The sequence below is a fragment of the Clostridioides sp. LIBA-6822 genome, assembly GCF_056688955.1.
This window is the reverse complement of sequence record NZ_CP196995.1, coordinates 1,481,444-1,539,114: the sequence shown is the minus strand read 5'-3', so window position 1 is coordinate 1,539,114 and position 57,671 is coordinate 1,481,444. Positions and strand designations below refer to the sequence as shown.

Annotated in this window: 49 protein-coding genes and 1 pseudogene (2 of these 50 running past the window's edge); 22 read left to right on the top strand and 28 right to left on the bottom strand. The window is 28.0% G+C overall.

Annotated features, from left to right (window positions below; translation table 11 throughout):
* A protein-coding gene (gene mnmL / locus ACTG48_RS07395) for a tRNA modification radical SAM protein MnmL/YtqA (protein WP_021384118.1) crosses the window boundary here: on the top strand, positions 1 to 896 show its 3' portion. The gene continues 40 nt to the left of window position 1, outside the view; the window shows 896 of its 936 coding nt (coding positions 41-936); the start codon falls outside the window, past its left edge; its stop codon occupies positions 894 to 896.
* A gap of 235 nt (positions 897 to 1,131) precedes the next feature.
* Here mnmL and ACTG48_RS07390 read toward each other — a convergent pair whose 3' ends face one another.
* Complete coding sequence (locus tag ACTG48_RS07390) at positions 1,132 to 2,076, bottom strand: DMT family transporter (RefSeq protein WP_021384148.1); 945 nt, start codon at positions 2,074 to 2,076, stop codon at positions 1,132 to 1,134.
* Between the two features lie 324 nt (positions 2,077 to 2,400).
* Here ACTG48_RS07390 and ACTG48_RS07385 point away from each other — a divergent pair, with 324 nt between their 5' ends.
* Positions 2,401 to 3,843, top strand: coding sequence for a sigma-54 interaction domain-containing protein (locus tag ACTG48_RS07385; RefSeq protein WP_479918474.1), 1,443 nt, complete (start codon positions 2,401 to 2,403; stop codon positions 3,841 to 3,843).
* A 199-nt stretch (positions 3,844 to 4,042) separates the two neighbouring features.
* Positions 4,043 to 4,627 (top strand): zinc dependent phospholipase C family protein, encoded by a 585-nt coding sequence (locus ACTG48_RS07380; protein WP_021384154.1) that lies wholly within the window; start codon positions 4,043 to 4,045, stop codon positions 4,625 to 4,627.
* A 191-nt stretch (positions 4,628 to 4,818) separates the two neighbouring features.
* On the opposite strand, the gene ACTG48_RS07375 is transcribed toward ACTG48_RS07380, so the two are convergent.
* Together ACTG48_RS07375 and ACTG48_RS07370 are read right to left on the bottom strand one after the other, a co-directional pair.
* Positions 4,819 to 5,598 carry an HAD family hydrolase gene (locus tag ACTG48_RS07375; protein WP_479918473.1) on the bottom strand — a complete coding sequence of 260 codons (780 nt, stop codon included), beginning with the start codon at positions 5,596 to 5,598 and terminating at the stop codon, positions 4,819 to 4,821.
* Positions 5,599 to 5,667: 69 nt separating this feature from the next.
* Positions 5,668 to 6,924, bottom strand: a complete 1,257-nt coding sequence (locus tag ACTG48_RS07370; RefSeq protein ID WP_479918472.1) for a competence/damage-inducible protein A — start codon at positions 6,922 to 6,924, stop codon at positions 5,668 to 5,670.
* Positions 6,925 to 7,181: 257 nt separating this feature from the next.
* Here ACTG48_RS07370 and ACTG48_RS07365 point away from each other — a divergent pair, with 257 nt between their 5' ends.
* The 4 genes from ACTG48_RS07365 (at position 7,182) to ACTG48_RS07350 (ending at position 12,363) form a co-directional block, all read left to right on the top strand.
* Positions 7,182 to 8,081 (top strand): D-alanine--D-alanine ligase, encoded by a 900-nt coding sequence (locus ACTG48_RS07365; protein WP_479918471.1) that lies wholly within the window; start codon positions 7,182 to 7,184, stop codon positions 8,079 to 8,081.
* A 23-nt stretch (positions 8,082 to 8,104) separates the two neighbouring features.
* Positions 8,105 to 9,553, top strand: a complete 1,449-nt coding sequence (gene ddlR / locus ACTG48_RS07360) for a MocR-like transcriptional regulator DdlR (protein ID WP_479918470.1) — start codon at positions 8,105 to 8,107, stop codon at positions 9,551 to 9,553.
* A gap of 82 nt (positions 9,554 to 9,635) precedes the next feature.
* Positions 9,636 to 10,418, top strand: a complete 783-nt coding sequence (locus ACTG48_RS07355) for a M15 family metallopeptidase (protein ID WP_479918469.1) — start codon at positions 9,636 to 9,638, stop codon at positions 10,416 to 10,418.
* On the top strand, positions 10,408 to 12,363 hold the full coding sequence (locus tag ACTG48_RS07350; RefSeq protein ID WP_479918468.1) for an ABC transporter ATP-binding protein: 1,956 nt from the start codon (positions 10,408 to 10,410) through the stop codon (positions 12,361 to 12,363). The genes ACTG48_RS07355 and ACTG48_RS07350 overlap by 11 nt, the downstream gene beginning before the upstream one ends.
* Positions 12,364 to 12,520: 157 nt before the next feature.
* On the opposite strand, the pseudogene ACTG48_RS07345 reads toward ACTG48_RS07350, so the two are convergent.
* The 4 genes and pseudogenes from ACTG48_RS07345 to ACTG48_RS07330 form a co-directional block, all read right to left on the bottom strand.
* Positions 12,521 to 13,918, bottom strand: a pseudogene (locus ACTG48_RS07345) (IS3 family transposase).
* Between the two features lie 135 nt (positions 13,919 to 14,053).
* Positions 14,054 to 14,401 carry a PqqD family protein gene (locus ACTG48_RS07340; RefSeq protein ID WP_021384124.1) on the bottom strand — a complete coding sequence of 116 codons (348 nt, stop codon included), beginning with the start codon at positions 14,399 to 14,401 and terminating at the stop codon, positions 14,054 to 14,056.
* Positions 14,388 to 16,316 (bottom strand): OPT family oligopeptide transporter, encoded by a 1,929-nt coding sequence (locus tag ACTG48_RS07335; protein WP_021384126.1) that lies wholly within the window; start codon positions 16,314 to 16,316, stop codon positions 14,388 to 14,390. The genes ACTG48_RS07340 and ACTG48_RS07335 overlap by 14 nt, the downstream gene beginning before the upstream one ends.
* A gap of 410 nt (positions 16,317 to 16,726) precedes the next feature.
* On the bottom strand, positions 16,727 to 18,916 hold the full coding sequence (locus ACTG48_RS07330; RefSeq protein ID WP_479918467.1) for an amino acid adenylation domain-containing protein: 2,190 nt from the start codon (positions 18,914 to 18,916) through the stop codon (positions 16,727 to 16,729).
* 324 nt (positions 18,917 to 19,240) lie between these two features.
* Between ACTG48_RS07330 and ACTG48_RS07325 the strand changes: the two genes are divergently transcribed.
* Together ACTG48_RS07325 and ACTG48_RS07320 are read left to right on the top strand one after the other, a co-directional pair.
* On the top strand, positions 19,241 to 19,963 hold the full coding sequence (locus tag ACTG48_RS07325) for a glycerophosphodiester phosphodiesterase (protein ID WP_479918466.1): 723 nt from the start codon (positions 19,241 to 19,243) through the stop codon (positions 19,961 to 19,963).
* 87 nt (positions 19,964 to 20,050) lie between these two features.
* Positions 20,051 to 20,686, top strand: coding sequence for a cysteine hydrolase family protein (locus ACTG48_RS07320; RefSeq protein WP_021384160.1), 636 nt, complete (start codon positions 20,051 to 20,053; stop codon positions 20,684 to 20,686).
* Between the two features lie 250 nt (positions 20,687 to 20,936).
* On the opposite strand, the gene ACTG48_RS07315 is transcribed toward ACTG48_RS07320, so the two are convergent.
* Complete coding sequence (locus tag ACTG48_RS07315) at positions 20,937 to 21,530, bottom strand: DUF3867 domain-containing protein (protein ID WP_021384146.1); 594 nt, start codon at positions 21,528 to 21,530, stop codon at positions 20,937 to 20,939.
* 70 nt (positions 21,531 to 21,600) lie between these two features.
* Positions 21,601 to 22,464 (bottom strand): S66 peptidase family protein, encoded by an 864-nt coding sequence (locus tag ACTG48_RS07310; RefSeq protein WP_479918465.1) that lies wholly within the window; start codon positions 22,462 to 22,464, stop codon positions 21,601 to 21,603.
* A 162-nt stretch (positions 22,465 to 22,626) separates the two neighbouring features.
* Here ACTG48_RS07310 and ACTG48_RS07305 point away from each other — a divergent pair, with 162 nt between their 5' ends.
* The 5 genes from ACTG48_RS07305 to ACTG48_RS07285 all read left to right on the top strand — a co-directional run bounded on the left by ACTG48_RS07305 (position 22,627) and on the right by ACTG48_RS07285 (position 26,562).
* Positions 22,627 to 23,796, top strand: a complete 1,170-nt coding sequence (locus ACTG48_RS07305) for a M20 metallopeptidase family protein (RefSeq protein WP_479918464.1) — start codon at positions 22,627 to 22,629, stop codon at positions 23,794 to 23,796.
* A gap of 97 nt (positions 23,797 to 23,893) precedes the next feature.
* Complete coding sequence (locus ACTG48_RS07300) at positions 23,894 to 24,370, top strand: SAM-dependent methyltransferase (protein WP_479918463.1); 477 nt, start codon at positions 23,894 to 23,896, stop codon at positions 24,368 to 24,370.
* 190 nt (positions 24,371 to 24,560) lie between these two features.
* Positions 24,561 to 24,746, top strand: a complete 186-nt coding sequence (locus tag ACTG48_RS07295; protein ID WP_479918462.1) for a hypothetical protein — start codon at positions 24,561 to 24,563, stop codon at positions 24,744 to 24,746.
* 568 nt (positions 24,747 to 25,314) lie between these two features.
* Positions 25,315 to 26,109 carry a M55 family metallopeptidase gene (locus tag ACTG48_RS07290; RefSeq protein WP_479918461.1) on the top strand — a complete coding sequence of 265 codons (795 nt, stop codon included), beginning with the start codon at positions 25,315 to 25,317 and terminating at the stop codon, positions 26,107 to 26,109.
* A 9-nt stretch (positions 26,110 to 26,118) separates the two neighbouring features.
* The gene (locus ACTG48_RS07285) at positions 26,119 to 26,562 is read left to right on the top strand and encodes a regulatory YrvL family protein (protein ID WP_479918460.1); all 444 of its coding nucleotides are present in this window, start codon (positions 26,119 to 26,121) and stop codon (positions 26,560 to 26,562) included.
* Between the two features lie 88 nt (positions 26,563 to 26,650).
* On the opposite strand, the gene ACTG48_RS07280 is transcribed toward ACTG48_RS07285, so the two are convergent.
* Both ACTG48_RS07280 and ACTG48_RS07275 read right to left on the bottom strand, forming a co-directional pair.
* Positions 26,651 to 27,937, bottom strand: coding sequence for a Gfo/Idh/MocA family protein (locus ACTG48_RS07280; RefSeq protein WP_479918459.1), 1,287 nt, complete (start codon positions 27,935 to 27,937; stop codon positions 26,651 to 26,653).
* 228 nt (positions 27,938 to 28,165) lie between these two features.
* Positions 28,166 to 29,059, bottom strand: coding sequence for a DMT family transporter (locus ACTG48_RS07275; protein ID WP_021384130.1), 894 nt, complete (start codon positions 29,057 to 29,059; stop codon positions 28,166 to 28,168).
* Between the two features lie 292 nt (positions 29,060 to 29,351).
* Between ACTG48_RS07275 and ACTG48_RS07270 the strand changes: the two genes are divergently transcribed.
* Complete coding sequence (locus tag ACTG48_RS07270) at positions 29,352 to 29,696, top strand: RidA family protein (RefSeq protein WP_021384144.1); 345 nt, start codon at positions 29,352 to 29,354, stop codon at positions 29,694 to 29,696.
* 158 nt (positions 29,697 to 29,854) lie between these two features.
* Here the strand turns inward: ACTG48_RS07270 and ACTG48_RS07265 are convergent, their stop codons facing one another.
* From ACTG48_RS07265 to ACTG48_RS07255, 3 genes are read right to left on the bottom strand one after another with little or no spacing between them, the layout of a single operon-like run.
* Positions 29,855 to 31,951: a CocE/NonD family hydrolase gene (locus tag ACTG48_RS07265; RefSeq protein WP_479918458.1), complete on the bottom strand. Its 2,097-nt coding sequence runs from the start codon at positions 31,949 to 31,951 to the stop codon at positions 29,855 to 29,857.
* Positions 31,952 to 31,963: 12 nt separating this feature from the next.
* Positions 31,964 to 33,124 (bottom strand): DUF819 family protein, encoded by a 1,161-nt coding sequence (locus ACTG48_RS07260; protein ID WP_479918457.1) that lies wholly within the window; start codon positions 33,122 to 33,124, stop codon positions 31,964 to 31,966.
* An 18-nt stretch (positions 33,125 to 33,142) separates the two neighbouring features.
* Complete coding sequence (locus tag ACTG48_RS07255; protein WP_021384139.1) at positions 33,143 to 34,210, bottom strand: mandelate racemase/muconate lactonizing enzyme family protein; 1,068 nt, start codon at positions 34,208 to 34,210, stop codon at positions 33,143 to 33,145.
* 350 nt (positions 34,211 to 34,560) lie between these two features.
* On the opposite strand from ACTG48_RS07255, the gene ACTG48_RS07250 reads away from it, so the two are divergent.
* Positions 34,561 to 35,127 carry a helix-turn-helix domain-containing protein gene (locus ACTG48_RS07250; RefSeq protein WP_021384131.1) on the top strand — a complete coding sequence of 189 codons (567 nt, stop codon included), beginning with the start codon at positions 34,561 to 34,563 and terminating at the stop codon, positions 35,125 to 35,127.
* Positions 35,128 to 35,343: 216 nt separating this feature from the next.
* Here ACTG48_RS07250 and ACTG48_RS07245 read toward each other — a convergent pair whose 3' ends face one another.
* From ACTG48_RS07245 to ACTG48_RS07230, 4 genes are read right to left on the bottom strand one after another with little or no spacing between them, the layout of a single operon-like run.
* Positions 35,344 to 36,330, bottom strand: a complete 987-nt coding sequence (locus ACTG48_RS07245) for a 5-oxoprolinase subunit C family protein (RefSeq protein WP_479918456.1) — start codon at positions 36,328 to 36,330, stop codon at positions 35,344 to 35,346.
* Positions 36,331 to 36,359: 29 nt separating this feature from the next.
* Complete coding sequence (gene pxpB, locus ACTG48_RS07240) at positions 36,360 to 37,055, bottom strand: 5-oxoprolinase subunit PxpB (RefSeq protein WP_021384119.1); 696 nt, start codon at positions 37,053 to 37,055, stop codon at positions 36,360 to 36,362.
* A 19-nt stretch (positions 37,056 to 37,074) separates the two neighbouring features.
* Positions 37,075 to 38,295, bottom strand: a complete 1,221-nt coding sequence (locus tag ACTG48_RS07235; RefSeq protein WP_021384142.1) for an NRAMP family divalent metal transporter — start codon at positions 38,293 to 38,295, stop codon at positions 37,075 to 37,077.
* A gap of 28 nt (positions 38,296 to 38,323) precedes the next feature.
* Positions 38,324 to 39,115, bottom strand: coding sequence for a LamB/YcsF family protein (locus ACTG48_RS07230; protein WP_479918455.1), 792 nt, complete (start codon positions 39,113 to 39,115; stop codon positions 38,324 to 38,326).
* Positions 39,116 to 39,699: 584 nt separating this feature from the next.
* On the opposite strand from ACTG48_RS07230, the gene ACTG48_RS07225 reads away from it, so the two are divergent.
* Positions 39,700 to 40,329, top strand: coding sequence for a GntR family transcriptional regulator (locus tag ACTG48_RS07225; protein ID WP_021384134.1), 630 nt, complete (start codon positions 39,700 to 39,702; stop codon positions 40,327 to 40,329).
* Between the two features lie 114 nt (positions 40,330 to 40,443).
* Here ACTG48_RS07225 and glpK read toward each other — a convergent pair whose 3' ends face one another.
* A complete protein-coding gene (gene glpK / locus ACTG48_RS07220; RefSeq protein ID WP_479918454.1) occupies positions 40,444 to 41,958 on the bottom strand; it encodes a glycerol kinase GlpK in 1,515 nt (504 codons plus the stop codon).
* A gap of 245 nt (positions 41,959 to 42,203) precedes the next feature.
* On the opposite strand from glpK, the gene ACTG48_RS07215 reads away from it, so the two are divergent.
* The 3 genes from ACTG48_RS07215 to ACTG48_RS07205 all read left to right on the top strand — a co-directional run bounded on the left by ACTG48_RS07215 (position 42,204) and on the right by ACTG48_RS07205 (position 46,079).
* On the top strand, positions 42,204 to 42,746 hold the full coding sequence (locus tag ACTG48_RS07215) for a TetR/AcrR family transcriptional regulator (RefSeq protein ID WP_479918453.1): 543 nt from the start codon (positions 42,204 to 42,206) through the stop codon (positions 42,744 to 42,746).
* Between the two features lie 4 nt (positions 42,747 to 42,750).
* A complete protein-coding gene (locus ACTG48_RS07210; protein ID WP_479918452.1) occupies positions 42,751 to 45,258 on the top strand; it encodes an MDR family MFS transporter in 2,508 nt (835 codons plus the stop codon).
* Positions 45,259 to 45,671: 413 nt separating this feature from the next.
* Positions 45,672 to 46,079: a helix-turn-helix domain-containing protein gene (locus tag ACTG48_RS07205; protein ID WP_479918451.1), complete on the top strand. Its 408-nt coding sequence runs from the start codon at positions 45,672 to 45,674 to the stop codon at positions 46,077 to 46,079.
* Between the two features lie 215 nt (positions 46,080 to 46,294).
* On the opposite strand, the gene ACTG48_RS07200 is transcribed toward ACTG48_RS07205, so the two are convergent.
* Entirely contained in the window at positions 46,295 to 46,504 is a 210-nt protein-coding gene (locus ACTG48_RS07200) for a hypothetical protein (RefSeq protein ID WP_479918450.1), read from the bottom strand.
* A 31-nt stretch (positions 46,505 to 46,535) separates the two neighbouring features.
* On the bottom strand, positions 46,536 to 46,745 hold the full coding sequence (locus tag ACTG48_RS07195) for a helix-turn-helix transcriptional regulator (RefSeq protein ID WP_021384075.1): 210 nt from the start codon (positions 46,743 to 46,745) through the stop codon (positions 46,536 to 46,538).
* A 296-nt stretch (positions 46,746 to 47,041) separates the two neighbouring features.
* Between ACTG48_RS07195 and ACTG48_RS07190 the strand changes: the two genes are divergently transcribed.
* Together ACTG48_RS07190 and ACTG48_RS07185 are read left to right on the top strand one after the other, a co-directional pair.
* On the top strand, positions 47,042 to 47,461 hold the full coding sequence (locus ACTG48_RS07190) for a helix-turn-helix domain-containing protein (RefSeq protein ID WP_479918449.1): 420 nt from the start codon (positions 47,042 to 47,044) through the stop codon (positions 47,459 to 47,461).
* Between the two features lie 227 nt (positions 47,462 to 47,688).
* Positions 47,689 to 48,144: a hypothetical protein gene (locus tag ACTG48_RS07185; RefSeq protein ID WP_021384080.1), complete on the top strand. Its 456-nt coding sequence runs from the start codon at positions 47,689 to 47,691 to the stop codon at positions 48,142 to 48,144.
* Positions 48,145 to 48,361: 217 nt separating this feature from the next.
* Here ACTG48_RS07185 and ACTG48_RS07180 read toward each other — a convergent pair whose 3' ends face one another.
* The 7 genes from ACTG48_RS07180 to ACTG48_RS07150 form a co-directional block, all read right to left on the bottom strand.
* Positions 48,362 to 49,156, bottom strand: a complete 795-nt coding sequence (locus ACTG48_RS07180) for an N-acetylmuramoyl-L-alanine amidase (RefSeq protein ID WP_479918448.1) — start codon at positions 49,154 to 49,156, stop codon at positions 48,362 to 48,364.
* A 1-nt stretch (position 49,157) separates the two neighbouring features.
* Complete coding sequence (locus ACTG48_RS07175; RefSeq protein ID WP_479918447.1) at positions 49,158 to 49,421, bottom strand: hypothetical protein; 264 nt, start codon at positions 49,419 to 49,421, stop codon at positions 49,158 to 49,160.
* A 256-nt stretch (positions 49,422 to 49,677) separates the two neighbouring features.
* A complete protein-coding gene (locus tag ACTG48_RS07170) occupies positions 49,678 to 50,031 on the bottom strand; it encodes a CD1375 family protein (protein ID WP_479918446.1) in 354 nt (117 codons plus the stop codon).
* Positions 50,032 to 50,047: 16 nt separating this feature from the next.
* Positions 50,048 to 55,279 carry an RCC1 domain-containing protein gene (locus ACTG48_RS07165; RefSeq protein WP_479918445.1) on the bottom strand — a complete coding sequence of 1,744 codons (5,232 nt, stop codon included), beginning with the start codon at positions 55,277 to 55,279 and terminating at the stop codon, positions 50,048 to 50,050.
* A gap of 21 nt (positions 55,280 to 55,300) precedes the next feature.
* Positions 55,301 to 56,287, bottom strand: a complete 987-nt coding sequence (locus ACTG48_RS07160; protein WP_479918444.1) for a phage tail protein — start codon at positions 56,285 to 56,287, stop codon at positions 55,301 to 55,303.
* Positions 56,288 to 56,986, bottom strand: a complete 699-nt coding sequence (locus ACTG48_RS07155; RefSeq protein WP_479918443.1) for a putative phage tail protein — start codon at positions 56,984 to 56,986, stop codon at positions 56,288 to 56,290.
* Positions 56,983 to 57,671, bottom strand: the 3' portion of a protein-coding gene (locus ACTG48_RS07150) for a baseplate J/gp47 family protein (RefSeq protein ID WP_479918442.1). 364 nt of this gene lie beyond the right edge of the window; 689 of the gene's 1,053 nt are visible here — the last part of the coding sequence; the start codon falls outside the window, past its right edge; the stop codon is at positions 56,983 to 56,985. Before ACTG48_RS07150 ends, ACTG48_RS07155 begins: the two co-directional genes overlap by 4 nt.

Sequence of the window (57,671 nt, the reverse complement as noted above, 5' to 3'; positions counted from 1 at the left end):
ATACTTGGAATTATTATCTTAGAAATACTTTTGGAGAAAAAGTTTTTAAGGTATCAATAAATGCAGGGTTTACTTGCCCAAATATTGATGGAAGTATTGGTTATGGCGGATGTACCTATTGTAGCAAGGAAGGTTCTGGTGACTTCGCTGGCAACCCTAAAGATAATCTTATTAGTCAATTTTATAATATAAGAGAAATGATGTTAAAGAAATGGCCTCATGCAAAATATATTGGTTACTTTCAAGCATATACAAATACGTATGCTCCCCTTGAGGTTTTAAAAGAAAAGTATGAGACTATATTAGAACTTGATGACGTCATAGGTCTTTCAATATCAACAAGACCTGACTGTTTGCCAGATGATGTTGTAGAATACTTATCTGAACTAAATAAAAGAACTAACTTATGGGTTGAACTTGGACTTCAAACAATTCATGATTCTACATCTAAAATTATAAATAGAGGACATGATTATAAATCATTTGTTGAAGGTGTTGAAAAATTAAAAGCTAAAAACATAAAGGTTGTTGTACACATTATAAATGGTCTTCCTGGCGAAGATTATAATATGATGATGGAAACTGCAAAGGCTGTTGGTAAAATGGGTGTAGATGGCATAAAAATTCATCTATTACATGTTATAAAAGACACTCCTATGGAAAAGATGCTACAAAATGGCATGCTAACTCTTATGGAACAAGATGAATATATAAATCTAGTATGTGACCAATTAGAAATACTTCCTGAAACTATGATAATCCATAGACTTACTGGTGATGGCAAAAGAGATGAACTAGTTGGTCCTTTATGGAGTCTAAAGAAATGGGAAATTTTAAATCAAATTGATGATACCTTGAAGGCTCGAAATTCTTATCAAGGTTGCAAGTTTTTTTAATGATGTATACTTATTACACATAAAACAATATCAAAAAAATAATAACTATAGAAAGTGTTATGTAAATATAATTCTCTCTATAGTTATTTAGTATTTATAAAACAATATATTAATTTATATAGTATATAGTAAAAAATTTAATTTATATTTCTAAATTAACTACAATTACCTATAATTTTATGTAACATTATTAATTTCAGTATTTTTAAATCTCAATATTTTTAAATCTCTAATTCTAAATACTTTCTGTTTTTTCAATCTGCTTTAACTTGTTGGATTTACAAAACAGTCTTATTCCATCATAAGAAAGATTAAGTGCTACTACTGCTGATATTAGCATCAGCATTACCCCAAATAGCTTCCATAAAGAAAAATTTTCTCCTAATATAGTACAACCAATTATTACAGAACCAACTAGCTCTACTGATGCCACAACACCTGCAACAGATAACTCTACTCCCTTAGATATACCTGCTGCATAAAAAATATATGCAAGTGCTGCTGGTACAATACCTAACATTAGCATACAAGATAGAATATTTAAATCTTTGGCATAATACAATATCTCCCAAGGTCTAGCAGATGGAATCATAAAGATAGCTCCAAATAAGAAACTGTACACTAATATTGTAGAACTTGAAAATTCTTTCAAAGCATTTTTACTAATAGTTGGCATAAGTGCATATGCTATTGCTGATAATATACCAAGTAAAAGTCCAAAAGCACTTAAATTTTGAAAATCTAAACTTCCACCAGTCACCGCCATAACTGCACCCATAAAACAAAAAATAAGTGAAATTACTTTACTTCTAGTAATACTCTCTTTATAACAGATTTTTGAAAATACTGCTAAGAATAATGGTGAAGTATATAATAAAACTGCTGCTACTGACACACCCACAGTTTCAATTGCTTTAAAATAACATAAGTTAAACATAGCTTGACATATAATACCTATTATTATTGAATATATGATTCCCTTCTTACTTATTTTTAAAATATGTGGTGTCCTTATAGAAGAATATACTCCTAAAACTATAAATCCAAAAAACAATCTTGTAAATGCTACCTGTTCTGATGTTAATCCATTTCCCATTAAAAACTTTCCAAATAATCCAAGTGTAGCCCATAATATTCCTGCTGTTGCTATAAATACATACCCTTTACTTTTTTCTCCCATTTCAAATTCCCCTCTAATTTTATTTAAGTCAATGCACATAGTTTTTGTTAAGCAAAAATTATGCCACTTTAATCCAATATATATCGACACCAAAAACCTAGTATTTTCAACAACACTGATAAAATTTCAATTTTTTAATATTTGTTTCATATACATTTTAAGTTGATTTAGACTTGTTTTAATTGTAAAATGAGTTATATATAACTTATTTAAAGTTAAAATAGACTGAAACTTATATATTATATAAATATTAAATTTTAATTATATTTAGTAAATTAAACCTATTTTAATATATCATTAAAAATTTAGGAGGATAACAGAAAAATGGATTTGAATTTAGAATTAGATTTGGAGTTTTACCAAAAGATATTAGAAGCCTCTCATGACGAAATATGTGTATCTGATAATAAAGGAATAATCATATATTGCAATAAAGCATTTGAAGAAAATTATGGTCTAAAAAAAGAAGATATTTTAGGAAAAAATGTTTCTTTTTTAGAGGAATCTGGATATTCAACAAAAAGCCCCATACCAGTTGTATTAAAGACAAAGTCTAAATTTTCACTAGAACAAGATACTCAAACAGGAAAAAAGCTCATTATAACTGCTACCCCTATATTTGATGAAAATGGAGACTTAGAATTTACTGTTGAGAATTGTAGAGATATAACTGAACTTAATAATATAAAGAATAAACTTGAAGATACAAAAAAACAAGTAAAAAAATATAAATCTGAAGTGGAAACATTATATAGAACTGCTCTTAGAATTGAAGATACTGTAATTATGGATGGACTGGTTATGAAACCAATCATAAATACAGTAAATCACGTTTCTAAAACAGATGTAAGTGTTCTTCTTTTAGGAGAATCTGGGACAGGGAAAAGTTCACTTGCTAGATATATACATCACAACAGTAATAGAACTAATGGACCATTTATAACTATAAATTGTGCGACTATATCTCCACAACTCCTTGAATCTGAACTTTTTGGATATACTTCAGGTGCTTTTACAGGTGCAAGTACCAAAGGTAAAGTTGGACTTGTAGAATTGGCTGATGGAGGAACTCTTTTCTTAGATGAAATAGGAGATATACCACAAAATTTACAGGCAAAATTTTTGCAATTAATACAAGATAAAACTTTTACTCCAGTTGGAAGTTTAAAAAATAAAAAAGTCGATATAAGAATTATATCTGCTACAAATGCTGATTTAATTTCAAAAGTAAAAGAAAAGAAATTTAGAGAAGATTTGTATTATAGATTAAATGTTATAGAAATAAAATTGCCTCCTCTTAGAGAAAGAAGAGATAATCTAGTAGAGATTATAAAATATTATTTTAATAGGTATTCAAGTGACTTTAATCTAAATAAAACTATTTCCAAAGATGCCATAGATATTATTGCAAATTATAGATTCCCAGGTAATATAAGAGAATTACAAAATATAATTCAAAAAATCTTACTTACCTGCACAGATAATCATATAACAATAGATGATTTACCACATATCCTTACAAAAAATGTAAATATTGACATTAATGAAAATAAAATGAATATATCTGATATTAATAAAATTATAAAGTCTAATTCAACATCCATTGATTATAAGAATAAAAATTTTGATACCTTAATTATGGAGTATGAAAAAAATATAATTTTGGATAGTTATGAAAAATTTGGAAGTTCTTATAAAGTAGCTAAACACCTTGAAATTTCACAGTCTAAAGCTAGTAGGTTAATTAGAAAGTATACTAATACTTAATTTTAAATTTGATAAATAAAAACTTAACACTATTTACATATTGTAAATTTGGCCATTTACTGGTATTATGAATATGGTTGAAATTATTTAAATAAATATGATTGACTTAGTTTCATATATTTACCATTAAACTTTTATCATAAATATCATATCATAATAATATATTTAATAAGTCTAACAAACTATACGAGGTGTAAATATGTTAATGAATACTCATTTTATTATGGCAAAATCAATACTTGATAATATAGATGAAAATAAAACATTCTTTATAAGTGAAAAAAACTTTATATACGGTAATATAAAGCCAGATGCTTTTTCTAAATATAAATTAAAAAAACATTATTTAGATGAATCATTTAATATGATTCTTTCTAAGATAAACTATTTGTGCAGTCTTAATATAGATAGTCTTTCTAAATATTTTTCAGTAAGCAGACTTAGCCAAGAGTTAGGAGTTATATGTCACTTTCTGTGCGATTTTTTCTGTGTAGCTCATAGTGAACGCTGGGAATTTAAGCATAGTTTAAATAAACATGTCACTTATGAAAGAGAACTTGGATCATTCGCAAAAGATGTTGATTTGTCTAAAATTAAAGGTACTACTATAAATAACGGTTTTGAGAAATTTTTTACTAAACTTTATAATGAATATAAAAAGAAAACTGATTATATGAATGATTTAAAGTTTTCAGCTTATACATGTAATAGCGTTATAAATTATATATTAGATGCTATTTTATCTAATACAATAAAATCATATCACATAGCAAATTGTGGTTAATTTAAGAACTTTTAAACTTATAATTAAGTATAATCAAAATGACTGTTCTATAGAATATAAAAGATAATTTTATAATTCTTTAGAACAGTCATTTTTTATATTAAATAAACAAATCTCTAAAATTGATTACTTAATAGATTTGTAGAAAAATATAACTCATTAATTTTTTATTAACTATATAAATCTTGTATTTAACTATTTATCTCCATTATAACATCAATAGCACTTTTCACACTATCCACTATATAATTTGCACTTTGTTTTACTTCTTCCCTCGCTTTGGACATTGCAAAACTGTATTTAAATCCTTCCAACATGCAAATATCATTTGGAGAATCTCCAATAGTAGCAACCTCATCTGGGCTTACATTTAAAGTTCTTATTACATGTTCTATACTTCCTCTTTTTGATACACTTTTAGGCACTATATTTAAAGTATATGTTCCAGAAAAATATATTTCTAATACTTCACTGAACTCACTTTTTAGATACAATTCTATTCTAGATAACTCTTCTAAATTTTCAGAGCATACCCCTATATTTCCTATAAGATTATCAAAACTACTTCTTTTCTCAAAATCAGGGTCAACTATAAAATCACTAGAATAGTGTCTAAAGGCAGTCGTATCACTACCTACGATTACATCACCCTTATACTTAAAGTACAATTGTGCATCACTTGACTCAAATCTATCAATAACTTTTCTCACTAGATTATCGTCTATAGTTCTTTTAAAAATTACATTATAATCTTTATCATGTATAAATGAACCATTTTCACATATATAGTATCCATTCATATCTAAATTGCCTTTGATAATATTACGAGCCTGTTTAAATATTCTACCTGTAGCAACATTAAACTGCACTCCCTTTTTTTCTACTTCTTCAATTGCTGATATATCTTCTTTTGTTATAGTTCCATTTTCGTATAGAGTTCCATCTAAATCACAAAATATATGTTTTATCATAAATTAAAAGCCTCCAAAAATGATTTTATATTATACTAATGCTTTAAATATATCCAGTATCATAATAATTTAAAGCTTTTCCAATTGTATTCTCAATTCATTAAGTAAATCTCTAGTAGCTCTTAATCTTATCTTTCTTCTATCCCCATTAAATATATTTTTTTTCACTACTGTTTTCCCATTTATATATATTGCAGTATAAACCAATCCCACAGGCTTTTCCTCAGTTTCTCCGCCAGGTCCAGCTACTCCAGTTGTAGATATGCCTATATTAGCTTCAATCCCTTTAGCAACGCCCTCAGCCATTTCTATTGCTGTTTGCTCACTTACTGCTCCAAATTCTTCTAAAGTTTCTCTTTTTACTCCTAATCTTTTCATTTTAGCCTCATTAGAATATGTTACACAACCTTCAAGAAACACAGAAGATATTCCTGAATAGTTTATAAGAGATGAAGAAACTAAACCTCCAGTACAAGATTCAGCTACTGCTATTGTTAAGTTTTTTTCTACAAGAAGTTTAGCAACAGCATCTTCTAACACAGTTTCTCCTTCAGACACTGAAATATCACCTTCAGTATATACATATTTACCAACTCTATTTTTTATTTCTTCTTCCACTGGTTTTATTAATTCAAAAGCATCTTTTTCATTTTTAGCTTTTGCAGTTATTCTTATTGTAACTTCTAACTCCTTTGCATATAAAGCAACTGTTGGATTGGTTTGTTCATTGATTATATCGAGAATTTCTAATTCCAGATTTGACTCCCCTATTCCATATAGTCTTAAAGTCTTAGATACTAACATTTCATTTGTAAATTGTTGTAAGTAAGGTTTGACACTCTCATTAAACATAGCTTTCATTTCTCTTGGTGGTCCAGGTAACACTATTATACTTTTATCATTTTTCTTTAAAATTGCTCCTGGAGCTGTACCATTATTATTTTTTAGTACTATAGCATCTTTTGGAAAGTATACTTGTTTCATATTGTTTTCAGCCATTTTTTTTCCTGTTTTAACGAAAAAAGATTCCAAAACTTCTAATGATGGTTTATGTAATTCTAGTTCCTGACCAAAGTATTCTGCTGCAGTTTCTTTTGTCATATCATCACCAGTTGGTCCAAGACCACCTGTAGTAATTACTAAATCACTTCTCTTTAAACTTTCATCAAAACATTCTAAGAGTCTTTGTTTGTTGTCCCCAACCGTACTCTGATGGTATACTTCTATTCCCAATGATGCAAGTTCCTTAGCCAAAAATTGAGAATTTGTATTTACTATATCACCTAATAATATTTCTGTCCCTACACTTATTATTTCAGCTTTCAAAATTTATCACTCCTTGATTTATAGCCATTAAGACTAGTCTTAAGTTCATAACAATAATTTTAGCAAAAATAATAACATAAATAAAGTTAAAAAATCATTTAAATTTATCTTTAAATTAGATTATTACTCCAAAACCACACATGATACAAACTTCATATATAGTGGTACTTTCATCATCAACTCTTAATTCATATAATTAAGTAAGTAAATAAAAAATTTAATTTAAAATAATAAAAATCAAAATAGGAGTGTATAATATGAAAATAGCAGTTATAATGGGTGGAATATCATCAGAGAGAGAAGTTTCTTTAAACTCAGGAAAAGAGATATATAATAATCTTGATAAAAATAAATACGATGTTGTAAAAGTAATAATAGATGATAAAAAAGATATATTTACAAAGATACCAGAAGATGTAGATTTTGCAATACTTGCCCTACATGGGAAGTTTGGTGAAGATGGATGTATTCAATCAATACTTGAAACTATGGATATACCATATTCTGGATGTGGACCTCTTTGCAGTGGAATGTGTATGGATAAAAATATAACTAAAAAAATGCTTAGAGATTCAAACCTTCCTACTGCTCCATGGGCTTTAGTAAAATCAGTTGATGCGATAGATTATGATGAAATAGATAAGATAGGTTATCCAGTATTTATAAAACCAAATTCAGGAGGTTCAAGTGTAGCAACATTCTTTATTCATTCTAAAGGTGAAGTTGAAGAAGCAGTTCGCAAAGGACTAGAAGTGGATGAATTTGTAATGATTGAAAAATATATACCAGGTGTAGAATATACTTCATTTATACTAAATGGAGAAGTATTCCCTACAATATCTATAAAATCTGATTCAGGCTTCTTTGATTATGAAGCTAAATACTCAGTTGAAAAAGGAGCAAAAGAAGAAGTTGTTTATTTAGAAGAAGAACTTCAAAAAAGAGTAAATGAAATTTCTGAGACTTGTTGGGAAATTTTTAATTGCAAAGCATATGTAAGAGTTGATATGATTATAAGTGAAGGTATTCCATATGTTCTTGAACTAAATACTCTTCCTGGCATGACTCAAACTAGTTTAATTCCTAGAAGTGCAGCTGCTAGAGGTATTAAGTATAGCGAGCTATTAGATAAACTTATAGAATACTCTTTAAATTAGATAAAATAATTTGAGGTGGTAATTTGATATTTTCAAATCTAAAATTAAATGACAACGAACCAATTTATATACAAATTAAAAATTATATAAGTGATATGATATCAAAAGGATTAATTCCAGACAATAGTAAGCTCCCTTCTACAAGGGAGCTTAGTCAGCTTTTACAAGTTAGTAGAAATTCTGTAGTCTTAACCTATGAAGAATTAAAATCAGAAGGTCTAATCTACTCTATTTCAGGAAAAGGTACATTTGTTAAATCAAAGAATAAATCGTCAAATACTACATGGTCTTTGAACTGGGACTGTTTAGAGAATACATACTCCAAAAAAGCTAATGAATTGGATATTATAAAAAGTGAGATTCCTTGGAGCTCTGACTTAATCTCATTTAAAAGTATCTCTCCAGATGGAGATTTATTTGATATGGAAGAATTCAAAAAATCTTTTCTAAATAGAATATCTTTAGAAGGTCACAAATTGCTCAATTATGGATATGCACAAGGTTACAAACCCCTTATTGATTATTTGCTAAAATATATGACAAACAAGGGAGTTGATATTAATAATAAAGATATACTAGTCACAAATGGGTTTACAGAAGCCTTTGACATCATTATGTCATCTTTTACTCAAGAAAAAGATTACATAATATGTGAAAACCCAACCCATAATACTGCTATAAAAATTATGAAATCACATAACCTCAACATCTTAGGTGTAGACATACATGAAGATGGTTTAGATTTTAATATGTTAGAAAATCGTCTAATTGAGTATAAAAATAAAATAAAGTTTGCATATATTACACCTTCTTATCACAATCCTACAGGGATTGTAATGACTCCTGAAAATAGGTACAAATTCTATAATCTTATGAAAAAATATAACATAGCAATTGTAGAAGATGGCTTTAACGAGGAATTGCTCTACAATAGTTCTCATATATTTCCTATATGTTCTCTTGATAATATGAATAACGGAGTTGTATATATTGGTAGTTTTTCAAAAATTCTATTTCCTGGAATGAGAATTGGATGGATATTTGCAGATAAAAAAGTAATAGATAAATTAGAAAGTGTGAAAAGATGCAGAAATATACATGTATCCTTTTTGGATCAAGGAATTTTATTTGATTATTTGAGCAATGGAGGTTTTGAGAAATACATTAAGAAAATACGTAAGTTCTATGGAGATAAATTTAACTTTGCATATGAATGTATAAAAAAATATATAAACACAGAATACATCTTAGGTGATGGTGGTTTGCATATATTTATAAAACTAAAAAACATAGATACTAGAAAACTCTTGGAAAAATGTTATGAAAAAAATGTTATATTCATGCCTGGAGATTTATTCTTTACAGACAATTCTGGTTCTGACACTTTAAGGCTTGGATTTTCTAGGTTATCTTTTAAAGATATTGAAATTGGAATAAAAATAATTGGAGAAACTGTAAATGAAATGTCCTAGGTTAACTAAATATTGTTAGCCTAGTTTATTTTTATGATGTATAATATATATAGTTTATATGAATCTAACACTGGGGGATAATATGAGTAAAAAGTCAAAACGAAAAAAGATTAATAAATTAAAACTAACAATTGTAATAACTGTATTATTTCTTGCCTTATTATCTATATATGAGATACTTTTCTCTAGCCCCAATAAAAAAGATAATGTAAATAGTCAAGAAACTATGCAGAATAAAAACAATACAACAGATGGTTCTAAAAATAATCAAAGCTCTAATAAAAAGCAGGAAGATAACAATATTAAACCTACTTTTTCATATTCTTCAATACCAGATAATATAAAAAGTAAAATGATTGGTAAATCTATGCCTTCTGATGAACCTATAAGCTTTGATAGCATATCTTATTTAAAACTTACATACTATGGATTCGATGAAAAAACTCATCAAGGAGAAATGATAGTAAGTAGTGAACTAGCTCCAGAAGTTGTGGATATTTTTAAGGAATTATATGAAAAAAAATATCCAATTGAAAAAATTAAACTAATAGATGATTATGACGCTATAGATGAAAAATCTATGTCTGATAATAATACCTCGTCATTTTGTTATAGAACTGTAGCTGGTACAGATGTCGTTTCAAACCATGGTAAAGGACGTGCTATAGATATAAATCCATTGCAGAACCCTCAAGTTTCTGGAGATAATGTTAGTCCTAAAGTAAGCACAGTCTATGCTGATAGGTCTACTTCGAAACTTGGAATGATAAAAAAAGGTGATGATTGTTATAATGCTTTTGTAAGCAGAGGTTGGAGTTGGGGTGGATATTGGAAAAACCCAGACTATCAACATTTTGAAAAATAATAGATTAGAAATAAAGGTGAATTATATGAATTTAATGACATTGGAAAACATAAGTAAAAGTTATTCCGAAAAAAAATTACTTGAAAATATATCTCTTGGAATCAATGATGGTGAAAAAATAGGACTTATTGGTGTAAACGGAACTGGTAAATCTACTTTGCTTAAGATTATTGCAGGAGTTGAAGAAAGTGAAACTGGTAATATAACAAAAACTAATGGTATTAGAATAGAATATCTACCTCAAAACCCAACTTATAATGAAAGTTCAACTGTACTTGAACAAGTATTTAATGGGACTTCAGAGGAATTAAAACTACTTGGTGAATATCAAGAAATCTTAGAAAGACTTAGTTCAAACTTTACAGATGAATTGAATAAAAAATTATTATCAATACACGAAAAAATAGATGCTTTAAATCTTTGGGATTTGGAAAGTGAAGCCAAGTCAGTACTTACGAAACTTGGTATAAATGACTTTAATCAAAAAATAGCAGAACTTTCTGGAGGCCAAAGAAAGAGAGTTTCTTTAGCATCAGCCCTTATTACTCCTTGTGAGCTTTTAATACTAGATGAGCCTACTAACCATCTAGATAATGATACGATAGATTGGCTTGAAGAATATCTCAATTCAAGAAAAGGTTCACTACTTATGATAACTCATGATAGATACTTTTTGGACCGTGTTACAAATAGAATAATTGAGCTAGATAAGGGTAGATTATTTAGTTATGATGGTAATTATTCAATATTTCTAGAAAAGAAAATGGAAAGACTTGCACTAGAAGCAAGTATTGAAGATAAAAGACAAAATTTAATTAGAACAGAACTTGCTTGGGTTAGACGAGGAGCTCAAGCTCGTAGTACAAAACAAAAAGCTCGTTTACAAAGATTTGATGAACTCACAAACAGAGAAGCTTTCAAACCTGATGAAAATCTCGATATATCTGTTGCATCAAGTAGACTTGGGAATAAAATAATAGAAATACACAATATATCCAAAGCTTTTGAAGGTAATACAGTTATAGATAACTTAGAATATACTTTAGCTCGTACTGATAGAATTGGTATAATAGGAAAAAATGGTATGGGTAAATCGACCCTTATAAACATAATCAATGGAGATATAGAACCTGATAATGGATATATTTCAATTGGAGAAACGGTTAAAATAGGTTGTTTTTCTCAAGATGACTCTCATATGAATATTGATATGAGAGCTATAGACTATGTAAAAGAAGCTAGTGACTATATAGAGACTTCAGATGGTACTAGAATTACAGCTTCTCAGATGTGTGAAAGATTCCTTTTTAATGGTACTATGCAGTATACTTTGATAGGTAAATTATCTGGTGGTGAAAGAAGAAGACTGCACCTTCTCAGAATCCTTATGACGGCTCCTAATGTACTTCTGTTAGATGAGCCTACAAATGATTTAGATATTGAGACACTTAAAATCTTAGAAGAATATCTTGATGAATTTAGAGGTGTAGTAGTTACAGTATCACATGATAGATACTTCTTAGATAGAATTTGTAATAAAATATTTGCATATGAAGGAAATGGAAAAATCCATGTATATACAGGTAATTATAGCGATTATCTTATTTATAGAGAGGTTCAAGGAATTGAGTTTGAAGAATCCAAAAAAGAATCAATTAAAAAAGATGACTCTACTACTTCAAAAAAAGAAAAACCTAAAAATGATAAAAAACTTAAATTCTCATATAATGAACAAAGGGAATTTGAAAATATTGAATCAGACATAGAAAAACTTGAATCTAAAATTGCAACACTTGATGAAAGTACTTCAAAATTTTCAACTGATTTTACTAAACTTCAAGAAATTTTAGATGAAAAATCAAGACTAGAAAAGGAACTTGAACATAAATATGAAAGATGGGAATATCTAAATAATCTAGCTGATGAAATAGCTAATAATAAATAATACTATTCTAATATTAAGTTTAATAAGTTCTAATTTAAATTTGCAGGTTTTAATATATATTTTCATCATTTCAACAGTAAAAAAGAGGCTTATCTGTACTGAGACCCAAAAGTTGGACTTTATACAGGAATGGAATTTTCATTCCTGTTTTTTTACTTTATGTAACTTTAGATACATATTCAAGTCTATATTTAACAGGGCTACGCCAATTTAATTTTTCTTTAATTCTTTTGTTGTTATAATAGTAAATATATTCTGTTATAGCTGTCTTTAATTCGTTGAAACTTTTATATGTTTTTCTATAATACATTTCTTGCTTCATTATTCCAAAGAAATTTTCCATAGGAGAATTATCAAGACATGTACCCTTACGAGACATACTTTGAAATATTCTATTTTTCTTAAGTGTTTTGCTATACTTATTCATTTGATATGCCCAACCTTGGTCTGAGTGAAAAGTTCTTCTATAAGGACAATCTTTTGTAATATTGATGGCTTCATTTAAAGCATCACTTATTGATTTAAAGTTAGGTCTATCTGAGATTCTGAATGATAAAACTTCTCCATTAAACATATCTAAAAATGGATCAAGATATGCTTTTTTTATAATTAAATTTCCATTTTTATCAGTAGTATATATTTTAAATTCTGATGTATCAGTTGTTATTTTCTGATGTGGAATTGATGTTTTAAATCTTCTATTTATTTTATTATTTACCTTTCCAATTGTACCTTTATAAGAATTATATTTACGTAATTTACGAGAAAAAGCTATGCATTTAAGTTCTAATTTTCATAATACGTCTAACTTTCTTTTGATTAATAACGATACCACTATTTTTTAATGTAGCTGTAATTCGGCGATAGCCATATCTGCCATTGTGATCTTCAAAAATAGACATGATTTTTTCTTCAATATCTTTATCTGGATTTTCAATATCAAATCTCTTCTGGTAATACATATATGTTGATTTAGGAAATTTAGTAGCTTCAAGAATAATGGAGAGTTTAAACTCCTTACGAAGATCATAAATTACTTTTGCTTCGTATTGTTTTTTAACCTTTCGGGAACATTCATCCCTGAAGCACGCAACTTTTTTAGAAATGCAAGCTCCGCTTTTAAAAGTTTATTTTCATATTCTAATTCTTGTTCTCTTGTTAATTTATTTTTTTCTTTAGTGTTTTTGTTTTTATTCATTGATGGTCTTCCTTTCATTTTAGACAAGGCATCGACACCACCATGTAAAAATTTTTGTTTCCATATTGCTATAAGTGTACTATTGTTCATTCCAAAGTGGTTAGCGACTTCTTGTGCACTGGATTTAGTTGTTATCATATAGTTTATAACATCTAGCTTGAACTGTATAGTATAGAAAGTATTTTTATTTTTTCTTTTTAGTCCATTCTCTCCTAATGTATTATATGTATTAACCCATCTTTCAACTTGAGAATGGTTAGCAACTCCATGTTGTTTTGCTATTGAAACATATCCTCCTTCTTTATTTAAATAGGATTTAACTACTTTTAATTTGAAATTAAAATCGTATTTAGCCATATAGAAACACCCCAATCGTTAGATTTTTAGTCCAACAATTGGGGTGCAGTACAATCTCTATTTTGAGATAGCCTCTTTTATAATTATCTTCTAACTTTTACATTCCGATATATCCTATAATAATTTTCCTTATATCTATATATCCAGTCTTTCAACATAATGACAATTAACTTCAATATGATTTAAAAAAACTAACAATCTTTCGTAAAGTGGATGAGATTCTTCTCCATATTTAGCTTCTAGGTTTTCGCCTATTGCTCTAACAGTTCTCTGACCATCAATTTGTAAAAACACGAAACTAGAATATTCATCCAGTTCTATTTTTTTATATTTAGGTATTCTAGCTTTTAACTTTCTAAAAAACCTTTGGATTTTATGGTCTTGTTTTTCAAGTATCGTTACAATACTATTTTCATCTACTTCATATTCAAGTCCATTAGTAATTTTAAATACAATATCTAAAACATCATTACTCTTGCTCATTGTTTTTTACTTTAGATAAAACAATAGGTAACGCTGTAAGTACAACTAAAACTACCAATAAAGCAATTGCCATTGAATTTGTTGCAGCAAATCCACTTGGTACTTTTGGAGTTATAACTCCAGTTACTTGTAATATTATACCTATTAAACCAATGATAGAACCACCAGCAACAAGACCAGAAGATAAACTTATACCATTAGAAACTTTAACTTCTTTTTCTTTGTCAGTTTTAGATACTAACTCAACAAATAAACGGATTAATGCTCCAACTAATATTATAGAAGTAGTTGCTATTGGTAAATAGAATCCTATAGCTATAGTCATTATTGGTAAGTTTAATGCATATAAAACAATTGCCATAAATACTCCAACAATAATCATAACCCAAGGTAAACTACCTGACATAATACCAGAAGTTAATGTTGACATTAAGTTAGCTTGTGGTAATGCAAATTGTACATTATCACCAGTTGCTCTAAGTTGGTCAGAAAGTAATAAAATTACTCCAACAACAACTATAACACCAACTATACTTGCAATTGTAAAGTAACGTTGCATTTCATTTTTGCTACCACCAATGATATAAGTTACTTTTTGAGATTGAGTATAACCTCCAGCTATAGCAATAGCAACAACTATAAATGAACCAAATAAAAGTAATGATTTATTAGCTTCTAAATCAGTCCAGCCCATTATAACAAATACTAATGTTACAATAACTAGAGAAGCAATAGTCATACCAGAAACTGGAAGATTTGATGTTCCTATTGTTCCTGTTAAACGTCCTGCTACTATAACAAATAATAAAGATAATAAAAGAGATATGATAGCTCCAATAATTGCCATAGCAATATTACCAGAAATTAAGAACGCTGCTAAGAATCCAACAACTACTCCACCTAATAAAAGTATCATTTGTATAGATGAACCTTCTTCTCCTTCTCCAGTACTTGATTTAGCTTTAAGTGTTTCTTTTATAGAAGCGATTATAGTTGGTATAAGTTTTATTGCACCAATAATACCACCACAAAGCATCATACCAGCACCTATATATTTTACATAACTACTAGATATAGCTCCTACATCCATTTGGTTAAGAGGCATCGCAGGATTATTCCATACCATAGCTCCATCTCTAGCCATATCTGTAAAATATCCTATTAAAGGTGCGATACCAAAGTTTGATAATATACTTCCTGCAAACATTGTTAAAGAAACTTCAAGACCTACTATAAATCCAATTCCTAAAAGTAGAGGATTTACTTCGATATCAAATTTCCATTTGTAGAACTTACTTCCTACAAGACTCATTACATTGTTTGCTACATTTAAGAATGAACCAGTTAATACAGTAATAAATCCACTTATTACAAATCCTATTCCCATGTACTTAATTGAATCTCCACCAGCTTCTGAAGCAACAAGTGTCTCAGATATAGCCATTGATTCTGGGTACATAAGTTTACCATGCTCTTCAACTATTAGATAGTTGTGAACTATAGCAGCAACTCCTATACCAAATAAAACTCCACCAACTCCAACAGCTAAGCCTTCGAAAAATGTAATTTGGCTTCCAATTAAGATAACTGCTGGTAATACGAAAATGAATCCACTTGCAACAGATTCTCCACCACTTGACATACCTTGGATTAAATTCTTACCAAGAATACCCTTCTGACGAGCAAATGCTCCGACAAAAGCAGAACCTATTATAGCTCCTGGAATACCCGCTGCAACAGTAAGACCAGCTTTCATTCCAGAATAAGTTGTAGATGCGGCAAAAATGGCAGCTAAAATGATACCGATAATCAGTACAGCTACATTTCCACCGGTTCTGGACTTATCTGTGATGTATGGAACGTAATCTTTTCCACTAACTTCACCATAAGCACCCTTAGGTAATTTTTTGTTCATAAAATTTTCACCCCTTTTCAGTTTGTATATATTATAACATATATACATATAAAACTTAACTTTTTATTATTTTACAAATAGCGAGTTAAAATTACTAAAATTTAACCCCATATTATTATTTTCTACTTTTAGATATTTTTATGCTAATATTCTTTTTATTTTTCAATTATACTAAAAAGTATTAAGATAAAAAGTAAAAAAATTTTTTAATGTAAAATTAAATTTGTTAGAAAAACACTTTAAAACACGTAAAAGTATAAAAAATACAATAATCATTCTTATAAACAAATTTTCATCACAGTAAAAATGTACAGAAAATTCTTTCTTTTGTGTCAATTGATTATTTCTAAAAAACAGGTGTCATAAAGAAATTTCTGAAATCACTTTACAACACCTGTCATAATAAAAAATCACTCTGGTAGTGCTTTTTTATTTACTTTTCCGATTGGTGTAACTGGTATTTTATCTATCCTCATTATTATTGTTGGAATCATATATGGTGGTAGATGCTCATTTAAATATTCTCTAACTGCTCTTTCATTTACCTTATCACCATCTTTATCATCAATCACATAATAAGCACATATATACATATCTCCATCATCATTTGTTCTTGATATACAAACAACACTTTTAATTTCTGCAATATTGTTTATTATATTTTCAATCTCATATAGCTCTATCCTAAACTCATCAATTTTTACTTGATTATCCATCCTTCCAATATAATCCAGATTTCCATCATCTAACCATCTTACTAAGTCTCCAGTCCTATACATTAATTTATTATATTCACAAGTTTTATAAGGATTTTCCACAAATACTTGCTCTGTAAGCCCTTTTTTATTTAAATAACCTCTTGATATTTGAATTCCTGATAGACATAGCTCTCCTGGAACTCCAATTGGACATAGTTTATTCTTTTTATCTAATACATATGCATAAGTGTTAAATATAGGTTTACCTATTGGTATTTTTCCATATTCCTTATCCACATGAAAAGAAGTCGATACGACAGTAAATTCTGTTGGTCCATACTCATTATATAATTCATAGTTACGTTTTCTATATCCCTTTAATCTTTCTCCTCCAGTCTGCACAACTCTAAGTGAGCTATTGGTACAATTTTGTATAAATAATTTTGCAAACGCTGTTGGTAATGCTAAGATAGTTATATCATTTTCCTCACAATATTCATTTACTGTATATTCATCAAATTTAGCTTCCTCAGGCATAATGTTTATTGATGCACCTATAAGCAAATATGGAAATAGCTGTTTCATTACAGCATCAAAGCTAAAACTTAAGTATATACCACATATATCATCTTCTACAGCCTTTATTACTTTTACACTATAATAGCACATGTGTACTAGACTCTTGTGCTCTATAGCTATAGTTTTTGGTCTACCAGTTGAACCTGATGTAGATATTGTATATGCACAGTTTGATGGTGTTATTTTTTCAGTCAATTCATATCCAACTTTGAATATATCTTCATTATTTATATCAAGTACGATTGTATTTTCATTTACAACCTTGCAGCTAAGTTCATCTGTAGTTATTACTACTTTTGCATTACTATCTTCAAGAAGATAATTTAATCTTTCTTCTGGATTATTTGTATCTATTGGGAAAAAAGCTCCACCTGATTTCATAATCCCTATAGCTGTAATAATTATATTAATATCTCTTGGTAACATTACAGCTACTATATCTTCACTTTTTACTCCTATATGATTTAAATAACCTGCAAGTTTATCAGTTAACTCATCTAGTTCTCTATATGTTAAATTTCTATTTTCATCTCTAGCTGCTATATTATCAGGTGTTGTTTTAGCTTGTTCTCTAAATAAATCAATATAACTTTTATCATATGGCACTTTATATTGATTATCATTAAAGTCTTCCAATAATACTTTTTCTTCTTTTTTACATACAAATTCTAAATCTTCTATTAAAATATCGTTATCTTTTATTATTTGTTCTATTATATAGTCAAATTGATTTAGTATTCTTCTAATAGTTTCTCTTTTGTATATAGATGGTTTATACTTTATTTTTATTTTAAGTGCTCTCTTTGTATATACTATTACAGATAAATCATATCCTTTTTTTTCTATGTCATAGTCATATGATAAATCAAAACTTTTGGCTACAAATATGGTATTTATAAGTTTAGTATTTAGATGATTTTTATTCTCTATATCCGATAACAAATAATACCCATATTCTAAAGACCTACTCCATTGTCTTTTTAACTTTCTTACAACATCTATAAATTTCTCACTTTGTCTAACCTTTACTCTTATTGGAATTATATTTATTGTTTTTCCAAAAACTACATCATCTTCATATATATACTTTTGAAGTATAAGACCATATATAGTTTCTATAATAGAACTTATGCTAATATTATTATGTTTAGAATACTGAATTAATCTTTCATGTTTTTCGATATTCATCTTAAAAACTTCGTCTAATACTTCATCAGAGCAGTCTTTATAAAAAAAATCATTTGGAATTTTTGCTATATTTGTATAATCATCTAACAAATCCATCCAATAATTCATAGCTCGTTCTAAATTAACTTCATACATATCAAAATTCCCCCTTACTACTAAATCTATAGAAAAAATTCTTTTGGAATTTTATTTTTGCAATATAGAAATATATTAATAATACATATGCAAGCTCTAAACACATGAGCTTGCATAAAATTATATCTATTCTTATAACTACTAAATTCTTAATATTTATAATGTTTAAAATATATTATAACACAGATATGATTTTATTTTTCTACATTTATATAATATATAAATTATAAATAGTTATTTAATTAATATATAACAATACCTTTTGGAATATGATATATTATATTAATTAAAATTTTACAAGATTTATTGGAGGGAGCTATATAAATGAATATTTATGCTCATAGGGGTTTTAGTGGAAAATATCCAGAAAACACTATTCTAGCTTTTAAAAAATGTTTAGATATGAATATATATGGAATAGAACTTGATGTTCACAGGACTAAAGATGGAAAAATTGTAGTTATTCATGATGAAAAAGTTGATAGAACTTTTAATGGTCATGGATTTGTAAAAGACTTAACCTTAAGAAAACTAAAGACTCTAAATTCATCATTTGATGGATATCAAAACAACAAGGAATGTAAAATTCCAACTTTAGAAGAGGTATTAATTTTAATTTCACCTACAAACCTCGTTTTAAATATAGAACTAAAAACTGATAAGGTAAATTATCCTAATATAGAAAAAGATGTTTTAGAACTTATTTTAAAGTACAATATGGAAAACCGAGTTCTTATATCTAGTTTTAATAGCAATAGCTTAAAAAATTTTCATAAATTAGACCCTAGTATAAAAACAGCACTATTGTGTTATTTACCTATAAATAATGTAGTCAATTTTGCTAAATTTCTAGGTAATAGTTATCTCCATGCACCTTTAATTTTAGTAACTGAATCTCTAGTTGAACTTTGCCACACAAATTTACTTGGTATCAATGTATACACTGTAAATGAAGAAGATGATATGCTACATTGTCTAAAACTCAATGTAGATGGTATTTTTACTAACTATCCAGATATAGCTTCAAACCTTTTAAATTCAAAATAACATAGCTAACCATACAATGTTTGTACTCCTTGACTTTTATATAATTAATATGTACAATTTTATTAAATTTATCTCGGAGGTATAACTATGGATAACTTATTAAATGAACTTGAAGCTTTAAAAAGTAATTTAGATAATCTACCAATAGAAAAAATAGAAAATTATGATTTGAGTAAAACTGCTTTATTTATAATTGATGTTAATAATGGTTTTGCAAAACAAGGTGCCTTATACTCTCCTAGAGTAGAGTCTTTAATAAAACCAATTGAAGTATTTACAAAAAAAATATCGAATAAATTAAATAGAATAGTAGCATTTACTGATTCTCATACTCCTAAGTCTATAGAACTTTTGAGTTACCCTGTTCACTGTTTAGAAAATGATGTAGAAAGTGAATTGGTTGATGAGCTTAAATCAATAGAGAATCTACAAATTCTTCCTAAAAATTCTACTAATGGATTTTTTGCATTAGAAAGTTTAGATTTTGAAGATATAGATAATATAATTATAGTTGGTGATTGTACAGATATATGTATATATCAATTTGCAATAACCCTAAAAGCCTATTTTAATCAGTATAATATTGAAAAAAATATAGTTGTACCTATGAATTTGGTAGATACTTATGATATCCCAAATGTTCATCCTGCAGAACTTTTAAACTTAGTATTCTTTAATAGTATGATTCAAAATGGCGTTAAAGTATTAAAAGAACTATATTAATAATTCAATATTTCGTACAGTATATTATATAATTACTAAACAACTCATTTTTAATAAAACTTTAATAGAATAATACAATTTTAAAAGGATATTATTACTTATAAATGTTATTTACTATGACCAATCTCTATAATATAAAAAATCGCAATTTACATATTCCTTACTCGTTTTTTGTAAGAAAAATAAATTGCGATTTTTGTTTTTAAGTTATATAACTAAGTGATATTGATTTAATAGTTAAATTTACTTTTTAATAGTCATACTTGTTTGTAGTCTCACACATAACTACTTTTATCTTTTTGTTGAACATATTCTTATATTCTAATAAAAACTCATTTAATTCTGAGTCCATAAGATTTATTTTTTTATCACTACAAAGCATTATTTTTTCTTGGTCTATTATTACATTAATATCATTCAAATCATTTTTTATGAATGTTGTTATGCAACTTTTAGGTTGAATTTTTTCACCATATTTCTCATAAAATCCTGCACTCTTCTTAAATGATTCTAAATCTTCTGTAGATACTTTGCTGGAAGTATTATTACTCATAAAACCTGCTGTAGAAGGGTCGATTCCAAAGTTTCTAAGTTGTTTTTCTACTTCTTCAGTGTCCATACCATATCTCTCCATAAATTGTTTTTGTATTTTCATAAACTTTTCTTGAGATATGTTGTTATCTCTCATATAATCAAATATTTTTCTTGAAAACTCAGCCATCGACATCTTTCCATCCATAACAGAAAAATATAAGTTATATATATATTGCTCAAATTTATCTACATCAGAATCTTTAACTTTGTTCTTTAGTTCGTTAAAGTCTATTATTCTATCATCAGACATTCTTCATCCTCCTAGCTAAATTTTTACTTGTATAAGATTATACCATATTTCCATTATATTTATATACACACTATTTTTTTAATTTAATCATTTTTTCTGTAGCATTTAATTCACACATTCTACCTAAAGGAATAGTTACCATTGGGACACAATGTCCAGACTGAAGATTATATATAGCTGGCTTATTAACCTTCCTTGCAAATTCTTTTAATAATTCTATCAAATCTTTTTCCTCAATACAATCTTTGAAATCTCCAAAAATTATACCATTACACTCATCAAGTTTGCCTGAAGAATATAGTTGGGTTAACATTCTATCTAGTTTATATTGAGATTCCCCAATTTCCTCAATAAATAAAATTTTATCCTTTGCATCTATTTCATATTTAGTTCCCATTGTAGCAATTATTAAGGATAAGTTTCCTCCCATTATTATTCCCTCTGCCCTACCTTCACATACAGTATAAATCTCTTCTTCTTTTGGGTTTTCTAAGTAGAGTTCATCTTTAAATTCTAAAGCATTTATTAGAGATTTATAGGTAAATTCATCCCATTTGGCTACATTTGCTGCCATTATCCCATGATATGGTAAAAGACCACAATTTTTATAGAAAGCTAAGTTTAAACCTGTTATATCAGAAAAACCTATAAATGGTTTTGGATTTTGCTTTATTATATCATAATTTATCTTGTCTAATATCCTTGTTGTCCCATAACCTCCTCTTAAACACATAATCATATCTACATCTTTATCTAAAAACATATCTTCTATATCTTTTGCTCTAATATCATCATTACCAGCTAAATACCCTTTATAATTTAAACTACAACTCTCAGAAAATTTAACTTCATAACCATAAATTTCTAAATTAGACTTTATTTCCTCTAAACTTGTATTTCTTAATGGCCCAGATGGCGCAATTACTCCTAACATTTAAACACCTCTTATTCTAAAATGATATACTCTTCTTCATGTTAAATATCTCTACTATAATTATAAGATATTTTATTTATACTTGATACAGAATAATGATTTATATTGAATAATATAATTAATGAAGAAAAATAAATTTTTAATATAGTTAGGATGTGTTTTATGCTTAATATAAAAGCTCTTTGTAATGAAATAAATGATTGGGTTATAAGTATCAGAAGAGATTTACATAAAACTCCAGAACTTGGATTAGAAGAATTTCAAACTAAGAAAAAAATCATTGAGTATTTAAATGAAATAGGTATAAGCTATATTGAATATAAAAATCACACTGGAGTAACTGCATATATAAATGTAAATCCAAACTTTGAAACAGTTGCAATAAGAGCTGATATAGATGCCTTACCCATAACAGAAGAACTCAATTCTTCTTATAAGTCAATTAATGTTGGTAAAATGCATGCATGTGGTCATGATGCACACACTGCTATTTTACTTGGCACTTGTAATATACTATTTAAATTAAAGGATTATCTAAATGTAAATGTAAAACTCTTTTTTCAACCTGCAGAAGAAACCATTGGTGGTGCTCAACTCATGATAGAGGATGGATGTCTGAAAAATCCAGATGTAAAATACATATTTGGTCTTCATGTAAATCCTAACATTGATAAAAACCTAATTGAATTAAAATACAACACTTTAAATGCTTCCACTGATACACTTCGATTAACTGTACATGGTGCAAAATGTCATGGAGCTTATCCACATCAAGGTATTGATGCTATAGTTATATCTGCTCATATCATAACAGCTCTACAAACAATAGTCAGCCGAAATACAAACCCTACCGATTCTGTGGTTATTTCTCTAGGAAAAATTGAAGGTGGAATTAAAGAAAATATAGTTTGTGATAAAGTTGTTATAAAAGGAACTTTGAGAACTTTAACTCAAGAAACTAGAAACTTTTCAAAAAAACGAATCAAAGAAATTTGTGATTTTACTTGTAAAACATTTGGAGGAAGTATTTCTGTTGAAATTGAGGAAGGTTATCCAGCCCTTATAAATTCAAATAATCTTGTAGATTATGTTAAACAAAATGCCATAGATTTGTTTGGAAAAGAAAATATTATCATTAAAGATGCTCCCACTCTTGGGGCTGAAGACTTTTCATATTTTTTAAGGCACTGTGAAGGATCTTTTTACCATATTGGTTGTGCAAATAGGGAAAAGAATATAACTTCTCCTCTGCATACATCTACCTTTGACATTGATGAAGATTGCCTTATTACTGGTGTCATGCTTCACGTAAAAAATGTATTAGCTTTTTAATTATTAATATTTAATAATTTTTTATATTGACCCTAACATGGTGTTAGGTACTATTCTAAAATTACAAATGACAAACCAAATAATTGGAGGTAATATTATGAAACAAATATTAGTAAATCCTATCGGAAAAATACGTGTTCAAGGTGAAGAAATCTTTATTGAATTGGATAAAAAATACATACCTGCTTTAAAAGGGCTTGATGGCTTTGCTCACTTAAATGTACTTTGGTGGGCTGATGGATTCGATAATACTGAATTAAGAAATATTTTGGAAACTCCAAAACCATATAAAAATGCACCAGATATTCTGGGAATATTTGCGACAAGGTCACCTATTAGACCTAATCCAATAGCATTAACTACTGTACAAATCATTAATATAGACCATGAAAATGGCATAATAAAAATCCCATATATTGATGCTAATGACAATAGCCCTGTTATTGACTTAAAACCATATACTCCAAGTGTTGATAGAATCGAAAATCCATCAGTTCCTAAATGGTGTAATCATTGGCCTAAAAGCGTAGAAAAGTCAGGAGAATTTGATTGGGAAAATGAATTTGAATTTTAATTTATTTACAGTAGACCTTTAGTTAGAATACTCTAATTAAGGGTCTTATCTTTTATTCTTCAACTGTATCTTAAACATATGCTAATCACCTATATTTAAATTTTGAAATTATATAATTCCTTTTATCTACTTTAATATTAATAAATTATCTTGTATACTTAAATATAAATAAATATAAAGGAGAAAATACATGACAATATTTAGTCTACAAGCAGCAAATTTATTTGGATGGATAGCTATGGTTCTTGGTGTTATCATGTCAATTAATGATAGTAAAAAACAACTTCCAAAATTCAAGAATTTAAACTACTTTTTCTTTGCTTTCATAGGCTTATTTATTTGCACTTGCTCAAAATTTTATATCACATATATTTAGAATATTAAATTGTATCATTTATATAATAATCCTAATAGCATGTAATAAAATTTCTACAAAGAAAAATCTTAATAGTAGTTTTTGGACATTATTTGGATTTTCAATAAATCCTATTTTATCAATAATTATTGTATTCTTTATTAAGAATAAAAAATACAATTAAAATAATACATTTCTTTTTGAGAGTTATTTATCAACTATTAAGTACACTTTCGTACATTAATTATCAGTTTATTTCTTATAGCTCTCTACTTTTTTCTTTTCTATTAGTTAATATAAATCCTTATAATAATTTCTGTAAACAATTTAATTTAAAAATGATACATAACTATGTTAAACTAGTAAATGTAACTACTTATATGTTACAATCTTATATAAATATTACATAAAAAAAATTATACAAATAGATGATACCTAGTGTTATATTTTTAATGCTAGTTTAGTAATTTTTCAGTTACAGATTTAATAATAATTAATAGTAAGACATAATATTTTTATGCCCCTTATTGATTATATTTTTCTGTTATCTGTTATTATCATTAATTATAAATATAAGGGGGGCTATATTATGAAATTATATTTAAGTGCTGATATAGAAGGTACTTGTGGTATTGTAAATTGGGATGAGACAAAACTTGAATGTGAATTTTCACAGCACTACAGAACACAAATGAGTAAAGAAATAGCAGCTGCATGTGATGGAGCTACTCAATCTGGTATACATGAAATACTTGTCAAAGATGCACATGACAGTGGTAGAAATATTAATCCAGATATTTTACCTGAAAATGTCAAAATACTTAGAGGATGGACTAAAGACCCACTAGTTATGATGGCTGGAATTGATGAAAGCTTTGACGCATGTATATTTACTGGTTATCATTCTGGAGCTACTTGTAATGGTAATCCACTTTCTCATACCATGGATATTGATTATGACTATTTTAAAATAAATGATGAAATAGCATCTGAGTTTACTATAAATGCTTATATTGCTGCATACTATAATGTTCCTGTAGCATTTTTAAGTGGAGATGAAATGCTTTGTGAGAGTGCAAAAAAACTAAACCCAAATATAATTACTGTACCTGTGTCAAGAGGAATTGGAAATGGTTCAATTTCAATACATCCAAATTTGGCACTAAAAAAAATAGAAAAAGGTGTTAAAGAAGCTTTATCTGGAGATTTATCTAGACACTTAATAAAATTGCCTGATAAATTCAAAATAGAAATAAAATTTAGAGAGCATTACAAAGCTTTTAAAGCTTCTTTTTATCCAAATATGAAAAAAATAGATTCTCAAACAATACTATTTGAAACAGAAGACTATTATGAATTTTTAAGAATGTTATTATTTATATAAATTAAGGAGTTGATTAAGATAAGTAATAAAAGAAGAATTCCTTTAGGCGAATTTATTTCTGTATTTTTATTTTTTGCTGTTTTTTTTGGTATAACTTTTTGTATTTTCACGGTTATAGGAATTGGCTTCTTATCATTCTTAGGTTTTGAATATAAATCTCTTGGGTCCGTACTAATTTTCTTTTTAATATATTTTTGTATAACTACTCCAATTGATTTTTTATGCACTACTATTTTAGATATATTCAGATATGTAAACAAATTACCTTACTCAATATATAAGCTTTGCGAATTTATAATTGATTTTATACTAACTTTTCTAGCTATGAACATAATTGATACATTTATGGATTCAATAACGATTCCTTTAAGTACAGAAATCTTATTCGCTTTACTTTCTTATCTTTTATCCGAATGTATGGATTTTTTTGATAGAGATAAGAAAAAATCTTAATAAAAAAAGATAGATTTTTTAATAGAACACATCCATTAGTATATCTATTATCTAATCTATCTTTACTTTATTTAACAAATTTTCTTAATTAAAATATAGTTTCTTCTATCTCTCTAGTCATTTGTTTAGCATTATCAAAAAAATCTTCTATATACACTACTTCATCACTCACTCTTGAATATTCAGCTGCAAATGCCATTACATGACTTTGTATAGCCTCTTTTGCTGCTACGCTACTCTTTTCTAATTCTTTATTTGAAACTAACTTAACAAACTCAGAAATAAGATTTCTGTCATATTCCTCTACCATATTCTGTTTATTTGATGGCTTTATAACTATTTCTTCATTTTTTCCAAATTCTTTAATTCTTATCTCATTTTTATTTAGGTCGCCACCAACTTCACCATGACTAAACATTAGCTTTATAGTTCTTCCGCTTTCTTTAGTAAATGCACATAAATTAAAAGTAGCTGTAACTCCATTTTCAAACTGTAATATATTTACCATATTATCTACAACATTATTATCACATCTATAGACACATCTTCCATATGGACTAGTCTCAAGTATCTTTAAAATATTTTCTTCTGTTGGATTTATATGAACCGCTCTATTTATACTTCTATCTTTTTCTAGATAAATTTTCTTTGCTGAATATGGACATTTTTTTTCAACTAAACATTGAAGACAGTTCTGTGCCATTTCTCCACTAGCATTTTGGTTATTAAGATGCTTCAAACTTCCAAATGCAGATATTTTTTTACATTTACTTCCTACTAAATATAATAAAATATCCATATCGTGACAACTCTTAGCTAAAATTAAAGGACTTGTTTCATTACTATTTCTCCAATTTCCTCTAGTAAAACTGTGTGCAAAATGCCAGTATCCTATATTTTCATTATACTGTATACTAACTAGCTCTCCTAGTTTTTTACTTTCTGCAATTTCTTTTAGTTTATTATAAAACGGAGAATATCTAAGTACATGACAAATCATAAAAATCTTATCTTTATACTTATTACACAAGTCATCTATATGAACCAAACCATCTAAACTGTTAGACATTGGTTTTTCTAATAATACATGATATCCTTTTTCAAGAGCTAGTTTTGCTACATCATAATGTCTATCATCATTTGTAGCTATTATAACTGCATCTGCCATTTTATCTTGTTTAAAAAAATCTTCTAAAGTTTCAAATACATTTTTACTATCTAAATTATATTTTTGTGTAAATAATTCTCGTCTTCCTTTTTTAGGTTCCGCTACGGCAACTATTTCACACACATCAGAATTCTCATAAATATATGGAGCATATGCATATGTTCCTCTATTACCTGCTCCAATCACAGCAATTTTTACTTTTTCCATACTTTAATTTATCCCCTTTATATTATTTATACTACTCTATTATAGTCTATTTTTACATACATTTGGATATTTTTAATAAAAGAAACAGCAGTTATAATTTTTCAATCTTAACTGCTGTTTTAGACCCATATTTTAAGTATTTTCAATCTATATATTATTTAATTTTAATATAAAACTTTAAGTATTAAATACAAACTCTAAACACAATTTTTTATCTATCTTATTACTCTATTGCTTTCTATTTTCTTTATCTAATTTATCTAACTTCTTATTATATAAAAACATATAAAATGCTGCTGAAAATACTATTAAATATCCAACAACACTTAACATATCAGGATAGACATTGAATAAGAATATACTTAAAATTGCTGAAAAAATTATATTACTGTAGTCAAAGATAGAAATTTCCTTAGCAGGTGCATACTTATATGCTAGAGTTATTCCAAATTGCCCTAAACTTGCAAATACGCCACCTAGTAATAAATATATAAGTTGCATAGGAGTCATTGGTTCATATACTGCAAAGGCAATTGGTCCTACAGTAACCAATGAAAAAACTGAAAAGAAAAATACAATTGTATAATAATCTTCTCTATCTCCAAGAACTCTCAAACAAGTATATGCCATTGCTGCAAATATAGCTCCTGCAATTCCTCCTAAATATGGAATCACTTCTACACTAAATGTTGGTTTTATTATGAATAAAGCCCCTACAAATGCAATTATAATAGCTCCTATCTGTTTTACATTTATTTTCTCTTTTAGAGCAATTGCACAAAATATAACTACAAGGAAGGGACTCATTTTATTTAACATGTTAGCATCTGAAAGCATCAATCTATCAATTGCATAGTAGTTGAATATAACTCCTAAAGTTCCAAATATTGACCTATATAAAAGCACTTTTAAATTTTCCTTTTTACCAGTTAGACTACCTCTATGTTTTATAATAAGCCAAAATGCTATTATAGCTGATACCAGGTTTCTAAAGAACACTTTTTGAAAACTTGGTAAATCTCCTGCTAGTTTTACAAACGCAGACATCATTGCAAAACCAAGAGCTGATGATATTATGAACATTATGCCCTTTATTCGATTTGATTTGATTGTACTACTCATACTTACCTCTTTTCTATATAAATATATAAAGTCATATTAATTAAAAACTTCTACTTATAGATTAAATAATAATTATCTAAATATTCCAATTTATACTATAATTAAAAGTATAAATTATGTCAAGTAACTAATAAATCTTTTCAATTAATAACAATAATAATTATAATTAAAAAGTTGTATGTTTTTATAGATTATTATCACAATATATAATATAATTTTATATAGTATAGACTTTTTTTAATTTATTATTTAGATTTTTAATGGATTTTTTAATTATGGAGGTATTTAAAATATGGAAATAAAAAGATATGAAGGAACTGGAAGAATGAGTAGAGCTGTAGTTCATAACAACACAGTTTATTTATGTGGACAAACTCATGCTGAAGGTGGAATAATTGAACAGACTACTGAAGTTTTAGCTAAAATAGAAGATTTATTAAACAAATACGACTCAGATAAACAACATTTATTATCTGTTACTATTTATTTAAGAGATATGAAAGACTTTGAAGCTATGAACTCTGTTTGGGATGCTTGGGTTGAAAAAGGATTTGAACCTGCTAGAGCTTGTGTTGAAGCTAGACTTGCTAGAGAGCATTTATTAGTTGAAATGAGTGTTGTAGCAGCTACAAAATAATTAACTTAACTAACAAGAGGCTGTCTCAAAATAGAGATAAGCCTCTTTTTCATTGTTGAAATAATAAAAATGTATTTGATTTAATACAAAAAAGAATGCCTCATGAACTAAAAAGTTCATTTTGAGACACTCCCTTGTTAGTTTTTATCTATATCAATTCAATTATTTTCTACAGGCAATATCAATCTGGATGGATATTTACCTCCATGATAAATAATATTCTTTGCCTCTATATACTCAATACTATTATAACCTTCTATTGTGTTGCTATTTTGGAAAATAAAATTTTTAGCACTAGATGTTATATCTAGTCTAATTTTATGACCAATTTTAAATGTGTTTGATATTTTTGAAGTTATAATTGAGAACTTGTAAATTTCTCCTTCTTCCATAAACTCTGACTTATAAAAACCATTTCTAAATCTAGCACTAAGTATACCATCAGCTAATTTAATTGAATTTCCATCTAAATCTACATCCATAATTTTTATGACCCAGTCAGTATCTTTGGCAGAACTTGATGCAAAGAATTCTAATTTTATATCACCTGTTATAGTAATTTCTTCACTAAAAGCATCTGATGTATAACATAACATGTCTCTTCTTTTTTCTAAATCCTTGTAGTTGTTCGGAACACCAACTTCATTTTCTGACATATCAATTAGCTGTATTGATGGGTCTTTAGGATTATATATATAACTGTCATACTTTTCTTCTAGCACCCTATCAAACACTAATCTCCCATCTCCCAAAGATGTGTTAGCATTTCCATCACTTATTAGATATAGACTTTTATCTATTTTGTTTTTTATTGGCCAATTTTCTTCTGCCTTCCACTTATTAGAACCTACAGAATAATACTCTACTGAAGCAGTCTTATCTATATTGTTTTCTATACCTTTTAAGTATTTGTCAAACCATAGCAAATAATTATAATCCAAATCATATCTCAATGAATTATTTCCTAACGAAATACCATTTATATCTCTTAAAGTATTTGAGTTATGCATCCATGGACCTAAGATAGCCTTTCTCTTTCCTTTTTCATAACCCTTTATTACATCTAAAGCTTCTGTAGTCCCCATACCATTATCATCATACCATCCAGATACAACCAATGCAGGTACATTTATTTTATCTTTTTGTAAATGCCAATCCATCATATCCCAATACTCGTCTTTTTCTACTCTTTTTAGCCATTCCTCTAGGAATTCAATTCTATATCCAAGAGCTTCAACAGGTATATTCTGTATTGGTCGTATGTTTAAAACATCATCCCAGTCATCTCTTACCATTTGACTTCTATCAACTTTATTTCTTGATACCATAAATGCCCATGCAAGCATGCCAGATACAAAAGCTCCTCCTTTTCTTGGTATATCAATAAAAGGACTTCCTGATGTTACTATGCTAACTAAAGCTTTCAGATGTTTATTACTTGAAGAAGCAGCTGCCCATTGAACATAACCAAGATAAGATGCCCCTAACATACCAACCATGCCGTTTGACCACTTCTGTGATACTATCCAGTTTATAGTACTATCTCCATCTTCTCTTTCATGAATCATAGGCTCCCAATCACCTTCTGATTCATTTCTTCCTCTAACATCCTGTATGACAACAGCATATCCTCTTTGTACATATTTATAATATATTTCTTTATCATTTTCTTTTCCATATGGAGTTCTCATAAGAATTGTTGGTGCTTTTTTAGTAGAATCTGTAAAGTTAGGAAGATACACATCTGTAGAAAGTTTTATTCCATCTTTCATATCAACCATATAATTTCCACCAAATTTTATAGAATATATGTCCTCATCTTTATGAGTTTTATTCCATTCTTTTAATACAGTATAATCTTCATATCCATCCATAACTAATATAGTACAAGTTTCTCTAGATAAACATATAAAACCAACTATTTTATTATCCACAATAATTATATCTAATGGAAATTTTTTATTTCTTTGAACCCATATGTATTCATTAAGCCTAGAATATGTCTCTCCTAGCTTATTTACAATGACGCTTTTATCTGCATTTACCAAACTAGTAGTGTATACATCAAAGTTGTAAAATAAGGAGTTTAAATCTATTTTTGTGAGATTTAAATAGTATGCATTTTCTTCTTTACTTATTGCTTTTAAACTTTCGATTTTATTTGTAAAAGGATTCAATTTTTCAATCAATAACTCATTATCAAAAACTACATTTCCACTATATAATCCAGATATATATAGCCTAAATTCTAGCAATTAAATCACCTCCTATAATCCCAAAGACATCTTTATAGCATATGCCACTGATATACCTGCATAATTTCCTAATACTCCACCAATTACTCCCATGACGACTGCCACACTTACAAGTGAATTCCATTTTGCAGATGCAGCTACTAAAGCTGAAGTTGGTCCATCAGCAATTGCTCCCACTATAGAGAGTATTACATATTGATATTTTATTTTTAAAAGTCTAGTTATACATAAATGGAAAACAAATGATGCAAAAATTATGCTAAAACAGTAAAGTGTTATGGTAAAAGTTGAACCTAAAAACTCTTTTATATCTACTGAAAAACCTATAGTGCATAAAAAGAATAATGCAACAAATAATCCTAAATCTAAATTCCCTTTTAGTTTTTTTACTGGCTTTAACTGAGCAATTATAATTGAAATAGTTGTAACTAAAAGAATTCTTGCTGCACTACTAAAGCTTGAATTGAAATATCCAGAAAGTATTGTTGCAATCTCTGTAACAACAAAACCTATAGCTAGCATCCAAGCGATGTCTTTAATACTCCACTCTTTTGACTCCATAAATTCTTCATTCTGACCATCCTCTAATTCTGATTCTTCTACATGATATGGCCAAAGTTTTTTAAACTTCTTTGAGTTTTTTAGTATAGCTGGTAGAGCAAACATAAATATTAATGTTGGTACTCCAATTACATAATCTGCTGCATTTGCCGCTGCAAGAGTCTGTCTACTTACATTAAGACCTGTCCCAATAGCTGTAAGATTAGCACTTCCTCCAGTATACGTACCCACAAACATTCCTGCAACCTTCCAACCTTCTGATATTTTTTCTGCAAATACAAGTCCAAATAAAAATGCCATGATACTTACAGTTAATACTGCTACAAAAATTGCAATTAAAGGCTCTCTTGATAACTTTGTCATTTCTTTTAAATCAACACTCATCAACATTATAGTCATAGAGACTGGAATGGCATATGTAGAAATAGTTCCATATAACTCAGTACTTACTGGAACTACTTTTAAGTTTGAGAGTATTATTCCCATTATAATTATTGTAAGTGCTGGTCCTAAACTCTTAATAGCTTTATATCTTTGTAAGTAAAAACCCAATGCAATCATTGATGTCATTATAGCAAGTATACTGCCTGTACTTGAAAAAAGTGTATTCATATTTAACCTCCAATTTTATCATAAGTTTACTTCTATTCCTAAGCCTGGTTTATTGACAAGATTCATAATATCTCCATCCATCACAAATCCTCCAGATATACCATTTAATTCTTCACAAAACATAAAACTATCAAGGTCAGCTTCTGTTATATTTTTTTTGGATGCAATTAAATTTGCTGCTGCTGTTATACCAATTCTCGTTTCAAGCATACATCCTAACATGCAATTTACACCACTTGACTCAGCTATGTTATTAATTTTTATAGCAGGATATATTCCTCCTGATTTCATTAGCTTAATATTAAATGTGTCAACTGCATTCTTTTTTATCGCTTTAATAGCATCTATTGGCGAATGTAGTGACTCATCTATCATAATTTTTGTACTACTCTTATCTCTTATGTAAGCAGTTCCATCTAAATCCCAATGTGGAAGTGCTTGTTCAATTGCATCAACACCAAATCTTTCTAATTTTTTGATAGTATTTATACTACTATTTACATTCCATCCTTGATTTGCATCAATTCTAATTCTTATACCTTCTCCAACCGCTTCTCTAATTAATTTTACAGCTTCAATATCATCTTCAGGGTTTATACCTGCTTTAAGCTTCAATATTCTAAATCCTTCATTAACTCTTTCTAAAGCCTCTCTTGCCATTTTTTCTGGCTTATCTATGCTTATAGTAATATCGGTTTGAACTTTATTATCAAAACCTCCAAGAACTTTATAAAGAGGTACATTCATAATTTTCCCTTTAATGTCGTATAAAGCTATATCAATAGCTGCTTTTGCGGAAGTGTTACCTATAATAATTCCATCCATGATTGTATGTATCAATTCAATATCCAATGGGTCTTTCCCTATTAGCTCTTTTTTAAACATCAGTAATATTGAAAGTACATTATCCAAAACTTCACCTGTAACTGCTGCAAGAGGAGCTGCTTCACCAAACCCACAATAACCTTCATCAGTTTCAATTTTTAAGATTATACTTTCACCATATTCAATTACTCCAAATGAAACTACCACAGGTTTTTTTAATTTAATTCTTAGTTTTTCAAATTTTATATCTGTTATCTTCATATTGCCCTCCTTTTTTTGAAGTTATAATTTAATTTTTTAATTTTTATACTTAAAATTATATTATTACTTCAATACATATGTCAAGACAATTTACTGAAAATTTATTATTTTCTAAAATATTTTTCAATAATCTTCTTTTAACTAATACTCCTATGATAAATTTTTACCTAGTATATTTTCTATTGTATTAATTCGGCAATAATTGATTTTCATATACTTTTATTTGCATTTAATTGATTTTTAATTGTCATAATTTTCTATTTATTCTTGTTGCCACTAATTCTATGTTATGCTATAATTACTTTGTTTTAATCTAATATTTATATTAATTTTATTATTTGGAGGTTCTTATGCTAGGTGAAAAGATGAGAAATATAAGAAAAAGCAAGAAAAAAACATTAAGTGATGTTTCCAAATTGACAGATTTATCTATAAGTTATATCTCTCAAATAGAAAGAGATGCTATTGAACCATCCTTGTCTTCATTGAGAAAAATTGCTGAAGTTTTAGATACTCCTTTATATATGTTTATGGATGATAATAATACTGATGATTTAGTCATTAGAAAAGAAGATAGAGTTATGATGAAATTTCCAAGGAGTGAAATGTTTTATGAGATAGTATCCCCAATGCCAACATCTGAATTTACTCCTTCAAGTTTACTTGTAGAGTTTGAACTTAAACCAGAAAGTGAAGATGCTAAGGATTGTATATATCATGCATCAGAGGAAATCATGGTAGTAACGAGTGGTATGGTTGATATTTGTATAGGCGAAAAAGTAGTAAGATTAAATACAGGTGATTCAACATTTATAAAGGCCAACATACCTCATAAAATCATCAATCCAAGTAAAGATACAACAGCTCGTGGATATGGTGTTATTTCTCCTCCAATTTGGCCTGTAAAATCTAAATAAACACTGTATAGTATACATACTTTTTCTAGACACTTCAAAATATTTAAATATAATTTTTGTTCTCAAATTGAAGTATTTATTTAAATTTATACTATCTACTTAAACTAAAAAATAGCTATTTGACTAACTAAACCATCTTAATTATGGTAAATAGTAAATAGCTATTTGTGAATTACGTTTTAAAATTTGATAAGAATTATGTTCATCAAGATTAAATTAAACTGCTATATCATTTAATACTTTTGCTTTGACAACTCTTATATTTTTCATACTCTTATAAATATCTTGAATCTTATCTTCTTGTTCTCTAAGCAATCTATGTGCTTCATATATATCTACAAATTCAAATTTTACTACATCATTTGGTTTTGCTTGTGCCAACTTATATAAATCTACACTTATTACATTCCCTATCTTAGTATAACCACCACTAGTTTGTCTATCTGATAGCATTATAATAGGTTTTCCATGTCCAGGTACTTGTATAGCTCCATAAGAAATACCATCAGATATAATATCTGCCCCATTAAGGTGCTTTATACTCTCTCCATCTAGTCTACAGCCCATTCTATCAATTTCATTTGTAACTTTGTATTCATTTGATAAGAACTTTTCTACTTCATCTTTAGAAAAAGCATCAAATTGAGGACCTTTTACAATTCTTAATACTATTTCTGAGTTATAATTTGGAATATATTTTGAATTCAATTTTTTATTTATTGTAAAATCTTTTTCCTGAATAAAAGTATTTATATAATCACCTTTTTTAAGTGCTCTACCTTCAAAACCACCAATCTTAGCTCTTGTATAGGTTGATTTACTACCCATTGCAAGTGGGACATCTATTCCACCAGCTATTGATACATATGCTCTAGCTCCTGATTTCACACCTCTAAATGATAATATGTCACCAGGATTTATTTGATATGACCTCCAGTTTTGAATCTCTTTTCCATTTATTCTGGCACCCAAATCTCCCCCAGTTACTGCTATTTGCGTATATTCATCAAATGTAATTGTAGGGCCCAACATTAAAACTTCTAAAGAAGCTTCATCTTCAGAATTTCCAACTAATATATTTCCCACTCTATGTGCATACTCATCCATTGCCCCACATCCAGATACACCATATTGTCCATATCCAACTCTACCTCTGTCTTGTATTAATGTTTGGAAACCTCCTAATTCAACTTTTAATCCCATATATACCACTCCCTGTACTATAACGATATTTAAATACTTAAATTACTTTTTTCAATTTCTATAAATTCATCTAATGTTATTGGAACAAATTTTATAAAATCTCCAGCTCTAAGTAAAATTTGTTCTTCTCTATTTTCATCATATAATTTTAAAGGTGTTCTACCAATTATTTGCCATCCACCAGGACTATCTATAGGATATACTCCTGTCTGAGAGCCTGCTATACCAACACTCCCACCATAAATTTTAGTTCTTGGAACCTCTAGTCTAGGTGTAGCTATTCTTTCATCCATCCCCCCTAGATATGGAAACCCAGGAGTAAATCCTAACATGTATATCAAATACTCTCTACTTGTGTGTATTTTTATAACCTCATCTACAGTAAGATTATTATGACTTGCAACATTTTCAATATCTATTCCAAAAACCTTATCATAACATACTGGAATCTCATGTATTTTAGGTTTTGGCAACTCTATACTTTCTAAATTATTTTCTATTTTTTTCAAATTCTCAATTAAGCTATCAAAGTCTATTTTTAGTGGATTATAACTTATCATAAGTGACCTATATGTTGGCACCATTTCTGTGACAATCCCTTTAAGATTCGATAGTTCTATTGCTCTCATAAATGAAATTACTTTTTTATTTATATCTTCTGATATCTCATTTCCAAATTCAGCAACTACTGCTTTATCTCCTGATAGCAAGTATCTAGTTTTCATAAATGTCACCTCTTCTAAATTAAGCAAATAAAGTACCTAGACTACTAAGAGAAGTTATTCCTGTATAGGCAGATATTAAAACTACTATTATTCCAAATATTAAAAGCCATGTAGGATGTTTGTAATCTCCAACAATATCTTTTCTTTTAGATGCTATAAGCATTATTCCTAATGTGATTGGAAGTATTAATCCATTTAAAGAACCTGCTAAAATTAATAAAGTTGCTGGTTTTCCTATAAATGCCATTATAAGTGTTGATATTGCTATAAATCCTATTATGAAATATTTTTCATACTTATCTATAAAAGGATTCAGTGTTTTTAAGAAAGAAACTGATGTATAAGCAGCTCCTATAACTGATGTAATCGCAGCAGACCATAATACAAGCCCAAAGAATTTATATCCTATTGCCCCTGCACTAAATTTAAAAGCTGAAGCAGCTGGATTTTCTGGGTCAAGTTGAAGACCTTTTGAAACTACTGCTAATATTGCTAAAAATAGAAGAACTCTCATCATTGTTGCAACTAATATTCCTAAAAGAGAAGATTTAGTTATTTCTTTTATATTTTCTTCTCCTGTTATTCCACCATCTATCAATCTATGTCCTCCAGCAAAAGTTATATAACCTCCAACACTTCCTCCAAGTAAAGTTATTATTGGGAATATAAGCCCTTTTGGATTCTCTGGTTTTACCATTTTAAAAACTGCTTCTCCAACAGGAGGATGATTTGATATTGCTACATATCCAACTATAATTATCATACCTAATGCTAAAAATTTAGTTATCTTATCTACTAGAGAATTTGAATTTTTTGACATAAATACAAATATTGCTATCAATCCACTTAATACAGTTCCAAGTGTCATATTCATATTAAACATTACATTCATACCAAGTGCAGCTCCACCAACATTTCCTATGTTAAAAGCTAATCCTCCAAGAGCTACTAAAAAAGCTACTAGATAACCTAGTCCAGGCACTATCTTATTTGCTATATCTTGCCCTCTAAGACCTGATACACCAATTACTCTCCATACATTTACTTGAGCTCCTATAAAAAGAATTGTTGTAATTAAGATTACAAATGAAAAACTTGGCCCAAAATCTTGAGTAAATTGCGCTGTCTGAGTTAAAAACCCAGGTCCAATTGCTGATGTTGCCATTATAAACGCAGCCCCTATAAGTGCGCCAACATCTTTTTTATTTTTTGTTTTATCAGTAATATTTTTTGTACTCATATTTTATCTCCCCCTCATATTATCAGTCTTATACTATGTTCTCTGATGAACAAGCTTCCATATCTTCTAATGGACAAACTTCTATATTTTCTAATTCAAAGCGTTTTCTTATCTCTTTAACAAACTCTATAGCCTTTGGATTATCCCCATGTACACATATAGAATCTGCTTTGATATGTATAACTTCACCTGTTAAAGTCTCTACAGTTCCTTCTTTTACCATCTTAACAACTCTATCTATTGCACATTTTGTATCATGTATAACTGCTCCTTCTACACTTCTTGGAACTAAAAATCCATTATTATCATAAGCTCTATCTGCAAATACTTCATTTGCATACTTAAGTCCAATCTCTTTAGCAGAATTTATCATTTCACTATTATATAACCCTAAAAGTATGATATCTTTGTTTACTTCATATATAGCCTCACAAATACCCATAGCTAAATCTTTATCTTTAGCTGCCATATTGTATAAAGCTCCATGTGGTTTTACGTGTTGTATGTTACATCCATTTGAGCTTGCAAAAGCCATTAAAGCTCCTAATTGGTATTTTGTATAATCTTTAGCTTCTTGCTTTGTTATTTTCATCTCACGTCTTCCAAATCCCATTAAATCTAGAAAACCTGGGTGTGCTCCTATTTTTACTCCATTTTCTTTAGCTAACTTTACTGTTTTATTCATATGATTAGGGTCACCTGCATGAAACCCACAAGCTATATTAGCTGATGAAATATATTTTAAAACTTCTTCATCTAAACCAACCTTATATGCTCCAAAACTTTCCCCTAAATCACTATTTAAATCTACTTTATACAATTTATGACCCCCCTCACTAACATTTTGATAGAATAAGTAGTTTTAATTTTTAAATTTTGTTTATTTTATATATTGCATGAAATATTTTATTACTTTTATTCAATTTTATTTTTGCAACTATTTCGTTGAATTTCATAATATAATTTTACCATTTGAGGGATATTTTTGCAATTATTTTAATATCACATTCATTTGTATTTCTTTTTCAAAAAATGTTTTTACCATTTTTTAGTTAATAATTAATCATTTTTACTTAAAACAAGGACTTTAGCTTTCATTTTTAAAGTATTTCTCAATTTTAATCACTTTATATGCAAGACAGAAGTATTTTTCTTCATTCATTTGTTTATTTCATTTATATAATTATCGTTTTTTGTAAATAAAATATCTTTATATTTTTATAAGTAAGTCTTTACATAGTTTTAAGTATAATAAAATCATGTATACTAAATGCATGTTAAAATATTATTTTAAAACATGGACAATATTTGTACATATTGTAGACATACAAACCTATAAATTATACAATAGTATTGTTAAGATTATATATTTTTTAACATAAATTTTGTATTGGGGGAAAAACAATGGATAAAAATTATACGATGCCAATATACCAAAAAATAGCGTTGGATATTGCAAATAAAATATATACAGGTGAAATACAAGAGGATTCAGTATTATTTGGACGTTCTGTTTTGGCTGGTAAATACAATGTATCTCCAGAAACTATAAGAAGAGCTGTTAAAATTTTAGAGGACATTGGTGTTGTTAAAAGTATAAAAGGTAAGGGTGTTATTGTACTATCTCCAGACAAAGCTTCTTCTTTTATAAAAAAATACAGGGATATTACAAACATATCATCATATAAATCAACACTTTATAATTTAATAGATACTAAATCTAATTTAGAGAATGAAATTTTAGATACTATAAATAAAATTTTAGATTATTCTAATAGACTTGAAATAATAAATCCTTTAGTGCCCGTTCAGTTCACAATAAATTCTAAATGTAAATATGTTGGACAAACAGCTGCACAAACTAAATTTTGGCAAAATACAGGTGCTACAATAGTTGCAATTAAAAGAGGTGAGGAACTTATAATATCTCCTGGCCCGTATATCGAGTTTTTAGATGGAGATATTCTCTTAGTCGTTGGAGACAAACATATTTACAACTCTATACCAATGTTCTTATATGAAAGTGAAAAATAAATTATATAATTTAGTATAATTGTATAAAACTGCAAGTAAACAATAAAAAAAGAGCTTCATATTTTTACATAAAGCTCTTTTTAAGTTCAAATAAATTTAGTTTCTGGCTAATTTTTAAATATCTACTTCATCTTCTTTTTCCCAGCTTAAAGCTCTTGATACAGCCTTTTTCCAACCTTTATATAATCTATTTCTCTTATCTTCATTCATATTTGGATTAAACTCTTTTTCTACTGACCATTTTGATGGGATTTCATTACTTCCAATATAGAATCCAACAGATAATCCTGCCAAATATGCTGCTCCTAAAGCTGTTGTTTCTACTATTTTTGGTCTATCTATATCTACATTTAATATGTCTGACTGAAATTGCATTAAAAAATTATTATTACTTGCTCCACCATCAACTTTTAATGACTTTAATTTCAATTTTGAATCATTTTGCATTGCTTCTAAGACATCTTTTGTTTGATAAGCAATTGATTCCAATGTCGCTCTTATTATATGTTCTTTTTTTGCACCTCTTGTGAGACCCAAGATTGACCCTCTAGCATACATATCCCAATATGGAGCTCCAAGACCTGTAAATGCTGGCACTACATATACACCATTAGTATCATCTACCCTATTTGCATACATTTCACTATCTTTCGCAGATTCAATTATCTTCAATTCATCTCTAAGCCATTGAATAGATGCTCCTCCAATAAATATACTTCCTTCTAGTGCATATGTCACTTTTCCATCAACGCCCCAAGCAATTGTTGTAAGCAGTCCATGTTTAGATTTAACTATGTTGCTACCTGTATTCATAAGTAGGAAGCAACCTGTTCCATAAGTATTTTTTGCAGTACCTTCTTCAACACAATTTTGACCAAATAATGCTGCTTGTTGGTCTCCTGCACATCCAGCAATAGGTATTTTAGCTCCTGATAGCATACGTTCATCTGTATGACCATAGACATAACTAGACGGTTTTACTGATGGTAACATGCTTATTGGTATATCCAGTTCTCGTAATATATCTTTATCCCATTCCAAACTATTTATATTGTACATCATCGTTCTAGATGCATTTGAGTAGTCTGTTACATGCACTTTTCCACGTGTCAAATTCCATATTAACCATGTGTCTATAGTTCCAAATAACAATTCTCCTTGTTCTGCTTTTTCTCTAGCACTTTCTACATTATCTAATATCCATTTTACTTTTGTTGCTGAAAAGTATGCATCTATTAAAAGACCAGTTTTTTCTTTTATTAGCTCTTCTAATCCTTTATGTTTAAGCTCATCACATATTTCTGATGTTCTCCTACACTGCCATACTATTGCATTATAAATCGGTTTCCCAGTATACCTACTCCAAACAACTGTAGTCTCTCTTTGATTAGTTATTCCTATTGAAGCAATTTCTTCTGGCCTTATGCCTGCTGTTTCTATAACTTCTCTCATTACTCCACTTTGTGAACCCCATATTTCCATAGGGTCATGCTCTACCCATCCAGCCTTTGGATAAATTTGTTTGAATTCTTTTTGTGCGATTTTTACTATTTCACCCTTTTTATTAAATAGTATAGCTCTTGAACTAGTTGTTCCTTGGTCTAATGCCATTACATACTTCTTTTCCATCACAGTATTCTCCTTATCACATAATAATATTTAATTTATTAAAAAGAAAAATCTAATATTACATATTTAAGTAAATAACCATACTTAAGTACAAATTTAATAGATTAGATACTTCTAATAAGACACTTATTTTATATCATATCTATATAATAATATTATACATTATAGCTTGCATATTGATTAATAAATTTTAAAGGTTTATAATAAACAGTGTTCATAATAATTTTAATAAACGAGGTGGTAATATGCCAAAGATTTTAGAAAATGTAAAAGAAGATATACTAAAAGTAGCTCGAGACATGATTCTAGAAGAAGAATACTCAAATATTAGCATAAGGAAAATAGCTCAAAGATGTGGTATAAGTGCAGGCACAGTATATAATTACTTTGATTCAAAACAAGAAATAATAGAATACATAACAAAATCGGAATGGGATTTACTACTAAGGCGAATTGAATACTCTAATAAAAACACTGAAGATTACATTAAAAAGCTAGACATTATTTTTACAGAAATAAGAAATTTTATAAACAAGGTTCATAATATTCAATACAATGATTTTCTAAACACTTTTGAGACTAAAAGGTTTTTTGAAATGAAAAAACATAAAGATGATTTTCATGAGCAGCTTTCAAATAAAGTATATGAGGCTTTAGAAAAAGAAAAGTTTTTTAATAATGATAAGTTAGTATGCAATATCATTATTAAAATGTTTTTTTCATATTCAACATACACTCATATAGAATTTAAAGATTTAAAACCCTATATTGAAAAATTAATACATTAAGGTGGTGTTTGCCTTGAATTCTAATACTAGTATTCAGAATAAGGATAGTAATCCAAAAATATTTTTAGTACTTACACTTTATCTTTTAGGTATATTTATGGGAGCTATTGATACAGGAATAGTGTCCCCTGCAAGAACTATTATACAGAATAGTCTTGGAGTAAATGAAAAGACAGGAATTTGGATGATTACCATATATACATTAACATATGCATCTGTAATTCCTATTTCTGGAAAGTTAGCAGATAAAATAGGAAGAAAATATGTGTATTTGGTTAGCATATTTCTATTTGGTAGTGGTTCATTAATATGTGGATTATCATCACTATTTTCCAATTTCAATATTTTACTAATTGGTCGTGTTATTCAGGCAATTGGTGGTGGCGGAATTATGCCTATTGCTACAGCAGAGTTTGGAACTACCTTCCCAGAGAATAAAAGAGGTATGGCTTTAGGTTTAGTTGGAGCAACGTATGGTATTGCCAATATTTTAGGTTCAAGTATTGGTAGCACAATTCTAAGTATATTTGGAACTCAAAATTGGAAGTGGCTATTTTTTGTAAACCTTCCGATTTGTTTAATCATACTTATTGGTGGAATTATGTGCATTAAAAATAATAAGTCTGCATCTACAGAAAAAATAGATAAACTAGGTACATTAATGTTGATATGTATAATTGTATCGTTATTGTATGGTCTTATGAATATAGACTTTTTTAACTTTACAAACTCTATACAAGATATATCAGTTTACCCTTACTTATTGGCATTTATTATACTTATACCTATTTTTATATTTATTGAAAATAAAGCTAAAGACCCTATTTTAAACTTTGAATATTTTTTAAACCCACGAATACTAATAGTTCTTATATTATCTTTGACTGTTGGTATTGGAATGATGGGTATGGTATTTGTTCCACAATATGCTGAAAATGCATTAAAAATAAATGCTGGTTCTGGTGGATATTTTGTCGCTATATTAGGATTATTTGCAGGTGTTGCTGCTCCTTTAAGTGGGAGACTTATTGATAAGTTTGGTGCAAAGAAAATACTGTTATTAGGATTTTCTGTATCTATGATAGGGTCTCTTTATCTAGTATTGATTGCACTAAAAACAAATACAGTATTTAGTGTATGTATAAGCCTAATGTTTATGGGATTAGGAATGGGATTTACTATGGGAACTCCTCTAAACTATATGATGTTATCAAATACAAGATTAGAAGAATCTAATTCAGCACTTGCAACATTATCTTTAATACGCTCAATTGGAACTTCAATTTCTCCAGCTATAATGATTGGATTTATAGCACATGCAGGACTATCTGTACAAGATAATATTATGGACTTAGTTGGGAAGCCATCAACACCTAAAATAGTTCAACTTGAAGAACTTGAGAATATGATAGATGATTTAAAGTCAGACCCTGAAATGGCAAAGAATTTAAAAGATGTCTTTATCCCAAATATGAATGATACATCAAATATCAGCATGGATATGACAGGTGGCAAACTCCCAAAATACTTATTGGATAAGGTTCAGACAGCAGATACAACTAATATTACCAATATCACAAAGGAAATATCAACAACAATGTTTGATGAAAAAGTTCCATCTGTAATTACTAAAATACAGTCAAATGTTCAAAAAGGAATAGATGGAACACAAAGTGGAATAAGTGGTATTGAGGAAGGTGAAAATAAGCTAAATAGTGGTATTAAAGGAATTCAAACTGGTATTGACAATATGATAAAAGCTAGAACTGGTATTGATCAAGGAATAGATGGTATAAAAAAAGGTATTGATGGTGTCAACAAAGGTATAAAAGGAATGGAACAAGGTCTTGTAAAGCAAGATAAAGCTATAAATGAATTGACAATCGCTTATAATAAAATACCTACTATACCACAAGGAAACACTCCTACTAATAATGAAAATAACTCAAATGACCAAGAACAAGATAATACTAGTAATTCTAATTCTGACAATAATAAAAATGATTCTACAGAAAATAAAAATAATAATTCTGGTGAGAATAAACCAAATTTAAATGAAAAAAAGGAAAGTTTAAATGCACAAATACAGAAATTAAAAAAAGCAAGAACTGAATTAAATACAAAGCTACAGAAAAGTAAAACTCAAAAGAAACAATTGAATAAAAAACTTAAAACAATGGAAACTCAAAAAAGGGAACTTCAAAGTAAACTAAATGATTCTATAAATAAAAAGAAAGACATGCAAAAAGGCCTTGATACAATGGAGCAGCAAAAAAAATCACTTCAGTCAGTTTTAGAAAAGACACAGGAAGTAAAAACTGAAATACCAAAGGCTTTTGATAAATCAAAATTAGATTATATAAATTCTATAGAAAGTAATAGAACAAAAATAGAGAATACACTACAGTCTACTCTAAATTCAGGATTTAAACAGATGTATATAACAGTATTCTGTATAAATTTACTTGCATTTATAATATTGTTGTTCTATAAAGAAAATAAAACTAAATAAAAAAGTGTTATAGTATTATATTGTAAATTTATCTTATATCTTAAATGTTTTGTCTTAAACGTTAAATTCCTAAATTTTTTATAATTGATTAATATAAACTACAATATAATACTATTTCTATTTTAATATTTTTCATTTTTATAATCAGTTAAAAAACGAACTTAGTTTATCAAAATATATTTATAAATTCTATTCACAACTCTTTCATCTTTCATACCTAACTACACCTATAGAAATATATATACAAATCAAAATAAAGCATATATTTTCAACTATAATATGTTAAAATCATAGTATGAGCACATTAATTTAAGTAAAATGTCAATTAGACTTTATTTTGTTAATTCTTCATATATAAACTTTAATATCTTTATTTTAAATGTCATTTTGACCTTAATTGTAAAAAGAAAGGAGTGTATTTTGTGGATACTTTAGGAAAAAGAATTGCTTATTTAAGAAATTCAAAAAAACTTACCCAGCGCAAACTTATGAATATTTTAAAGTTTGAAAATTTAGGTAAGTATGAAACTGGAGATAGAAAACCTAATTGCGATATACTAATGTCAATAGCTGACTATTTTGATGTTACGACTGACTGGCTTCTATATGGTAAAGAAAAAGTAAACTCCAACAATAGTGTAAAAGAAAATAAGGAAGATTACCTACATGTTACTGATGATGAGATGAAGATATTAAATCTATACAGACAACTAAATGAGCGTGATAAAATAAAAATAGAAGGAATACTTGAACTTAAGATATCTGAATATAAAGACTTAAAAAAGCATTCCTCTAATACTAATAAAGATAAAACGGTTTAAACATACATAATTTGATACGATTTTACACCATCTATTAACCTTCTTTTTTTGTAGCAAACTACTAAAATATGGATTTGAGCTATTTGAAAACAAGTATATTCTAAATTGAAATACATCTATAGTATTTATATTGCCTTATCCATATTTTAGTTTATGTATTTTGAAAAATATTGTACATTTCTATGTATTATTTATGTTACCAAGAAATGTACTATTCATGTTTTTAATTCTTCCAACATCTTTTTATATACAATTGTACATCCTCTGTAATTACCCTCTTTAAGAAGACTTGAACATGTACTAGAGTATTTAATTAATATATTCAATCTTTCCATATTTAAACTTTGTACACTATTGAGAGCTGTAATAAATTCATCAATTGCTCTACAGCACTCCATCACTACATCTGAATCTAATTTACACATAAGAATATTCACCTACTTCATATATCATTTATTAATCATCTTCTGAATATTCTATATTAAGCAATTGATAAATTGATGATTTGTATTTTTTACCCGTTCTTCTTCCATTTAAAATAGCTGACAAATAGTTTTCATTGACACCTATTTTCTTCGCTAATTCCCTTTGAGTCATATTTAATTCAATAAGCCTTTGTTTGACTTGTACTCCCAAAAAAGGTATCCATTTTTTTTGAGCCTCCATTTATCAACTTTCCTTTCTAAGTTATTTATACTTCCTTTTATTTTTAGTTTACACACCTCCCTCTTTTTAGTATATTTTTTTAATATGTACAAATATTAAGTACATAAATTTATTTGATACTAAATAAGATTTTTTGATTACTTTATGCTAAAATTAGGATGTAATTTCGTATCATTAAATTAATTATAAGGTCATTTTGACCTTAAGTCAATATTTTTTATGTCATTTTGACCTTTAATTTGCAACTATTTACATTTTAGAAAGTCTTTTTGACATTAATTGAATGGAGAGTGTTTATGGATACTTTAGGAGAGAGAATTGTTTATTTAAGAAAAACAAAAAACCTTAAGCAATATGAATTAGAAGAAATGTTAAGCTGTGATAACTTGAGTAAATTTGAGAGAAATATTAGAAAACCAAATTATGAAATATTAAAATCTATAGCTGAGATATTTAATGTTTCAGTAGACTGGCTATTAAATGGAGATAATCTATCACAAGAGCCAGATTTAATTTGCGATTCATCCTCAAACTATCCACTTAATAGCATAAACTCTAATGAAATAAATCTTTTAAATAACTTTAGAAAGTTAAGTGACTATGATAAAGCCAAAATAGAAGGTATGATTGAATTAAAACTTCATGAATATGAAAAAGAGAAAGATTTGAGAGAAACTGAATATAATAAAAATAAGGATGAGAAAATAGATAAATAATTTTTATGTTGCTTTTGATACGATTTTACATCATTTCTTAGTTCTAATATTTTTATTTCATTTATTTTCTTTTTTATAGTTTTATGATAAAATAATTAGTATATTTTGCTTTACTTGAATGTAATTATTTATACAAAAGTCAAACATAATATAAATGTGGTAAATTTTTAGTTTCAAGTAATATCTCGTTATTATAACTAAATATTTATTAAAATTAGGAGGATAAAATGGGCTTAAGAGACAAATTCGCGCAATCATTTGCTAGATCAAAAACTATGAGTGGCCCTGAGAAAAAGGCTAATGAAATAATGGGTAAATTGCTTCTTAAGAAAGCTATATTACCTATCGTTTTAATGTTCGTGATAATAATCGCTGGAGCTATGCTTAAAATTAATTCTTGGGTTACACTTGGCATAAATTTAGTTATTGCTGTTGGTGCTTTCTTCTACATAAGAAATTCTAGTAAAAAGTATCAGAACTTCAAACCTTATGTTGGCAATTTGATTAGTTTAGAGAAAAAAGGTAAAAAAGAGTATGTTGCTATTATAAAACAAGGTAAGTTACCAGTTAAGTTACAAATAGCTTATGGTGGTGAAGACCTTGAACATATTAAGAAAAATCAAATGGTTCAAATAAGTTATAATCCAGATGCTAAAATAGCTATTTTGGTTAATAGACAATAATTTAATAAAAAAAGAGGTAGCGTAATGCTACCTCTTTATGTTTTGTTTATTTTTTTACTTTTATTATTATATTATTTCAAATACTTTATTTAGTTTTGATTTGTTTAATTCTAATTTGTACAGTTTCATTTAGTTTTTTATTGATTTGATTCATTACAAGTTAATAACATTCTTATATATGTTTTTTTGCTTGTTTAAAATATACTTTAATTGTATTTTAAATATATCTTTCTAAATATTTTAGTACAAGTTCAAAAGTATCTTTTCTGTCTCTTCCAACAAATTCAATATACTTATTAGCACCTTTATTTATTGTTTTAGAAGCTTTCCCTCCTATAGAAAATATGTTAGTTGCTATTTCATTTTCATAGTCTTTTATATCGATTAATGTACTATTATTTATATAAAATGACATTATGGTTGCAATTGCTTTATCCACTTCTCCAGAATATAGTATTATGTTTTCAAATTTCTCTTGTGAAATATCTTCTTTTATACTTTTGTTTAATATTCCTTCTGCTATTAATTTTGCAATTGTATGTTTACTTCTAATATAATAATCTGTGTCTTCTTTACTATCTACAAAGCAAGTTTCAATTAGTATTGCTGGTGCTTTTGTATGATTAAGCCAGTATAAATCTCTTGTATCTTTTTTTGACCCTCGATTTTTAAATACTGTTGAAAGCTTTGTGTTTACTTTTTCTGCATATATTTTTCCATTATCTGTCTTATATATTGTTTCTGTTCCCATAGGATTTAGAGTTGTTCTATTAGCATTAAAATGGATTTGTACTGCTAGGTCTATGTCTTGTTTGTTGGCTATTTGACATTGTTCTGACAGGTAGTTATCTGATTTATCAATTTTTCCAGTATATGTTGTCGCACCTCCTAATTTTAGCCATTTTATTATTAAGTCTGTTAGGATTCTATTTTCTTTGCCTTCATCTATATACCCCACTGCTCCAGTTCCTTTTCCTGACAATGTATGTCCTGGAACTACTGCTACTTTCATGTTATACACCTTCTTTTTGTAACATATCTTTTATATCGGTTACATTTTCTTTTATTTCCTCTACATCTGTTTTCATTATTCCCATTTGAACAAGTACATTCTTATTTATTTCTTGCTGTTGTGTAGATAATTCTATAAAATTTTCTACAGTTTTTTTATACATATCCCTATCTTCTTTTTTCTCCTGCATAGTGTTTTTAAATAATAGAGCACATAGTATACCTATTGCCCCTAGGCTACTCAATTCTGTTATTAATTTATCCATTATATCCTCCTGCTGTCTAAATTTTTTACACTTATAACTTTAATTTTTGTTATATTTTCATGTCATACAATGTTATATTTTAAGTATTATTGTTTTAATTTTTAGTATTTTAAATTGTAGATATATTTTGTATATTGATTAGATATGCCTACAATTTACTAATATAACAAAAAATAAGTACAAGGCTCACTTATTAAAGTTAAGACCTTGTACTTTATATAAAAAAAATAACTAGTATATAGTTATTCTAAATTTATTATTCAACTGGTATTTCTAATTCTTTACATCTAATTCTAACTTGTTCTCTAATTACTGCTGGTACTTCTTCTATTGTTTTTTTTCCTCTTAGAATCAATGCTACATATACTTCTACCATTCCACTCTCACCTCCAGATTTTGTTACACTAAAAGTACTTATATTATTTATTTCCTCAACAGGATTTTGACTTAACAACATCTCATATATTTCTGCATTTGCTATAAAGTTGCTTGTTATATCGTCATCTTGCTTTATTTGACTTATACTTATATCAGAGATATCTTTATGTTGTACTTCTACTTTTCTACCTTGTTTGATTTGCTCTATTTTATTTTTATCAAATTTAAACAATTTTTACACCTCCATTTTAAGCTTGTGGCTCGTTGTTTTCAGCATCATATCTAAAAATCATAGATGGACGTTTTATAGCTGTCCATTTGTCTCCTTTTTCTACTATGATTTTAGGTTGAGCACTTTTTATATTGGCTTCTTCTAATTCATATATTTCTTGATAACTTGAGTCTGATTTTTTAATTTCAACTAGTTTCATATCTTTGAATAAGTCAGATTTATTTATTTTTACTTGAACCTTGGTTTTATTTATCAATTGATATATAGGGTCTCCAAAATTTAAATCTTCTTCAAGTCCTCTATCTAGTGTAATCGTAATATCTTGTTCATTAGATGTTGTATTGACTACCTTATACATTCTATTTCCTATCATAACATAAGAGTCTTTAATTATAGAATTTCCAGTACTCTCTTTAAAAATGAATAAAGATGCATATAAATCATCACCTTTACAATAAGCTCTAAATAGTATCTTATTTTCTCCTATTTTAATTTTATCTGTTGGTATCTCAAATGATATCTTCTCAGTAGTTAAATCACTTACAGATTTTATACTTTCTCCATTTATAAGCATCTCTATTCTGCTTATATCTTTATTTGGGTCTTGTATTTTTATCTTAATTGATGAAATTGACTTTTCAGTAATTTCTATAGCAGCATTTGTTGTTCCTACTTCTGATATAATATATAATGTATTGTCTGTTACAAGTACATCTTTTACTGTATTTACATCTTCTGAAATAGGTACTATAGTAAATTCTTTTAAAAACTCTACTGGTTGTTCAATCTTATAAACCTCTCTATTTTTTCCAGTAACCCACACTGAATTGTCATTTTTAAGTACTAATATATGGTCACTTCCATATGACTTTATTTCCCTTATATCTGTTAGTGCTTTTGTAAAGAACTTGATTATAGTATTTTCACTATCACTTCCCAGTCCCAAGGCACCCTTGTCATTATACCCTTGTACAAATAATTCATTGCCTGTAGTTACTACTAAGGTATAGTTCTTACCACAATGTACCTCTTTACAGCTAGATACAGTTGTAATTCTTTGTAATTCACTAACTGGGTTATTATGACCTATGCCTAATTGATATTCAGAGTTTTTCCCAATTGACCAAAGGCTATCATCAGATTTTATAAAATAAGTAAAATTATCTCCACATGAAACATGTTTTACATCTGATACATTAATCTGTACAAATTCATCTACTTGATTTATAGATAAATCTTGTAATAACTCTCCATGATAGTTTGTACCACATCCGTACATTGTTCCATCATTAAGTAATATAATAATATGAGTTTTAGAAATAGACACCTCTTTTATATTTTCATATGGAAGTTCAGTATAAAGGTCTCCTTTATATAAATTTCCTAATACAAGACCATAGTCAATATCTTTTGTAGTTGGTATAATTATCTTATTATTTAAAAGTATGAAGTTATGTCTATTTTTAATAGATGTTATATCGCCCATTACAAAGTTCATGTGTTTATAGTTAAAGATTCGATTATCATTATTTCTGCTATCGTATCTATTTCCAACACCCAGTTGTCCATAATTATTTAATCCACAAATATATATATCATTAGTATCTTTTATTGCTATATTGGCATATTCTAAAGAAAGAATTTTCTTTACTCTTGTGTTGGTCTTTATAAATGTATCTCTTTTAGTTACATCACCAACACCTAATTGCCCATAATCATTTGAACCTGTGCCATATAAATCACCATTATCACTTACATAATATCCACATCTATAACTCATACTTATGTCTTTTGCTTTTGATGCTATTTTTTTAATCTTTTCTGGTGTTTCACTTCCTGTACCTGAACCATTACTACATTTACCCGCAGTATATACATCACCTTCACTTGTAAGCAAAAGTACTGCATTGTTTCTATTTGGAGTTACTTTTACTACATTTGAAATTGGAATTTCAGAAAATGCACTTTGGTTGCTATTACTATTTAGTCCTAGGCAATAGTCAGTATTTAGCCCTGTACTATATGCAGTATTATAGATTGTTATTATATAAGTATTTATTTCATTTGGTATGACTTCCTTTACATTTTCCATACATTTTATAAAACTATATTGGTCAGTAGTATTTCCCATACCTAATTGTGAATTATTATTGTATCCGCAACAATATGCAATATTTGTATCTTTTACAATGAATGTTGTTGTATCTGAGCAGTATACATCTCTTACATTTGTTATGTTATTTACAGTAAATGTTAGTACATCTGGATGATTACTTTCACTTCCTAGACCTAGTTGCCCATGAGTATTTTCTCCACATGAATATAGTGTGTTATCATCTTTAATTGCATGTGAGTGAGTAGTGCCTAAGACTACATCTCTTACATTTTGTATGTTTACTTTGGTAAATGTATTTCTATTTACTATATCACCCAATCCTAACTGTCCTTTGGTATTTAATCCTGTAGAGTATAGTGTGCCATCATTTTTTATTGCAAATGTTGTGTTTCCATCTATACTTGTTGATATTTTCTTTATATTATCAAGATTTATTTGAGTAAACTTATTTCTATTTATTGTATCTCCTAGACCTAATTGTCCAGAACTATTATTTCCTGTGGCATAGGCTGTTCCATCATTTTTGACTATAAACATTGTATTTCTTGATGTTGTGATTTCTTTTATGTCATCCATAAATATAAATGAATTTGATTGTTCAGTTATATTTGTGAATTTTTTTACTGGTTCATTGTTATATTCTCCTATACCTAGTTTGTTATTTTGATTCATTCCTGTTACATATATATTGTTATTTTTATCTACTACTACTACTGTATTATTTTTTACAATTATATCTTTTATGTCTTTTAATCCTGTATCATAATTACTTGCATTACTTATACTAGTTGAGCTCCCAAACTCTCCATTATTAGATTTTCCATATCCTTTTAATAAACTTTCTCCAGAATAATTCTTTAGAATAAATCCTCCTCCTAATGCTGCTAAACCATTGCTACTGTCACTAAAATAACTAGTCCAACTTTGGCTAGTTACTCCATAGGTTGTGCAGTCTCCTGTACATCTAATTGTAGAATTATTTTGTGCTAAATATAAAATATTTTTACTATTTCCTATAATGTTTTTTGCATTGTCAAATATAGAACAACGAATTAATTTGTATGTCCATTGATAACAAGTATATTCTACGCCATCTGAATTTGTATAATAGATACCAGTGTTATTAACAAATCTCAGACTATCATTTTCAGATGTTGATGAAGTATTATCATAATTAAGATTATTCTCACCTATACAATAAGCTAATCCACTTTCATTGAAAAATATACATCCATGATAAAAGACAAATAAATTTATTAATTTAGTTTGAGTTGTACCATAAAAATTTAGTGTTCTATATGATGTATTCCAAGCATTATATCCATTCTTCTTATATGATGAACTATTACTAGGTGCGTAATATCCACCACTCCCATTATATGAATATCCTATAGTCTTAGCAACTCCAGATGAATCTAATATATATAAAGTATCATACCATGTAGCTATTTTTTCTACATTACTGACTCTAGTATCTTTATATGGATAATTTCTACTATCACCATAAACTATATAAGATTGATTACCCCAACCATATAATTCCTTTGAATGATTTAATGCTACAATATAATTACTTTCTACACAAAATTCTTTTACATTTTCTATCTCAATTTTTGTAAATATATTTCTATTTGTATTGTCCTTTAACCCTAATATACCAGAACTATTGTATCCACAAGAATATAAAGTTCCATTATTCTTAAGAACAAAAGTAGAATTTCCATTTCCCTTTACATCCAAAACATTATCTATATCTACTTTGGTCATAATTGACCTATTAATAGTATCTCCCAGTCCTAGCTGTCCATAATTATTTAACCCACAAGCATACAATGTTCCATCATTCATAACAATAAACATATTGCTATCTGTTAACTCTATCTTCTTATAATCCTGAAAATTATCACTTAACTTTACATTTAAAAACTCACTATTATCTTTAGTAACATATAAATAATCATCATTAACCAATAATCCTGAATAATTATCTAAATTTGAAGACTGTATCTTTGAAAACTCATATAAAAAAGTTGTATGAAAGAATGAACCAAGTTGACCTGATAAATTACATCCACATACAAATATCTCTTTTGAACTATTTATTAAGAGGTTAAATTTAGAACCACACTTAATATCTTTTATATTTTCTATATTAACCTTAGTAAAAGTATTTCTTGATGCTATATCTTTATTAGCATTAGCTAGTTGACCATAATTGTTTTGTCCTGTACTAAATAGTGTATTATCATATTTTAATATCATAGTATGATTATTTCCACAAGAAACATACTTGACATTATTTATATTCGAAAGAGTAAATACAATCGAATTATTATTATTTCCTGTACCAAGCTGACCAACACCATTATAACCTGTAGTATACATAGTTCCATCATTCTTGATAAGTATTGTATGACTACTACCACATGCTATCTGTTTTACATTGTCCATACCTTCTATTTTATTAAAAACACTTTTATTCAAAGTACTATTAATTCCCAATTGACCACTTGAATTTAACCCACATGCATGTGCTGTTCCATCCATTTTTATAATGAATACAGATTGATTATAAGTTACTACATCCTTTACACTATCTATATTTACTTTAGTAAAAGTAGCTCTATTGTTAGTATCACCTAATCCAAGTTGACCACTTAAATTTAACCCTGCTGAATATAGAGTTCCATCATTTTTAAGTACAAAAGTAAAGTCATAACCACATGCAACAGATTTTACATCATCTATTGGTAACTTAGTAAACTCATAATACACTGTAGACTCAATTACTCCCAATTGACCTACATTACTTGTTCCTGCTCCATATGCAAATCCATCTTTAGTCACTGCTACACTATGTTTTGAGCCACAAGATACATATTTTACATTGTCAATCTTTACTTTGCTAAACATCCTTCTTTCTGATGAATCTTTTCCCACACCTAATTGAAAACCTGTGTTGTCTCCACAAGCATATAAGTTACCATCTGACTTTAATCCAAAGGTACTATTACTTATACCAGCAAAAAATTCTACGAAATCATAATCGTTATATCTTTTATCAAAATCATCAACCAATATGTTCTTATCGTTAAAATAAGCACCACGTTGTAAAAGTTTATTTTGCTTCATTATCAAAACTACCCCCTTTATTTATCTTATTTCATATGAATACTTATTTAGAGTTATATCTTTTTGTTCTTTTAAATAAGTATTACTAGATTTTGTCTCAACAAAATTATTGTCCATATCATGTATATATCTAACTCTATTTGCACTAAATGGTAATACCACATCTCTAAAAACCACATTACCAACTTCGCCTGTTATACACTTTCTATTTAAATCTAATTTTAGACCTTCTATAGCTACTATGTTGTTTCCATTTGCTAATGTATCATACCAGTAACCTGCCTCATCTACAGTTACTTCTGACTCTAACTCTAAATATATTAATATATCTAATACTTTTTCAGATAATTTGTTATAGCTATTTTTTAGAACTGATATATCAGTTTGTATCTGACCACTTATAACATCGTCAAAAGATATATTTTCTATTTTTTTAACTACTTCATTTATAGCCCCTGATAAATTTTTAGAATCTGTAGTTAATATATTTACATCACCAATATTCACTTTTATTTCTTTTATATTATTATCAAACTTATCATCCAAATCTTGAATATCCTTTTGAGTCACAAAAACCAGTGTTGGGTCTACTTCTAATGTTACATTTGAAGTATTAGACAATTGTAAAATCATCTTTACAACTAAATCTTTAATACTACCATCTTCAGCACGTGGCTTATACGTCTCTGGATATTTACCTATAGCTATTATATTGTTCTCATTGTCCAAAACAGCAGCTTCTCTTATCATAAATCCACCAACTGTTCCTGGTAAAATAGTCTCTATAACTATCCAATTAGGATTTTTCTCATCAATTCTTAAAGAATTTATATTTCCTTCCCAAACTACATTCTTTAAAGCAGTTTGTTCTTCTGTTGGCTCATAATATTCTCCATTACTATCTCCAACTTGAAACTTGGTCAACCCTACAAGCTCCCCTAGTGCAGTTGCATTTGCTATTTTTTCTCTACCAATTTTGGTTAATATTATATAAAATTTTTCTTCCAACTATACCACCTCCTGTTTAGGATAAACTACTACATTTTCAACTCCTGTATCATTTGCAATAGCTATATTAATCTTACAATTACTTTCAATATATTTAATACTTAAAGGATAAACCTTTATTTCTTCTCTACTTAGCATTCCAGCTCCACAATTTATAACAGCACTACATTTTATAATTGGTTCAAAGTATGGATGAACTTTTACTTCCTCACTACAAACCATACCTCCACCACAATAGACCATACTTTTATCTAGTATTATAGGCTCTAAATAGTGCAATAAGTGAGCAGGTTTTACTTTTTCAATCATATCGCTACAATCTAAAAGAGTTTTATAGTCACAGTTATTTGCGATAAAGCTCAATACGAATGTAAATTCATCACTATAAACTTTTATGTCTGCTTCTGATTTTGTGTATGCCTCACATATATTTTTTATAACTTCAATAGTACTAGTACCTCTGCTCCTCATTTTGGCTTTTATATTGTTACGTCTTGCTTCAAAATCAAGTTCTTTTTTTTCAATGCAGAGTATATCTTCCCACATATCTAATCCCCATGTTGCAGTGTCAACAAATAATTGGTCAAAAGTATCATCAATATCTTCTTTAAGAATATTTAACTCTGTATCATATGCACCTTGTATCTCTTCTACAATATGATTTTTATCAAATGAGGGTAGTTTATCAATTAGTTTCATTGATTTTCCACCTCACTAAAATCAACAGATGTTACACTTGGTATTTTATCTTCATTAATAGTTATATTATCTGTGCTTCCATTTATAAGTAAGTTACTTAAATCATGTACACCAGCAGTATTTATAAGTATTCCCATGACTTTTGTATAGATTATTTCTCCTCTAATCTCTCTAAAATATGAATTTATACTTTCTAAGAAAGATTCTTTGACATTATCTAATGTATATCCATCTTCTAGTTTCATTACTGCACTTATATTTATTTCTATTGGTAATGGTGTTGTAATTATTACAGTTGGTCCAATAGGTTTTTCTTCGTCTATATGTTGCTGACATCTTTCAATTGTTTCTGTATCAACAGCTTGATTGTTTTTCCCAAATATCAAAACTTTAATTGTTCCTGGACCATCCCATCTTGGATAAACCTTCACATTATAGACTCCATCTACCTCTAAAGCCCATTCTTCATAGTGAGCTTTATTTCCACTTGTAGCTTGATTTTTTTGGATTTTATAAAATCTTTCTTTTAATTCTTCATCTGTCTCTATATCTGTACCACCTTCAAAGCTTTTAGTGTTAATAATCTTAATTACTCCAGATATATTATCAGTTAATTTAAATTCACAATTTGTAGGTAGATTATATCTCTTACCAACTTCTAGAGCTTGAACTGGGCTATTGTCAC

What these genes read in the sequence shown, in the direction of transcription:
- ACTG48_RS07390 (WP_021384148.1), bottom strand. Translation starts at nt 2,076, where the DNA reads ATGGGAGAAAAAAGTAAAGGGTATGTATTTATAGCAACAGCAGGAATA.
- ACTG48_RS07385 (WP_479918474.1), top strand. Translation starts at nt 2,401, where the DNA reads ATGGATTTGAATTTAGAATTAGATTTGGAGTTTTACCAAAAGATATTA.
- ACTG48_RS07380 (WP_021384154.1), top strand. Translation starts at nt 4,043, where the DNA reads ATGTTAATGAATACTCATTTTATTATGGCAAAATCAATACTTGATAAT.
- ACTG48_RS07375 (WP_479918473.1), bottom strand. Translation starts at nt 5,598, where the DNA reads ATGATAAAACATATATTTTGTGATTTAGATGGAACTCTATACGAAAAT.
- ACTG48_RS07365 (WP_479918471.1), top strand. Translation starts at nt 7,182, where the DNA reads ATGAAAATAGCAGTTATAATGGGTGGAATATCATCAGAGAGAGAAGTT.
- ACTG48_RS07355 (WP_479918469.1), top strand. Translation starts at nt 9,636, where the DNA reads ATGAGTAAAAAGTCAAAACGAAAAAAGATTAATAAATTAAAACTAACA.
- ACTG48_RS07340 (WP_021384124.1), bottom strand. Translation starts at nt 14,401, where the DNA reads ATGAGCAAGAGTAATGATGTTTTAGATATTGTATTTAAAATTACTAAT.
- ACTG48_RS07335 (WP_021384126.1), bottom strand. Translation starts at nt 16,316, where the DNA reads ATGAACAAAAAATTACCTAAGGGTGCTTATGGTGAAGTTAGTGGAAAA.
- ACTG48_RS07330 (WP_479918467.1), bottom strand. Translation starts at nt 18,916, where the DNA reads ATGTATGAAGTTAATTTAGAACGAGCTATGAATTATTGGATGGATTTG.
- ACTG48_RS07325 (WP_479918466.1), top strand. Translation starts at nt 19,241, where the DNA reads ATGAATATTTATGCTCATAGGGGTTTTAGTGGAAAATATCCAGAAAAC.
- ACTG48_RS07320 (WP_021384160.1), top strand. Translation starts at nt 20,051, where the DNA reads ATGGATAACTTATTAAATGAACTTGAAGCTTTAAAAAGTAATTTAGAT.
- ACTG48_RS07315 (WP_021384146.1), bottom strand. Translation starts at nt 21,530, where the DNA reads ATGTCTGATGATAGAATAATAGACTTTAACGAACTAAAGAACAAAGTT.
- ACTG48_RS07310 (WP_479918465.1), bottom strand. Translation starts at nt 22,464, where the DNA reads ATGTTAGGAGTAATTGCGCCATCTGGGCCATTAAGAAATACAAGTTTA.
- ACTG48_RS07305 (WP_479918464.1), top strand. Translation starts at nt 22,627, where the DNA reads ATGCTTAATATAAAAGCTCTTTGTAATGAAATAAATGATTGGGTTATA.
- ACTG48_RS07300 (WP_479918463.1), top strand. Translation starts at nt 23,894, where the DNA reads ATGAAACAAATATTAGTAAATCCTATCGGAAAAATACGTGTTCAAGGT.
- ACTG48_RS07295 (WP_479918462.1), top strand. Translation starts at nt 24,561, where the DNA reads ATGACAATATTTAGTCTACAAGCAGCAAATTTATTTGGATGGATAGCT.
- ACTG48_RS07290 (WP_479918461.1), top strand. Translation starts at nt 25,315, where the DNA reads ATGAAATTATATTTAAGTGCTGATATAGAAGGTACTTGTGGTATTGTA.
- ACTG48_RS07280 (WP_479918459.1), bottom strand. Translation starts at nt 27,937, where the DNA reads ATGGAAAAAGTAAAAATTGCTGTGATTGGAGCAGGTAATAGAGGAACA.
- ACTG48_RS07275 (WP_021384130.1), bottom strand. Translation starts at nt 29,059, where the DNA reads ATGAGTAGTACAATCAAATCAAATCGAATAAAGGGCATAATGTTCATA.
- ACTG48_RS07270 (WP_021384144.1), top strand. Translation starts at nt 29,352, where the DNA reads ATGGAAATAAAAAGATATGAAGGAACTGGAAGAATGAGTAGAGCTGTA.
- ACTG48_RS07260 (WP_479918457.1), bottom strand. Translation starts at nt 33,124, where the DNA reads ATGAATACACTTTTTTCAAGTACAGGCAGTATACTTGCTATAATGACA.
- ACTG48_RS07255 (WP_021384139.1), bottom strand. Translation starts at nt 34,210, where the DNA reads ATGAAGATAACAGATATAAAATTTGAAAAACTAAGAATTAAATTAAAA.
- ACTG48_RS07250 (WP_021384131.1), top strand. Translation starts at nt 34,561, where the DNA reads ATGCTAGGTGAAAAGATGAGAAATATAAGAAAAAGCAAGAAAAAAACA.
- ACTG48_RS07245 (WP_479918456.1), bottom strand. Translation starts at nt 36,330, where the DNA reads ATGGGATTAAAAGTTGAATTAGGAGGTTTCCAAACATTAATACAAGAC.
- pxpB (WP_021384119.1), bottom strand. Translation starts at nt 37,055, where the DNA reads ATGAAAACTAGATACTTGCTATCAGGAGATAAAGCAGTAGTTGCTGAA.
- ACTG48_RS07235 (WP_021384142.1), bottom strand. Translation starts at nt 38,295, where the DNA reads ATGAGTACAAAAAATATTACTGATAAAACAAAAAATAAAAAAGATGTT.
- ACTG48_RS07225 (WP_021384134.1), top strand. Translation starts at nt 39,700, where the DNA reads ATGGATAAAAATTATACGATGCCAATATACCAAAAAATAGCGTTGGAT.
- glpK (WP_479918454.1), bottom strand. Translation starts at nt 41,958, where the DNA reads ATGGAAAAGAAGTATGTAATGGCATTAGACCAAGGAACAACTAGTTCA.
- ACTG48_RS07215 (WP_479918453.1), top strand. Translation starts at nt 42,204, where the DNA reads ATGCCAAAGATTTTAGAAAATGTAAAAGAAGATATACTAAAAGTAGCT.
- ACTG48_RS07200 (WP_479918450.1), bottom strand. Translation starts at nt 46,504, where the DNA reads ATGTGTAAATTAGATTCAGATGTAGTGATGGAGTGCTGTAGAGCAATT.
- ACTG48_RS07195 (WP_021384075.1), bottom strand. Translation starts at nt 46,745, where the DNA reads ATGGAGGCTCAAAAAAAATGGATACCTTTTTTGGGAGTACAAGTCAAA.
- ACTG48_RS07190 (WP_479918449.1), top strand. Translation starts at nt 47,042, where the DNA reads ATGGATACTTTAGGAGAGAGAATTGTTTATTTAAGAAAAACAAAAAAC.
- ACTG48_RS07185 (WP_021384080.1), top strand. Translation starts at nt 47,689, where the DNA reads ATGGGCTTAAGAGACAAATTCGCGCAATCATTTGCTAGATCAAAAACT.
- ACTG48_RS07180 (WP_479918448.1), bottom strand. Translation starts at nt 49,156, where the DNA reads ATGAAAGTAGCAGTAGTTCCAGGACATACATTGTCAGGAAAAGGAACT.
- ACTG48_RS07175 (WP_479918447.1), bottom strand. Translation starts at nt 49,421, where the DNA reads ATGGATAAATTAATAACAGAATTGAGTAGCCTAGGGGCAATAGGTATA.
- ACTG48_RS07165 (WP_479918445.1), bottom strand. Translation starts at nt 55,279, where the DNA reads ATGAAGCAAAATAAACTTTTACAACGTGGTGCTTATTTTAACGATAAG.
- ACTG48_RS07155 (WP_479918443.1), bottom strand. Translation starts at nt 56,986, where the DNA reads ATGAAACTAATTGATAAACTACCCTCATTTGATAAAAATCATATTGTA.